This is a genomic window from Actinosynnema sp. NPDC002837 (assembly GCF_040295345.1).
Taxonomy (GTDB): Bacteria; Actinomycetota; Actinomycetes; order Mycobacteriales; family Pseudonocardiaceae; genus Actinosynnema.
In genome coordinates, this window is record NZ_JBEOVG010000043.1 from 1 (window position 1) to 57,671 (window position 57,671).

Genomic DNA, 57,671 nt, shown 5'->3' on the forward strand with positions numbered 1-57,671 from the left:
GTTGCTCCCCGGCCCGCTGCCCCTTGCCGCCGGGTCAACGGCGGCCCCGGGGCCCGCCACGCACGACCGGCTGGCGCTGTTCCGGGTGGTGGGGCAGGTCGACCTGCCGACCACGGCCGCTGAAGAACGCCCGCCAATCGACCGTTCCACCCGCCGTGGAGAACCGCCCGACAGCCGCGACCAGCGTCACGGCCTCATCACGTTCCCTGCGCTGCAAGGCGATGCCGTCGTCCACCAGTGCGCTGAGCACACCGTCCGGCCCCACCTCGACGAACCTGCTGACGCCCGCGTCCTGCAACCGCGTCACGGCGTCGTGGAAGCGCACCGCCTCGCGCACGTGCCGCACCCAGTAGTCCGGGTCGGTCACATCACCTGACGTGATCATCGGGATCCTCGGCTCCCGGAAGCTCAACTCCCCCACCACAGCCCGGAAGTCATCCAGCATCGGGTCCATGAGGACCGAGTGGAACGCGTGCGACACCGAAAGCCGCTTCGACCGCTCGAACCGGGCCGCGACCGCCAACACCTCGACCTCGTCGCCCGATACGACAACGGAATTCGGCCCGTTGACCGCCGCGATGCCCACTCCGGCCGTCAACAACGGCAGCACCTCGGCCTCGGCAGCCTTGACCGCCACCATCGCGCCACCCTCGGGCAACGCCTGCATCAGACTCGCCCGCGCCGACACCAACCGACACGCATCAGGCAACGACAGCACGCCCGCGACGTGAGCCGCCGCGATCTCACCGATCGAATGACCAGCCAAGAAGTCCGGCCGAACACCCCACGACTCCAACAACCGGTAAAGCGCAACCTCAAACGCGAACAACGCAGGCTGCGTGAACTCCGTGCGGCTCAGACGCTCAGCGTCCTCACCCCACACCACCTCCCGCAACACCGGATCGAACCCGGCCAACACCTCACTGAACGCACCCGCGAACACCGGGAACGCCAACGACAACTCACGACCCATCCCGAGCCGCTGCGAACCCTGCCCCGTGAACAAGAACGCCGTCCCACCACCGGAACGCGCCACCACCGGCACGACATCCGCCAGACCACGCACCAACTCGTCCCGATCCCGACCGACCACCACCGCCCGGTGCTCGAACACCGAACGACCAGCCAACGACAAGCCGACGTCCACCGGCCGGACATCAGCGTCCACAGAAGCCAACCGCACAGCCTGAGCACGCACTGCCTCAGCCGAACGACCCGACAACACCCACGGCACCACCGGCAAGTCGTCGCCCACGGGCTCCCGGCGCTCGTCGCGCCCCTGCTCGATGATCACGTGCGCATTGGTGCCGCTGATCCCGAACGACGAGATACCGGCCCGACGAGGATGCCCGTTCGACGGCCACTCCCGAGCCTCCGTCAACAGCTGCACGTTCCCCGCCGACCAGTCCACGTGCGGCGACGGCTCGTCCACGTGCAAGGTCGGCGGCATCACGCCGTGCCGCATCGCCATGACCATCTTGATGATCCCGGCAACACCCGCAGCCGCCTGCGTGTGACCGATGTTCGACTTGATCGACCCCAACCACAGCGGCGCGTCCCGGTCACGCCCGTACGTCTCCAACAACGCCTGAGCCTCGATCGGATCACCCAACGTCGTGCCGGTGCCGTGCGCCTCCACCGCATCCACATCAGCGGCCGTCAGACCGGCGTTCGCCAAGGCCTGCCGGATCACTCGACGCTGAGACGGACCATTGGGGGCCGTGAAGCCGTTCGAAGCGCCGTCCTGGTTGATCGCCGTGCCACGGACGACCGCCAACACCCGGTGGCCGTTGCGGCGCGCGTCCGACAACCGCTCCACCAGCAGCATCCCGACGCCTTCACCCCACCCGGTGCCGTCCGCCGAACCCGCGAACGACCGGCACCGGCCGTCCGGCGACAGCCCGCGCTGACGGCTGAACTCCACGAACGTGTCCGCGGTCGCCATGACGGTCACGCCGCCCGCCAAGGCCAACGAGCACTCGCCCGACCGCAGCGCCTGGCTCGCCAAGTGCAACGCCACCAACGACGACGAACACGCCGTGTCCACCGTCACCGCAGGCCCTTCCAGCCCCAAGGTGTAAGCGACGCGACCGGACGCCATCGCGCCGGTGTTGTTGTTCGCTTCGTAGTCGTGGTACATCATCCCGGCGAAAACGCCGGTATCGCTGCCCCGCAGGGAAACCGGATCGATCCCCGCCCGCTCGAACGCCTCCCAGGACGTCTCCAGCAACAACCGCTGCTGCGGGTCCATCACCAACGCCTCGTTCGGGCTGATCCCGAAGAACGCCGGGTCGAACTCCGCAGCCCTGTACAGGAAGCCGCCCTCACGCGTGTAGCTGGTGTCCTGCCGCTGACCGGTCGGGTCGAACAGCCGCTCGACGTCCCAACCGCGATCGGTCGGGAACTCGCCGATGGCGTCGACACCGTCCGCGACGAGCCGCCACAGGTCCTCGGGCGTGCTGACACCACCGGGGTACCGGCAGGCCATGCCCACGATCGCGATCGGCTCGTCGGTCACCGACGTCGTCGCCACGACCGCCCGCGCCCGCTCGCCCTCACCGGTGACCTCGCCCAGCAAGTGCTCGGCCAGCGCGAACGGCGTCGGGTAGTCGAACGCGAGCGTCGCCGACAGCCGCATGTCCAGCGCCGTGCTCAGGCCGTTGCGGAACTCCACCGCCGACAACGAGTCGAAACCGAGATCGTTGAACGCCTGCTCCGGATCGATCGCCTCCGGACCCGCGTGACCCAAGGTCGCAGCCGCCTGCGCCCGCACCAGCTCCACCAACACCGCGAGCCGCTGCTCCTGCGCCAACCCCGCCAACCGCTCACGCCACACCGACGAACCACCGGACGCCGCCGCACGCCGTGCCGGGCGGCGCAGCAACCCGTGGAGCATGTGGGGCACCTCGGTCGCGGTCGCGCCGGACATGTCGACGTGGATCGGCACCAAGGCAGGCAGGTCGAGTGCCAGCGAGGCGTCGAGCAGCGCGAGCCCCTCGCCGGCCGACAGCGCGAGCACACCGGACCGCCGCATCCGCTGCACGTCGGCTTCGCTCAGCTCGCCGCCCATGCCCGCTTCGTCGGCCCACAGGCCCCAGGCCAGCGAGTGCGCCGCCAATCCGTTCGTCCGCCGATACGCCGCCAACGCGTCCAGATACGCGTTCGCCGCCGCGTAATTCCCCTGACCCGGCGCACCCAACACCCCAGACGCCGACGAGAACAACACAAACGCCGACACATCACCGACCAACTCATGCAGGTTCCACGCCGCGTCCACCTTCGGACGCAACACCCCGTCAACCCGCCCAGGCGTCAACGACCCGATCACACCATCGTCCAGAACACCCGCAACGTGGACCACACCACCGACCGGACGCCCGGCCAACAGCCCCGCCAACGCCTCACGATCGGCCACGTCACAGGCCACCAGCTCGACCTCGGCCCCAGCCTCAGCCAACTCCGCGACCAACTCGGACGCCCCAGGCGCGTCCATCCCGCGCCGACTCGTCAACACCAAGTCAGTCACACCATGCGAGGTCACGAGGTGCCGGGCCACCAACCGACCGAGCGAACCCGTCGCACCCGTCACCAACACCCGACCCGAGAACCGCACCTCAGGCCCGGACTCGGTCACCCGAACCAACCGGGCGCCGTGCATCACGCCGTCCCGCACAACGACCTGCGGCTCACCGGTGCCGAGGACAGCGGCCATGTCGAGTTCGGCGTCGGTGTCCACCAGAACGATCCGGTCGGGGTTCTCCGACTGAGCCGAGCGCACCAAGCCCCACACCGCGGCACCGGCCAGATCCGTGACCTCACCGAACGCCACCGCACCCCGCGTCACCACGACGAGCGACGAGCCACCACCGAGTGCCAGCCAGTCCTGGATCTCCCCCAGCACCCGTGACACCTCTGCCCGCACTCCCGCAGCGTCCGCACCCGGCGCACCGGCCTCCAGCACCACAGCGTCCGCCGAGACGGGAGTCCCCGACACCGGCGACCACTCCACCCGGAACAACGACTGCGCGGACGACGAAGCCGACTGACCGGTCGACACCGGGCGCAGCGCCAGTTCACGCACGGACGCGACCGGGTTGCCGTCGGCGTCCGCGACGTCCAGCGCCACCGCGCCCTCGCCCAGCGGCGACAACCGCACCCGCACCCGCGACGCCCCGGCCGCGAACAACGACACGCCGGACCACGTGAACGGCAACATGGCCTGCTCACCCAACGCCCCGGTGAACGAGGAAGCGTGCAGGCACGCGTCCAGCAAAGCGGGGTGCACCCCGAAAGCCGAGCCGTCGACGTCGTCCGGCAGCGCCACCTCGGCGCACACGTCGTCGCCCAGCCGCCACGCCGACCGCAACCCCTGGAACACCGGCCCGTACTCCAGGCCCGCCTCGGCCAGCACGTCGTAGTGCCCGGCGACGTCCAGCGGCTCCGCGCCGGCCGGCGGCCACTGCCGCAGGTCGAACCCCGCGACCGACGTCCCCGACGACAACACGCCCTCCGCGTGCAGCACCCAGGGCAGGTCGTCCCCGCGCTCCGGGCGCGAGTGGACGGTCACCGTGCGCCGACCGGTCCGGTCGGGCGCGCCCGCGATCACGCGCAGCTGAACGCCCTGGTCCCGGTCCTCGTCGGGCAGCACGAGCGGCGCGGTGAGCACCAGCTCGTCGAGCGCGCCGCAGCCGACCTCGTCACCGGCCCGGATCGCCAACTCCGCGAACCCGGTGCCGGGGAAGACGACCGCGCCACCGACCGCGTGATCGGCCAGCCACGGCTGAGCCCGCACCGACAACCGGCCGGTGAGCACCGCGCCATCGGTGTCCGGCGCCACCACCACCGCGCCGAGCAACGGGTGCTCCGGCACGTCCAACCCGGCGGACACGACGTCGCCCGCACCGAGGGTCGCGCCCGCCCACGCCTCACGCCAGTAGTCGAGCGAGTCGATCCAGTACCGCTCGCGCTGGAACGCGTAGGTCGGCAGGTCGACCCGCCGCCCACGACCGCCGAAGAACGACGGCCAGTCGACCGACCCACCGGTGGCGTACCACTGGCCGAGCCGCTTGACCAGCGTCAGCGCTTCGTCCTGCCCCTTGCGCTGCAACGGAATCGCACCATCGACCAGCGCGCTCAACACACCGTCCGGCCCGACCTCGACAAACCGCGCCACGCCCTCGTCACGCAGCCGCGTCACGGCATCGTGGAACCGCACCGCGTCCCGCACGTGCCGAACCCAGTACTCCGGATCCGTCACGTCACCGACCGTGGCGATCGGGATGCTCGGTGCCTGGAAGCTCAACTCCCGCACCACGGCGCGGAAGTCGTCCAACATCGGGTCCATCAACACCGAGTGGAACGCGTGCGACACCGACAGCCGCTTCGACCGCTCGAACCTCGCGGCCACCGCCAGCACCTCGGCCTCGACACCCGAAACCACGACCGAATCCGGCCCGTTGACCGCCGCGATCCCCACTCCGGATGTCAACAACGGCAGCACCTCAGCTTCGGCAGCCTTGATCGCCACCATCGCCCCACCTTCGGGCAACGCCTGCATCAAACGCGCACGCGCCGACACCAAGCGACAGGCGTCCGCCAAGGACAGCACCCCGGCAACGTGAGCCGCTGCGATCTCACCGATCGAATGCCCCGCCACCCGATCCGGCCGAACACCCCACGACTCCAACAGCCGGTAAAGCGCCACCTCGAACGCGAACAGCGCAGGCTGCGTGAACTCGGTCCGCTCCAGCCGCTCTGCGTCCTCGCCCCACACCACCTCCCGCAACACCGGGTCGAACCCGGCCAACACCTCGTCGAACACCCGCGCGAACACCGGAAACGCCGCCGCCAACCCACGGCCCATCCCCAACCGCTGCGAACCCTGACCAGTGAACAAGAACGCCGTCTCACCACCAGCCCGCGCCACCACCGGCACGACATCCGCCAAGCCGCGCACCAACTCGTCCCGGTCCCGACCGACCACCACCGCCCGGTGCTCGAACACCGAACGACCAGCCAACGACACCGCGACATCCACCGGCCGAACGTCAGCGTCCACGGATGCCAACCGCACAGCCTGAGCACGCACCGCCTCGGCCGAACGACCGGTCAACACCCAAGGCACCACCGGCAGGCCCGCATCGCTCTCGTCGACCGACTCAGCAGCCACGCCTTCGACGATCACGTGCGCGTTCGTGCCGCTGATCCCGAACGAGGAGATGCCGGCCCGACGCGGCCGACCCTCGGCAGCCCACTCCCGAGCCTCGGTCAACAACTGCACGTTCCCCGCCGACCAGTCCACGTGCGGAGACGGCTCGTCAACGTGCAAGGTCGGCGGCATCACACCGTGCCGCATCGCCATGACCATCTTGATGATCCCGGCAACACCCGCAGCCGCCTGCGTGTGACCGATGTTCGACTTAATCGACCCCAACCACAACGGCACCTCACGATCACGCCCATACGTCTCCAACAACGCCTGAGCCTCGATCGGATCACCCAACGTCGTACCCGTGCCGTGCGCCTCCACCGCATCCACATCAGCGGCCGTCAGACCGGCATTCGCCAACGCCTGCCGGATCACCCGACGCTGAGACGGACCGTTCGGTGCGGTCAGGCCGTTGGACGCGCCGTCCTGGTTCACCGCGGTGCCGCGGACCACGGCCAGCACCGGGTGACCGTTGCGGCGGGCGTCCGACAGCCGCTCCACCAGCAGCATGCCGACGCCTTCGCCCCAGGACGTCCCGTTGTTGGTGGCCGCGAACGACCGGCACCGACCGTCCGGCGACAACCCGCGCTGACGGCTGAACTCCACGAACACCTCGGGCGTCGCCATCACGGCCACCCCACCGACGAGCGCCAGCGAGCACTCGCCCGATCGCAGCGCCTGGCTCGCCAAGTGCAACGCCACCAACGACGACGAGCACGCCGTGTCCACCGTGACCGCCGGGCCTTCGAGCCCGAACACGTACGACACCCGCCCGGACGCGATGGCGCCGGTGCTGCTGTTGGCCGCGTAGTCGTGGTACATCATCCCGGCGAACACACCGGTGTCACTGCCCCGCAACGACACCGGGTCGATCCCCGCCCGCTCGAACGCCTCCCACGACGCCTCCAGCAGCAACCGCTGCTGCGGGTCCATGATCACGGCTTCGTTGGGGCTGATCCCGAAGAACGCCGGGTCGAACTCGTCGGCGTCGTGCAGGAACCCGCCTTCACGGGTGTAGCTGGTGTTGGGCCGCTCGCCCGTCGGGTCGTACAGCTTGTCGACGTCCCAGCCCCGGTTGGTCGGGAACGGCGACACCGCGTCCACGCCGTCGGCCACCAGCCGCCACAGGTCCTCGGGCGAGGACACGCCACCGGGGTAGCGGCAGGCCATCCCGACGATGGCGATCGGCTCGTCGGTGACGGTCGTGGTCGCGACCGCCGCCGCGTCGTCACCGAGACCGGACACCTCGGCCACCAGGTGACGCGCAAGCGCTTGCGGCGTGGGGTGGTCGAACACCAGGGTCGCGGGCAGCCGCACGCCGACCGCGGTGCTCAGGCCGTTGCGGAACTCCACCGCCGACAACGAGTCGAAGCCCAGGTCGTTGAACGCCCGCTCCGGGTCGACCGCCGCCGCGGAGGTGAACCCGAGCACGGACACGACCTGGTTCAGCACCAGGTCGAGGAGCGCGGCCTCCCACTCGTCCTCGGGCAGCGCGGCGAGCACCCGGCGCAACTGGGCGGGCTCGCTCCCGGTGCCGGCACGACGCCGCCGCGCCACCTTCACCAAGCCGCGGAACAGCTCGGGCATCAGCTCGCCACGCGCCCGGATCGCGCCCAGGTCGAACGACGCGGGGATCACCGCGGCCTCACCCGTGCCGATCGCGGCGTCGAGGAGCGCGAGCCCTTGTTCGGCGGCCAGCGGCAACACACCGGCACCGACCACCCGGGAGCGGTCGGCGTCCGTCAGCCGGCCGGACATCCCGGCGTCCTCGGCCGCCCACAAGCCCCAGGCCAGTGACTGCGCCGCCATCCCGTTCGCCCGCCGATACGCCGCCAACGCGTCCAGATACGCGTTCGCCGCCGCGTAATTCCCCTGACCCGGCGCACCCAACACCCCAGACGCCGACGAGAACAACACAAACGCCGACACATCGCCGACCAACTCATGCAGGTTCCACGCCGCATCCACCTTCGGACGCAACACCCCGTCAACCCGCCCAGGCGTCAACGACGCGATCACACCGTCGTCCAACACACCGGCGACATGCACCACACCATCGACGGGGCGCCCGGCCAACAACCCGGCCAACGCCTCCCGATCAGCCACGTCGCAGGCCACCAACTCGACCTCGGCGCCAGCCCCAGCCAACTCGGCCACCAGCTCACGAGCACCCGGCGCATCCATCCCACGCCGACTCGTCAACACCAAGTCGGTCACACCATGCGCGGCGACCAAGTGCCGAGCCACCAACCGACCGAGCGAACCCGTCGCACCCGTCACCAACACCCGACCCGAGAACCGCGCCTCGGACCCGGACTCGGTCACCCGCGCCAACCTGGCCCCGAACAACGCCCCGTCACGCACCACCAGCTGCGGCTCACCGGCACCGAGCACCACGGCCGGGTCCACCTCGGCGTCGGTGTCCACCAGGACGATCCGACCCGGGTTCTCCGACTGCGCCGACCGCACCAGACCCCACACCGCGGCACCGGCAAGATCCGTGACCTCACCGAACGCGACCGCACCCCGCGTCACCACGACCAACGACGAGCCATCACCCCGCGCCAACCAGTCCTGCACCTCACCCAGGACCCGCGACACCTCAGCCCGCACGCCGGCAGGGCCGGCACCGGGTGCGCCGGCCTCCAACACCACGACGTCCGCCGACACCGGAGACGCCGACACCGGGGACCACTCCACCCGGAACAACGACTCGAACGTCCCGGCCGCGGCGGCCCCGACCTGCTTCACGTCGACCGGCCGCAGCACCAGCGACGCCACCGACGCGACCGGAGCGCCACCGGCGTCCGCCACGGCCAGCGCCACCGCGCCCTCGCCCACCGGCGACAACCGCACCCGCACCCGCGACGCCCCGGCCGCGAACAACGACACCCCGGACCACGAGAACGGCAGCACCGCGCGCTCACCGAACAACCCGGTGAACGACCCGACGTGCAGGCACGCGTCCAGCAACGCCGGGTGCAGCCCGAACGACCCGCCGTCCACCCCGTCCGGCAGCGCGACCTCGGCGAACACGTCGTCACCCAGCCGCCACGCCGACCGCAACCCCTGGAACACCGGCCCGTACTCCAGGCCCGCCTCGGTGAAGTGCGGGTACGCCCCGTCCACGGCCACGGGTTCCGCGCCGACCGGAGGCCACTCGCTCAACGACTCGCCGTCACCGACAGCCCCGGCACGCAGGAGACCGGTGGCGTGGTGGGTCCACCGCACGTCGGCGGGAGCGTCCTGCGGGCGCGCGTACACGTCCACCGAACGGCTCGCGGACTCCCCCACCGCGCCGACCACGACCCGCACCTGCGCGCCGCCGCGTTCGGGCAGCACCAGCGGCGCGGTGAGCGTCAACTCCTCGACCACACCGCAACCGACCTGGTCACCCGCCCGGATCGCCAACTCCACGAAACCCGTGCCGGGGAACACGATCGAGCCGCCGACGACGTGATCGGCCAACCACGGCTGCGCCGAAGCGGACAGCCGCCCGGTCAGCACCACGCCGTCGGAGTCCGCGAGGACGACGACCGCGCCCAGCAACGGGTGGTCAGCCGGGTCGAGGCCCGCCGAGGAGAGGTCGCCGAAGCCCGGCTTCACGTCGAGCCAGTACCGCTCGCTCTGGAACGCGTAGGTCGGCAGGTCGACCCGCGTGCCGCGGCCGTCGAAGAACGCCCGCCAGTCGACCGCGCCGCCCGTGCCGTGGAACCGGCCCAGGCCCGCCACCAGCGTGACCGCTTCGTCGCGTCCCTTGCGCTGCACCGCGATCGCGCCCTCGACCAGCGCGCTCAGCACGCCATCGGGCCCGACCTCGACGAACCTCGTGACACCTGCGCCCTGCAACTGCGTCACGGAGTCGTGGAACCGCACCGCGTCCCGGACGTGCCGAACCCAGTACTCCGGATCCGTCACATCACCGGCCGTAGCGATCGGGATAGTCGGCTCCCGGAAGCCCAACTCCCGCACCACCACGCGGAAGTCGTCCAACATCGGGTCCATCAACACCGAGTGGAACGCGTGCGAGACCGCCAACCGCTTCGCCCGCTCAAACCGAGCCGCAACCGCCAACACCTCGGCCTCGACCCCGGAAACCACGACCGAGTCCGCGCCGTTCACCGCCGCGACGCCCACACCGCCGGTCAACAACGGCACCACCTCGGCCTCTGCAGCCTTGATCGCCACCATCGCGCCGCCCTCGGGCAACGCCTGCATCAGACTCGCCCGCGCCGACACCAACCGACACGCGTCCGACAGCGACAACACCCCGGCAACGTGAGCCGCCGCGATCTCACCGATCGAATGCCCAGCCACCCGATCCGGCCGCACACCCCACGACTCCAACAGGCGGAACAACGCCACCTCAAAGGCGAACAGCGCAGGCTGCGTGAACTCGGTCCGCTCCAGCCGCTCTGCGTCCTCGCCCCACACCACCTCCCGCAACACCGGGTCGAACCCGGCCAACACCTCGTCGAACACCCGCGCGAACACCGGAAACGCCGCCGCCAACCCACGGCCCATCCCCAACCGCTGCGAACCCTGACCCGTGAACAAGAACGCCGTCCCACCACCAGCCCGCGCCACCACCGGCACGACCTCCGCCAGACCGCGCACCAACTCGTCCCGGTCCCGACCGACCACCACCGCCCGGTGCGTCAACGGCGCACGGCCCGTGGCCAGCGAGAACGCGACATCCGTCGGTCGAGCGGCGGGGTTGGCCGACCACCACGCGCGAAGCCGCTCGGCCTGCGCGGCGAGCGACGCCGCGTCGTTCCCCGACACCAGCAGCGGCACGACCGGCAGCTCTGCCGTCGCGAGCCCGGCCTCCTCCTCCGGCGCCTGCTCGATGATCACGTGCGCGTTCGTGCCGCTGATCCCGAACGACGACACACCGGCCCGACGCGGCCGACCCTCGGCAACCCACTCCCTGGCCTCGGTCAACAACCGCACGTCGCCGGCGGACCAGTCCACGTGCGGCGACGGCTCGTCCACGTGCAGGGTCCGCGGCATCACGCCGTGCCGGATCGCCTCGACCATCTTGATCACACCGGCGACACCGGCGGCGGCCTGCGTGTGACCGATGTTCGACTTGATCGACCCCAACCACAACGGCGCGTCCCGGTCACGCCCGTACGTCTCCAGCAACGCCTGGGCCTCGATCGGGTCGCCCAACGTCGTGCCGGTGCCGTGGCCCTCGACCACGTCGACGTCCGCGGCGGACAGCCGGGCGTTGGCCAGGGCCTGCCGGATCACCTGGCGCTGGGACGGACCGTTCGGGGCGGTCAGGCCGTTGGACGCGCCGTCCTGGTTCACCGCCGTGCCCCGCAGCACGGCCAGCACCGGGTGACCGTTGCGCCGCGCGTCGGACAGCTTCTCCAGCAGCAGCACGCCGACGCCCTCGCCCCAGCCGGTGCCGTCGGCCGCGCCCGCGAACGACTTGCACCGGCCGTCGCGCGACAGGCCGCCCTGCTTGCTGAACGCGACGAACGCGCCGGGCGTCGACATCACCATCACGCCGCCCGCGAGCGCCATCGAGCACTCGCCGGACCGCAGCGCCTGGCTCGCCACGTGCATCGCGACCAGCGACGACGAGCACGCGGTGTCCACCGTGACGGCGGGCCCTTCCAGGCCGAGCGCGTAGGCGACCCGGCCGGAGATCACCGCGCCGACGCTGGCCGTGCCCAGGTAAGCCTCGGCGAGTTCCGGTGAGCCGTCGAGCAGCGCCGAGTAGTCCTGCAACCCGGAGCCGACGAACACGCCGACCGGCGCGCCGCGCACCTCCTCCGGGTTGATGCCGGCCCGTTCGAACGCCTCCCACGACGCGTGCAGCATGAGCCGCTGCTGGGGGTCGGTGACGAGGGCCTCGCGCGGGCTCATGCCGAAGAAGCCGGGGTCGAAGTGGCCCGCGTCGGGCACGAAACCGCCGACGTGGACGTAGCTCGCGCCGGTGCCGTCCGCGGTGCCGCCCACCAGCTCGCCCAGGTCCCAGCCGCGGTCGGCCGGGAACGGCGTGAGGGCGTCGACGCCGTCGTCGACGAGCCGCCACAGGTCCTCGGGCGAGGACACGCCACCGGGATAGCGGCAGGCCATGGCCACGATCGCGATCGGCTCCGGCTCCGCGCTCTCGACTTCCCGCAACCTCCGCTTGGTCTGGTGCAGGTCGGCGGTGACGCGCTTGAGGTACTCCAGGAGCTTGTCGTCGTTAGCCATCGTGTTCACGGCGTCCTTTGATTTCGTGCCCCTGCCCGGGGTCAGGAGATTCCGAGCTCGGTGTCGATGAAGGTGAAGAGGTCGTCGGCCGACGCGGCGCGGAGGCGGTCCTCGACGTCGGCCGCGGACCCGCCGACCTCGCCGAGCCGGCCCGCCAGCGCCTGGAGGCGCGCCACCAGGCCCAGGCGGGTGATCTCGGCGGCGGACAGGCCGGCGGCGGCCCGTTCCAGCCGTTCCAGCTCGGTGAGCGCGGACGGCGGCTCCGCCTCGCCGTCACCGAGCACCGAGTGCAGGTGGTCGGCGAGCGCGGCGGGGGTGACGTGGTCGAAGACCAGGGTGCTGGGCAGGCTGCGGCCGGTGACCGCGTTCAGCCGCGCCCGGAGGTCGACCGCGGCGACCGAGTCGAACCCCAGGTCGGTGAACGTGCGCGCCTGGTCCACCTCGGTCGGGTCGTCGTGACCGAGGATCGCGGCGACCTGCTCGCGCACCGCGCCGAGCACGGCGCCCGCCCGTTCGGCGGCGGGCAGGGCGGCCAGGCGGGCGGCCAGCGCGGGTTCACCCTGCTCGGGCGACGAGTCGGCGAGGACGGCCGCGGCCTCGGGTAGGGCGGCCAGCAATGGCCTCGGTCGGGCGGAGGTGTAGACGGAGGTGAAGCGGGCCCAGTCGAAGTCGGCCACGACCGGCGCCGCGTCGCCGGTCTCCAGCACCCGCCGCAACGCCCGCAGGGCGAGGCCGGGCGCCATCGCCGGCGCGCCGATCCGCCGCATGGTCGCGGCGATCTCGTCGTCCACCATGCCGCCGTCCCAGGAGCCCCAGCCGACGGCGGTGGCGGTGAGGCCGCGCGCCCGGCGGTCGGCGGCCAGGCCGTCCAGGTAGGCGTTGGCGCTGCAGTAGGCGGCCTGCGCCGCGCTGCCCCACACCGCCGACCCGGAGGAGAACAGCACGAACGCGTCCAGCGGCCGGTCGGCCAGCAGGGCGTCGAGGTGCGCGGCGCCGGCGATCTTCGCCGCGCCGACCCGGGCGAACCCGGCCGCGTCCAGCTCGGTGAGCGGGGCCAGCGGTTGGGACGCGCCGGCGGCGTGGACCACGGCGGTCAGGCCGGGCAGTCCGGCGAGCAACCCGCGCACGGCCTCGCGGTCGGTCACGTCGCACGCGGCGATCGTCACCTCGACGCCGCGCGCGACGAGGTCGGCTTCCAGGTTGGCCGCGCCGTCGGCGGCCCGGCCGCGGCGGCTGGTGAGCACGACGTGCTCGGCGCCGTGGTCGGCGAGCCACCGCGCCACGTGGGCGCCCAGGCCGCCGGTGCCGCCGGTGACGAGCACGGTGCCGCGGGCGCGCCACGGTTCGTCGGGCGTGCCGCCGGACCCGCGGACGAGGCGGCGCGCGAAGACGCCGCCCGGTCGGATCGCCACCTCGTGCTCGCCGCGATCGTCGGCCAGCACCGCGCCCAGCCGCTCGACGACCTGCGCGTCCACGTGCGGCGGGAGGTCGACCAGGCCACCCCAGGTGGTCGGCTGCTCCAGGGCGAGGCCGATGCCCAGGCCCCACGTCGCGCTCTGCCGCGCGTCGACCGGCTCCCCGGTCCCGACGGCGACCGCGCCGGCGGTCGCGCACCACAGCGGCGCGGTGATGCCGGCGTCGCCGAGCGCTTGGGCGAGCACGACGTTGTCCACGAGGCCGCGGGACAGCACGGCACGCTCCTCGGTGCGGTCGAACGCCAGCAGCGACAGCACGCCGTCGGGTTCGGGCGCGGCGGCCAGCGCGGTCGCCAGTCCGGCCCGGTCGGCGCCGCTCACCTCGACCGGCAGCACCAGGGCGCCGGCGTCGGCGAGCCCGGCGAGCACCGCGTCGAGGCGCGGGTCGTCCCCGGCGGGGTGGGCGACCAGCCAGGTGCCGTCGAGCCGCGCGGACGGCGGCGTCACGGGCTGCCACTCGACGCGGTAGCGCAGGGCGTCCGCCGGGTCCACCGCGGGCACGGGCACGTCCCGCCAGTAGCGGCGGCGCTGGAAGGCGTAGGTGGGCAGGTCGACGCGGCGCACGTCCCACCCCGCGAACACGCCGGCCCAGTCGACGGTGACGCCGAGCCCGTGGGCGTGGGCCAGCGCGGCGAACACGTCGTGCCGCTCCGCCCCGTCGGCCCGCACGGTCGGCAGGAACACCGCGTCGCCGTCCTCGACGCAGTCAGGCCCCATCGCGGACAACACGGCAGCGGGCCCCAGCTCCAGGAAAGTCGTGACGCCCTCGGCGTGCAGCCGGCGGACGCCGTCGCGGAAGCGGACCGCGTCACGGACGTGCCGCACCCAGTAGTCGGCCGCCAGGTCCCGCGCGCCGACCGGTTCCCCGGTGACGGTGGAGACGATCGGGATCGACGGCGCCCGGTAGTCCAGGCCGCGGGCGACCTCGGCGAAGTCGGCGAGCACCGGCTCCATCAGCGGCGAGTGGAACGCGTGCGACACGCGCAGCCGCCTGGTCCGGCGGCCGAGCGCGGTGAAGTGGGCGTCGACGGCGTCGACCGCCTCCTCCTCGCCGGAGACGACCACCGCGGTCGGTCCGTTGACCGCGGCCACGTCGACGCGGCCGTCCAGCAGCGGCACGACCTCGTCCTCGGTCGCCTCCACCGCGAGCATCGCGCCGGTGCTCGGCAGCGCCTGCATGAGCCGGCCGCGTGCGGTGACCAGCGCCGCCGCGTCACGCAGCGACAGCACACCGCTCACGTGGGCGGCGGCCAGCTCGCCCACCGAGTGGCCCGCGAGCAGGTCCGGCCGCACGCCCCACGACTCGACCAGCCGGAACAACGCCACCTGGAACGCGAACAGCGCCGGCTGGGCGAACTCGGTGCGGTCGAGCCGCCCCGCGTCCTCGCCCCACACCACGTCCCGCAGCACGGGGTCGAGCTCGGCCAGCACCTCGTCCAGGGCGGCGGCGAACACCGGGAACGCGGCGTGCAGCCCGCGCCCCATGCCCAGCCGCTGCGCGCCCTGGCCGGTGAACAGGAACGCCGTGCGGCCACCGGACCTGGCGTGGGCCGTCGACACCCCGGCGGGTGCGGCGGAGCCCTCGGCCAACGCGGTCAGGCCGCGCAGGAGCCCCGGCACGTCCTCGGCCACCACCGCGGCCCGGTGGTCCAGCGCGGCCCGCGTGGTCGCGAGGGAGAACGCCAGGTCGGCCACGTCCACCGCCGGGTCGCGCAGCACGTGGTCGCGCAACGCCGCGGCCTGCGCGGGCAGCGCCGCCGCCGTGCGGGCCGACAGCAGCAGCGGCACCGCGCCCGGCGCCCGGTCGGCCCGGTCCGCGGCCGGCTCCTCGGCGGGCGGCTCCTCGATGATCACGTGGGCGTTGGTGCCGCTGAGCCCGAACGCGGACACGCCCGCGCGCCGCGGGTAGCCGTGGTCCGGCCACGGCGCCTGGTCGGTGAGCAGCCGCACCGCGCCGCGCGACCAGTCCACATTGGACGAGGGCGCGTCCACGTGCAGGGTGCGCGGCAGCACGCCGCGCCGGATCGCCTCCACCACCTTGATCACGCCGCCGACACCCGCGGCGGCCTGGGTGTGCCCGACGTTCGACTTGATCGACCCCAGCCACAGCGGCCGGTCCGCGGGCCGACCCCGGCCGTAGGTCTCCAGCAGCGCCACGGCCTCGATCGGGTCGCCCAACGTCGTGCCGGTGCCGTGCGCCTCGACGAGGTCCACCTGGTCGGCGGGCACCTGCGCGTCGGCGAGCGCGGCGCGGATGAGGCGTTGCTGGGCCGGGCCGTTGGGCGCGGTGAGCCCGTTGCTCGCGCCGTCGGAGTTGATCGCGGTGCCGCGCACGACGGCGAGCACCGGGTGCCCCTCGCGGCGGGCCTGCGACAGCCGTTCCAGCAGCAGCACGCCCACGCCCTCGCCCCAGGCGGTGCCGTCGGCGGCGTCGGCGAACGACTTGCACCGACCGTCCGGCGCCAGCCCGTTGTCCTGGCTGAAGCCGACGAACGACTCCGGGCCGGGCATCACGGTCGCACCGCCCACCAAAGCCATCGAGCACTCGCCGGAGCGCAGCGCCTGGACCGCCCAGTGCAGGGCGACCAGGGACGACGAGCACGCCGTGTCGACCGTGACGGCCGGGCCGACCAGGTCCAGGAAGTAGGCCAACCGGCCCGAGGCGACGCTGGCCAGGCCGCCGGGACCGGCGCCGATGGCGTAGTCGTGGTAGACGACGCCGGTGAACACGCCGGTCGCCGTGCCGCGCAACGCGGTGGCGTCGATGCCGGCCCGTTCGACCGCCTCCCACGCGGTCTCCAGCAGCAGCCGCTGCTGCGGGTCGGTGTCCCGCGCGTCCCGGGGGCTGATGCGGAAGAAGTCCGCGTCGAACTCCGCCGCGTCGTGCAGGAACCCGCCCCGGGTCACGTAGGTGCGGCCCGGCGTCGCGGGCTCCGGGTGGTACAGCGCGTCGGCGTCCCAACCGCGGTCGGTCGGGAACGGCGAGATCGCGTCGACCCCGCCCTCCACCAGCTCCCACAACTGCTCCGGCGTGCGCACCCCGCCCGGGAAGCGGCAGCTCGCGGCGACGATCGCGATCGGCTCGTGCCGTCGCTCGTCCACCTCGCGCAGCTGCCGCTTCGCCTGCCGCAGCTCGGTCGTCGCGCGCTGGAGGTAGTCCCGGAGCCTGTCGTCGTCGCCCATCGCCTCATTCACCCAATCTCCGTGCGGACTACGCGCCGAACTCGCGGTCCAGAGCCGCGAACAGCTCCTCGTCGGTGGCCGCCTCGTAGTCGGCGTCCTCGGTCTCGACACCGCCCTGCAGGTCGCGCCACCGGCGCAGCACCGCCTCCAGCCGCGCGGTCACCAGGTCGGCGTCACCGTCGAGGGGCCCGGCCGCGGCCAGCGCCGCCTCCAACCGCTCGACCTCGCCGAGCACCGCGCCCGCCGCGCCGCCGTCCTCCGCCCGGACCTCGACCTCGAGGTAGCGGGCGAGGGCCTCGCACGTCGGGTGGTCGAACGCCAGCGTCACCGGCAGCTCAAGCCCTGTCGCCGCGCCGAGCCGGCGGCGCAGTGCCACCGCCGCCATGGAGTCGAAACCCAGCTCCTGCAACGGTCGTCCCGGCTCGACCGGCGCCACGGTGGCGTGCCCGAGCACGGCGGCCACGTGGGCGCGCACCAGGTCGAGCAGCACCCGGTGCCGGTCCACTTCGGACAGCGGCGCCAGCCGCGCGGTGAGCCCTTCGGTGTCCTCGCCCGCGCCCGCGAGCAACGGGTGCTCCGCGGCGAGCCGAGCCACGGCCGAGGAGTCCGCCCCGACCAGCCAGTACTCGTCGCGCTGGAAGGCGTAGGTGGGCAGGCCCACGACCACGGCGCCGGTGGGCGCGAAGAACGCCCGCCAGTCGACCGCCGTGCCGCGCGCGTGGGCCGTGGCGAGCGCGGTGACGAGCCGGTGCTCCTCGCCGTGGCCGCGCCGCAGCGTCGGCACGAACACGTCCGGGCCCGTGCTCGACAGGACCGCGTCCGGCCCCAGTTCGAGCGCCGTGGTCACGCCTTCGCCCAGGAGGTGCCGCACCGAGTCGTGGAACCGGACCGCGTCGCGGACGTGCCGCACCCAGTGCTCCGGGTCGGTCACGTCACCGCTCGTCGCGATCGGGATGGTCGGCTCCCGGTAGGTCAGACCCGTCGCGACCGCGCGGAAGTCGTCCAGCATCGGGTCCATCAGCACCGAGTGGAACGCGTGCGACACCGAGAGCCGCTTCACCCGCTCGAACTTCGACGCGACCAGCACCACGTCGGCCTCGACGCCCGAGATCACCACCGAGTCCGGCCCGTTGACCGCGGCGATGCCCACGCCCTCGGACAGCAACGGCAGCACGTCGGCCTCGGCGGCCTGGATCGCCACCATGGCCCCGCCCTCGGGCAGCGCCTGCATCAGGCTCGCCCGCGCCGAAACCAACCGGCACGCGTCCGGCAACGACAGCACGCCGGCCACGTGGGCGGCGGCGACCTCGCCGATCGAGTGCCCGGCCAGGAAGTCGGGCCGCACGCCCCAGGACTCCAGCAAGCGGTGGAGCGCGACCTCGAAGGCGAACAACGCGGGCTGCGTGAACTCCGTGCGGTCCAACCGCGCCGCGTCCTCGCCCCACATCACGTCCCGCAACACCGGGTCGAACCCGGCCAGCACCTCGTCCAGCGCGGCGGCGAACACCGGGTACACCCCGTACAGCTCGCGTCCCATGCCCGGCCGCTGCGAACCCTGGCCCGTGAACACGAACGCGGTGCGCGCGTCCCGACGTGCCCGCTCCACCACCGGCGGCACCCCGGGCCCGCCGGCCAGCACCGACACCGCGGCCTCCGCCTCGGCGCGGTCCGCCGCGACGATCACCGCCCGGTGCTCCAGCGCGGTGCGGGTGGTCGCGAGCGACAACCCCACGTCCGCCGCACCGCCGCGCGGGTCCGCCGCCAGCAACGCCGCCGCCTGGGCGGTCAGCGCCTCTTCGGTCCGGCCCGACAGCAACCACGGCACCACCCGCGGCTCGACCTCGGGTCGTTCGACGTCCGCCGGCGGCACGGCTTCGAGGATCACGTGGGCGTTGGTGCCGCTGATCCCGAACGACGACACGGCGGCACGGCGCGGGCGCGCCACCGCGGGCCACTCGACCGCCCCGGTGACCGGCCGCACCGCGCCCGCCGACCAGTCCACCTGCGTCGACGGCTCGTCCGCGTGCAGGGTCGGCGGCACCACACCGCGCCGCATCGCCTCCACGGCCTTGATCACCCCGGTGACGCCGGCCGCGGCCTGGGTGTGCCCGAGGTTCGACTTGACCGACCCCAGCCACAGCGGGTCTCCGGTGCGGCCCTGGCCGTAGGTGGCGAGCAACGCCTGCGCCTCGATCGGGTCACCCAGCGAGGTGCCCGTGCCGTGGCCCTCGACCACATCCACGTCCGAAGTGGACAGACCGGCACTCGCCAGCGCGCGCCGGATCACCCGTTCCTGCGACGGGCCGCTCGGCGCGGTCAACCCGTTGGACGCGCCGTCCTGGTTGACCGCCGACCCGCGCACCACCGCCAGCACCGGGTGCCCGTTGCGCCGCGCGTCCGACAAGCGCTCCACCAGCAGCAGCCCGACGCCCTCGGAGAACCCGGTGCCGTCCGCGCCCGCGCCGTAGGAGCGGCACCGGCCGTCGGCGGACAGGCCGCCCTGCATGCTGAAGTCGACCAACGTCTCCGTCGTCGCCATCACGGTCGCACCGCCCGCCAGCGCCAACGAGCACTCACCGGCCCGCAGCGCCTGCACGGCCAGGTGCAGCGCCACCAGCGACGACGAGCACGCCGTGTCGATGGTGACCGCCGGGCCCTCGAAGCCGTAGGTGTAGGCGATCCGGCCGGACGCGATCGCGCCCGAGGCGCTGTTGAGCGGGTAGTCGTGGTACATGACGCCCGCGAACACGGCGGTGTCGCTGCCGCGCAACGACAACGGGTCGATGCCCGCGCGTTCGAACGCCTCCCACGACACCTCCAGCAGCAGGCGCTCCTGCGGGTCCATGGTCAGCGCCTCCGCCGGGCTGATGCCGAAGAACCCGGCGTCGAACCGCCCCGCGTCGTGCAGGTACCCGCCGGCGCGGGCGTAGTGCTTGCCGGGCACGCCCGGTTGGGCGTCGAACCCGCCGTCGAGGTCCCACCCGCGGTTGGCGGGCAGGTCGGAGATCACGTCGACGCCGTCCGCCACCACCCGCCACAGGTCCTCCGGCGACGCCACGCCACCGGGCAGCCGGCAGGCCATCGCGACGATCGCGATCGGGTCGTCGTCCACCCGCCGTTCCACGACCTCCGCGCGGGCCGCCACCCGTGCGCCGAGCAGCTCGTCGAGGTAGGCGGCCACGGCCCGGCACGTCGGGTGGTCGAACACCAGCGTGGCGGGCAGCCGCAGCCCGGTCACCGCGTTGAGCCGGTTGCGCAGGTTCAGCGACGAGAGGGAGTCGAACCCGAGGTCGCGGAACACCCGGTCCGGGTCGACCGACGCCGCGCCGTCGTGACCGAGCACCTCGGCCGCGGCGGCGCGCACCTCGCCGAGCAGCACGCGGGCGCGTTCCTCGTCGCCGAGCGCGGCCAGCCGTTCGGCGGCGGAGGTCTCGCCCACGCTCTGCCGGACGGGCACCCGGGCCAGGTCGCGCAGCATCGGCGGCGCCTCGTGCCGGACGGCCCGTGCCCGCAGTGCGGCGCGGTCCACCCGCATCAGCGCGACGTGCGCCTCGTCGGTCCGCAGCGCCGCGTCGAACAACGCCAGTCCCGCGTCCACGTCCAGCGGCGGCAGGCCGAGTTCCGCCAGCCGCCGCACGTCCGCGTCGGCGAGCGACTCGCCCATGCCCGTCCCGGTCCACAGACCCCAGGCGAACGACGAGGCGGCCAGCCCTGCGGCGTGCCGATGGGCCGCCAGGGCGTCCAGGAACGCGTTCGCCGCGGCGTAGTTGGCCTGGCCGGGGCCGCCGAGCGTCGCGGCGAGCGAGGAGAACAGGACGAACGCCGCCAGGTCGAGTCCCGCGGTCACCTCGTGCAGGTGCCACGCGGCGTCGACCTTGGGCCGCAGCACCCGCTCCACCCGGTCCGGCGTCTGGGCCGCGAGCACACCGTCGTCGAGCACGCCGGCCGCGTGGACGACCGCCGTCAGCGGGTGCGCCGCCGGCACCGAGCCCACCAGTGCCGCGACCGCGTCACGGTCGGCGAAGTCGCACCGGGCCACCGAGACGTGGGCGCCCGCCTCCGTCAGCTCGGCCACCAACGCGTCGACGCCGGGCGTGTCCGGACCGCGCCGGCCGGCCAGCAGGAGGTGCCGCACGCCGTGCCCGGCCACGAGCCGGCGGGCGACCCGCGCGCCGAGCCCCGTCGTGCCGCCCGTGATCAGCACGGTGCCCTCGGGGTCGAACCCCGGCGCGTCACCACCGCCTTCAACCGCCACCAACCGGGGCGTGGCCAGGACGCCTTCCCGCACCGCGACCTCGGGCTCCCCACTGGCTATAGCCGCGGCGAGCACCGCCTCCGACTCCGCGAGCCCGTCGGTCTCCACGAGCACGAACGCCGCGGGGTTCTCCGCCTGCGCCGCCCGCACCGCGCCCCACACGGGCGCCACGCCCAACCCGGTCGCGTCACCGGTGACGACGACGAGACGGGAGGACGCCAACCGAGGCTCACCCACCCACTCCCGCAACACCCGAACAGTCCGCTGCACCACCTCGTGCACGGCGCCGGGCACCCCAGCCCCACCACCGGCAGGCCCGACCGCCGCGCCAGCAGCCGGCGCGACACCGACCAGCCCGTCACCGGCCGGCTCGGGCACCCGCCACACGACGACCTCGGGCACCTCATCACCCTCGAAGGCGGCGAGACCGTCCTCCCACCAGCCGTCGACCTCCAGCCACGCACCGTCCACCCCACCGGCAACCGCGGCGAGCGGCGTCCACTCCACCCGATAAGGCGTGTCCCGCCGGCCCGACCGCGCGTTCACCTGCTCGGCCGACACCTCCCGGATCACCAGCTCGTCCACCGACAGCACGGGCCGCCCGGCCGAGTCCGCCACCTCCACCCCGGACCCCGCCAACCGCACCCGCAGCGCGGTGGCGCCGGTCGCGTGCAACGTCACCCCGGTCCACGCGAACGGCAGCGCCGTCGCGCCGCCCTCGTCCGCCGTCACCAGCGCCGCGTGCAGGGCCGCGTCCAGCACCGCCGGGTGCAGCCCGAACCGGTCCGCGTCACCCCGCGCCCGCTCCGGCAGCACGGCCTCGGCGAACACCTCCTCGCCCCGCACCCACACGGCCCGCAACCCCTGGAACACCGGCCCGTAGGCATACCCACGAGCCAGCAGAGCCTCGTAAGCCCCGGTCACGTCCACCTCGGTCGCACCGGCAGGCGGCCACTCGGAGGCCAGGTCCATCGAAGGCGCGCGGGCCGCGGACTCCGCGAGCGCGCCGACCGCGTTGCACACCCACGCGTCGTCACCCTCCCGCCGCGAGTGCACGGCGACCGACCGCGCCCCGTACTCGTCGGCCACCCCGACGACCAGCTGCACCCGCACGTCCCCGTCGGCCGGCAGCACCAACGGCTCCTGCAACGTCAGCTCGGCCAGCAGGTCGCACCCGACGTGGTCACCAGCCCGGATCGCCATCTCCAGGAGCGCCGTGCCCGGCAGCAGCACCGCGCCCAACGCGTCGTGATCGGCCAGCCACGGGTGCGTCCGCACCGACAACCGGCCGGTGAACACGTGCCCGCCGCCGTCCGGCAGCTCGACCGCCGCGCCGAGCAGCGGGTGGTCCACCCGGTCCTGGCCCACGGCGGGCAGGTCGGCCTCCGTCGCCACCGGCTCCAGCCAGAACCGGTCCCGGTGGAACGCGTACGTCGGCAGCTCCACCGTCCCCGAGCCGGGGTGGAACCCGGTCCAGTCGACGGGCGCGCCGTGCACGTACGCCGTCGCCAACGACAGCGCGAACCGGTCCAGGCCACCGTGGTCGCGGCGCAGCGAACCGACCGTCACCGCCGGCTCGCCCGAGTCCTCCACGGTCTCCTGCAGACCGACCTGGAGCACCGGGTGCGGGCTGCACTCCACGAACAGGCCGTAGCCGTCCTCCAGCAACGCGCGGGTCGCCTGCTCGAAACCGACCGTCCGACGCAGGTTCGCGTACCAGTAGCGCGCGTCCAGCACCGCCGTGTCGTCGAGCTTCCCGCCCGTCACCGTCGAGTAGAAGGCCACTGTGGACGATCGCGGCCGGACCGGCGCGAGCACGTCCAGCAACCGGCCCTCGACCGCCTCGACGTAGTGCGAGTGCGAGGCGTAGTCCACCGGGATGCGGCGGCCCTCGACCCCCGCCTCGGCCAGCTCGGCGAACATCTCGTCCAACGCGGCGGACTCGCCGCACACCACCACCGAACCCGGGCCGTTGACCGCGGCGAGCGACAACCGCCCGTCCCAGCGGTCCACCCACTCCTGCGCGCGCGCACGCGGCAGCGGCACGGACATCATGCCGCCCTTGCCCGCCAGCTCACCGGCGATGACGGCGCTGCGCAGCGCGACCACCCGTGCACCGTCCTCAAGGGACAGTGCGCCGGCCACGCACGCCGCCGCGATCTCGCCCTGCGAGTGACCGACCACCGCGGCCGGCTCCACGCCGCACGAGCGCCACAACGCCGCGAGCGACACCATCACCGCCCACAACGCGGGCTGCACGACGTCCACGGCCTCCAGCGACGGCGCGCCGGGCGCACCGCGCAGCACGTCGGTCAACCGCCAGTCCACGAACGGTTCGAGCGCTTCGGCGCACCGGGTCAGGCTGTCGGCGAACACCGGCGCGGTGTCCAGCAGCTCCACCGCCATGCCCGCCCACTGCGAACCCTGCCCGGGGAACACGAAGACGACACCCGGCTCTTCGTGCGCCACACCGCTCACGACCACCGGACCGCCGGCCGCGGGACGACCGGCGGCCAGCGCGTCCAGCCCCGCCACCAACTGCGGACGGTCCGCGCCCAGCACCACGGCCCGGTGCTCCAACGCGGCACGGGTCGTCGCCAGCGAACGCCCCACCGCACCCACCGGGAGGTCGCGCACGGCCGCCAGCAGCCGCGCCGCCTGACCGGGCAACGCCTCCGCGGTGCGCGTGGACAGCGGCCACGGCGTCACACCGACGCCCGCGCCGTCCTCGACCGGCGGCACGTCCTGCGGCTCCGCCTCTTCCAGGATCACGTGCGCGTTGGTGCCGCTCACCCCGAACGACGAGACACCGGCCCGGCGCGGCCGGTCGGACGCGGGCCACTCGCGGGCCTCGGTGAGCAGCCGGACGTCACCCGCCGCCCAGTCCACGTTCGGCGTCGGCTCGTCCACGTGCAGCGTCTTCGGCAGCACGCCGTGCCGCAGCGCCATGACCATCTTGATGATCCCGCCGACCGCGGCGGCCGACTGGGTGTGCCCGATGTTCGACTTGAGCGAGCCCAGCCACAGCGGTCGGTCCGCCGGCCGGTCCTGCCCGTAGGTGGCCAGCAGCGCCTGCGCCTCGATCGGGTCGCCGAGCCGGGTGCCGGTGCCGTGCGCCTCGACCGCGTCCACGTCGGCGGGCCCCAGTCCCGCGTCCTTGAGGGCGCGGCGGATCAACCGCTGCTGCGACGGGCCGTTCGGCGCGGTGAGGCCGCTGCTCGCGCCGTCCTGGTTGGTGGCGCTGCCGCGGATCACCGCGAGCACCCGGTGGCCGTTGCGCCGGGCGTCGGACAGGCGCTCCAGCAGCACCACGCCCGCGCCCTCGCCCCACCCGGTGCCGTCGGCCGCGGCGGCGAACGACCGGCACCGGCCGTCCGGCGACAACGCGCGCTGCTTGCTGAACTCCACGAACGTGTCGGTCGTGGCCATCACGGCGACGCCGCCCGCCAGCGCGAGCGAGCTCTCGCCCGTCCGCAGCGACTGCACGGCCAGGTGCACCGCCACCAGGGACGACGAGCAGGCCGTGTCCACGGTGACGCACGGCCCTTCGAAGCCGAACACGTACGACACCCGGCCGGAGGCGACCGAACCGTTGCTGTGGGCCTCCGGGTAGTCGTGGTACATCATCCCGGTGAAGACGCCGGTCGGGCTGCCCTTGAGGGACCTGGGGTCGAGGCCCGCCCGCTCGAACGCCTCCCACGACACCTCCAGCAGCAGCCGCTGCTGGGGATCCATGTAGAGCGCCTCGTTGGGGCTGATCCCGAAGAACGCGGGGTCGAACCCGGCGACGTCGTGCAGGAAGCCGCCCGTGCGGGCGTAGGACTTGCCCGGCCGGCCCGGCTCGGGGTCGTAGATCCCGTCCACGTCCCAGCCGCGGTCGCCGGGGAACTCCGTGATGGCGTCCGCGCCGTCGTCGACCAGCCGCCACAGGTCCTCGGGCGAGGCCACCCCGCCCGGATAGCGGCACGCCATCGCCACCACGGCAATGGGCTCGGTCGAAGTCGAACCGGAATTCTCCAGTTCGGTTATGCGCCGACGCGCCTCCCGCAAGTCCTGGGTGGCCCTTCTGAGATAGCCGAGAAGCTTTTCGTCGTCGCCCACCGCAGGCACTCCCCTGGTCAGCTTTCGCCCCAACGTCGACCGACGCTACGTTTTCCCCACCCCCTGACCACAACCCTTAGTCGTCCCGCGCGGCTCTTATTCACGCGGCGCGGTCCGCGCCGGCGGATCGGGGTCGGCGCGGACCGCGCGGGCGGGTCGGGCGCCGGTCAGCCCGGCGGGATCACGGATCCGATCCGGGACAGCGGCTCCCGGAACGCCGGGTACCGCTCGATCGCGTCCGCGAGCGCCATCTCGGGGTGCCGCGGTCCGCGCAGCACCGTGAACAGCAGCGGCAACGTCATCATCGAGCGCCGCGGCGCCAGGAACGACGCCACCTCGAACGTGGCCCGCGCCACCGCCGGGTTCTCCGCGGACACGCGGTTCCAGCGGGCGATGAACCGCTGCTGCCCCTTGCCGCCGCGCACCTTCATGGTCGACTCGGCGCCGGGGAACAGGCTGTCGTTGAACGTCGCGGCCTGCCACGACCCGACCACCGACTTCGCCACCGCGGTCTGCACCCGGCGGGTGAACCCGTCGGCGAGACCCCGCTTGACCAGCTCGGCGCGCAGCGCTAGCGCCTGGAACGCGGCCATCGACATGCCGGTGGCGTAGTTCGGGTTGAGGATCGTGGCCGCGTCGCCGACCACGAGGAACCCCTCCGGCACGGGCAGCTTCTCGAAGTGCCGCTGCCGGTTGACCAGGCCCCGGTAGGCGCGGATCTCGGTGAGCGGGCGTGCCGCCGCCATGAGCTCGGCCACCAGCGGGTCCTGCAGGCTCCGCGCGAACGCGAGGTAGCCCTCCTCGTCGGTGGGCGGCTGCGCGCCCTTCGTGCCGATCATCGACACGATCCACTTGCCGTCCTCGTTCGGCAGCAGGCCCGCGCCGCGACCGGGACGGCCGGTGCCCGAGTCGGCCTGCACGAGGATCGCCGGGAAGCCGTCGGCCAGCGCCGCCGGCGCCTCGTAGGTGCGCCCGGCGTAGGCGAAGCCGGCGTCCTGGAGGTCCTCGGCGACCTTGGGCAGGCCCAAGGACTCCAGCCACACCGGCGCGCGCGACCCGCGACCGGTCGCGTCCACCACGACGTCCGCGGCCAGCGTGCGCTCGGGCCGGTCGGCGTCCTGGTCGGCCCGGCTCTCCAGCCGCACGCCGGTGACCCGCGCCGCGTCACCGATCAGGCCGACCGCCTTGGTCCCCTCGACCACGTCGATCGCCGGGTGGCCCAGCACCCGCCCGCGCACCACGTGGTCGAGCAGGTGGCGGCTGGCCGCGAGCACGTAGGCGCGCCCGTCGTACGGCCGCGACCAGCCGTGCATCGAGACGCCGAGGAACTCGTCGCCCATGCGCCTGCGGTGCGCGCCCGCCGCGTAGAGCAGGTCGCTGGTGCCGGGCAGCAGCTCGTCGAGCGCGTCGACCCCGCCGCCCATGAACATGTGGAAGTGGTGCCCCTGCGGCAACCCCTTGCGGGGTAGCGGCGCGTCGGGGAACCGGTCGCTCTCCACGACGGTCACCCGGTCCACGTGCTCGGCGAGCGCGGCGGCGGCGAGCATGCCGGCCATGCCGCCACCGAGCACGACTGCGTGCGTCATCACGGTCCTCCCGCGTCTGCCCGGCAGTGGGCGCGGCTCAGGCCTGGGCGGCGGCGCGGCGGCGCGCTTCCGCCTCCAGCGCGGCGAACGTCTCGTGCATGTCGGCGCGCATGCCCTTGAGGAACAGCTTCTTGAACACGGGGACGAACGCGCCGCTCAGCTCCACCTCGCGGGTGACCTTGACCTTGCCCTCGCCCACCGGCTCGAAGATCGTGTTGATCAGCATCTTCCCCATCGGCATCGGCGACTCGGTCGAGTAGCTGCGGCCGTCCTCGATCGCGGTGATGGTGAAGTTGCCGCGGGGGCCGCCGCGGGGCTTGGTCCAGCCGGAGGCGCCGACCTCGAACCGGCCCTCGAAGCCCAGCTTCTCCACGTGCGGGTCCCAGTCCTGCCACGCCTTCAGGTCCGAGGCGACCTGCCAGAGGTACTCCGGCTCGGCCTCGATCGTCGCGGACTCGCTGAATGACAGCATCACACACCTCACCTTTGCGCGGTCGATTTCCGCATCAGTCAAACCGCGCGCGCGGGCGCCGCACCAGAGGACGGACCCCCTAACAGTCGGTGGGCCCCTTAACGACTAGGGGGCACCACCGACACTTAGGGGACCGCCGGCATGGCCCAATTCGTCGCCGGACACTTCAATGAAATCGTCCCGGTCCGAGCCGACCCCGTGGAGTGCGACCCATGACGACAGCGCCAGAGCGCCCGCGACTCGTCGACATGCGGGCGCGGGCGGAGGAGTTGGCGGCCGTGCGGGAGTCCGCGGAAAGGGGCCCGTCGCCCCGCGCCTCGGAACAACAGCACGCGCGCGGGAAGCTCACCGTCCGGGAAAGGCTCGACCTGCTCCTCGACCCCGGCACGTTCCGCGAGGTCGAGCAGTTCCGCCGGCACCGCGCGACCGGCTTCGGCCTGGAGGACCGCCGTCCGCACACCGACGGCGTGGTCACCGGCTGGGGCGAGGTCGACGGGCGCACGGTCTTCGTCTACGCCCACGACTTCCGCATCTTCGGCGGCTCGCTGGGCGAGGCGCACGCGGAGAAGATCCACAAGGTGATGGACCTCGCCGAGGCCGCAGGCGCGCCGCTGGTGTGCCTGAGCGACGGTGCGGGCGCCCGCATCCAGGAGGGCGTCACCGCGCTGGCGGGCTACGGCGGCATCTTCAGCCGCAACGTGCGCGCGTCCGGGGTGATCCCCCAGATCAGCGTCATGCTCGGGCCGTGCGCGGGCGGTGCGACGTACTCGCCCGCGTTGACCGACTTCGTGTTCATGGTGCGCGGGATCTCGCAGATGTACATCACCGGGCCGGACGTGGTGGAGGCCGTCACCGGCGAGCGCATCACCCACGACGACCTCGGCGGCGCGGACGTGCACGGCAGCACGTCCGGCGCTGCCGCGTTCACCTACGAGGACGAGGCCGAGTGCCTGGCCGACGTCCGCCACCTGCTGTCGCTGCTGCCCTCCAACAACCGGGAGCTGCCGCCCGCCGCGCCCACCGACGACCCGTCGGACCGACGCAACGACGTGCTGCTCGACCTGGTGCCCGCGAGCCCCAACCTCGGCTACGACATGCGTGCGGTGGTCGAGGAGATCGTCGACGACGGCGACTTCTTCGAGGTGCACGAGCGCTGGGCGCGCAACATCCTGTGCGGGCTGGCCCGGATGGGCGGCCACGTCGTCGGCATCGTCGCCAACCAGCCCTCGGTGCTCGCCGGCGCGCTCGACATCAACGCCTCGGAGAAGGCGGCGCGGTTCGTGCAGACCTGCGACGCGTTCAGCATCCCGCTGGTGACGCTGGTCGACGTGCCGGGCTTCCTGCCGGGCCGCGAGCAGGAGCACGGCGGCATCATCCGGCACGGCGCCAAGCTGCTCTACGCCTACTGCAACGCCACCGTGCCGCGGGTGCAGGTGATCCTGCGCAAGGCCTACGGCGGCGCGTACATCGTGATGGACTCCAGGTCGATCGGCTGCGACCTGTCCTTCGCCTGGCCCACCAACGAGATCGCGGTCATGGGCGCGGAGGGCGCGGCGAACGTCGTGTTCCGCCGCGAGATCGCCGCCGCGCCCGACCCGGCGGCGGCGCGGGCCCAGCGCATCAAGCAGTACCAGGCCGAGCTGGTGCACCCCTACTACGCCGCCGAGCGCGGGCTGGTGGACGACGTGATCGACCCCGCCGCGACCCGGTCGACCGTCATCGACGCGCTCGCCGTGCTGCGGGCCAAACAGGCCAAGCTGCCGTCGCGCAAGCACGGCAACCAGCCGGTGTGAGCCGATGAGCGCACCGCTGCTGCGCGTCCTCAAGGGACGGCCGAGCGACGACGAGCTGGTCGCGGTCGTGCTGGCGCTGGTCGCCGCCACCTCCGGCAACCCCGGACCGTCCCGTCCCCCGACGACGAGCCCCGGCTGGACCAGCGCGCCGAGCCACCGCGTGCCCGGCGCGTGGACCTCGCGCTGACCGGCCGGCACGCGGACCACGAACCCGGCGCGCGGCCCCCGCGCTCACCACCGAAACCTCAACCCGCCCAGACGCGCCGACCTCGCGCCCACCACCGATACCTCAACCCGCGAAAAGGACCGACCGTTGACCGCACCGCCCGTTGCCGGCGCCTGGATCAGGCGTTTCCACCCCTCGCCGGACGCACCCGTCCGCCTGGTGTGCTTCCCGCACGCCGGCGGGTCGGCGTCGTACTACTTCTCCACCTCGCGCGCCCTCTCCCCCGACGTGGAAGTGCTGGCCGTGCAGTACCCCGGCCGCCAGGACCGGCGGTCCGAGGCGTGCGTGGACGACGTGCACCGCCTCGCCGACCTGGTCGCCGAGGAGCTGGCCGCCTGGACCGACCGGCCGCTGCTGCTGTTCGGCCACAGCCTCGGCGCGTCCCTGGGCTTCGAGGTCGGGTGCCGGCTGGAGGAGTCGGGCGTGCGGCTGCTCGGCCTGTTCGCGTCGGGCAGGCGTGCACCCAGCCGGTGGCGTGACGAGCACGTGCACCTGTTGGACGACGACCAGCTCGCGGCCAACCTGGCCCGGATGAGCGGGACGGACTCGACCGTGCTCGCCGACCCCGAGATGCTGCGCGCCGTGCTCCCCGCCGTGCGGGCGGACTACCGCGCCGCCGAGACCTACCGCGGCCGGCCGGGCGCCCGGCTGGCCTGCCCGGTGCGCGCCCTGACCGGCGACGAGGACCCCGAGGTGACGCTCGACGAGGCCCGCGCGTGGGCCGAGCACACCACCGGCGGCTTCGACCTGGAGGTGTTCGCGGGCGGCCACTTCTACCTCAACGACCACGCGCCCGCCGTGCTGGCCTCGCTCCGCCGGCACCTCGCCCGGCCGACCTGACGGGGTGCCCGCGACCACGCCGGGGCAGCCCGACCCCACCGCGGCCCGACCCCGCCCGACCACGACCACCGCACCGGACCGGACGCCCCACCCGCCCACGCGCCGACCCGCAACCGGACCCGCACCCGCACCCGGCGCAACCGGACCCGCACCTGTACCCGCAACCGGCCCGGCGCGACCCGCCGACAACCCACCGGACCGACCGACCCGCCTGCCCGCGACCGCGCGCCGCCCCCTGCCCGGCGCGGCCCTACGCCGGCGGGATGTCGTGCCGCACCAGCACCGCGGGCAGCTCGCTGCGGCTGGTCACGCCCAGCTTCCGGTAGACGCGGGTCAGGTGCTGCTCGACCGTGCTCACCGTGATGTAGAGCCGTCGCCCGATCTCGCGATTGGTGTGCCCGAGCCCGGCCAGCTGCGCCACCCTGATCTCGGCGTCGCTGAGCACCGCGGCGGTGGACGGCGTCGGACCCCGGCCGGCGGCCTCGCCCGGCGGCCCGCCCGGCTCGGCGCCGACGAGCACCTCCGCCTGCGCGGGCAGGCCGGCCCGGCACTCCTTGGCCTCGTGCGCGGCGCGGCGGGCGAACACCCGCGCCCGGTCCACGTCGCCCAGCTCGTGGTGCGCCCGGCTCAGGTCCTGCAACGCGCGCGACAGCTCGAACCGGTCCCCCGCCTGCTGCAACGCGTCCACGGCCTGCGCGAGCAGCGCCGGCCGCTTCGCCACCTCACCGCACCCGGCGAGCACGCGCAGCGACAGGCCGGTCGTGCGGCGATCGGTGCCGCTCACCCGTTCGAGCTGGTGCCGGACCAGGTCGCGCGCGGTCAGCGGGTCGCCGAGCCGCAGGTGCGCCTCGGCCAGGTCCGTGCGCCACGGCAGCAGGGCCGGCACGTCGGCGCCCCGTTCCCGCGCCATCGCGCCGCACTCCTGGAGGTCGCCGACCGCCGCCAGCACCCGGTCACTTGCGAGGTGGTGCAGCCCGCGGGCGCGCAGGAACCACAGCCCGTGCGACGTGCCCGCCATCGCGTCGGGCGTCGGCCGGCGCAACGTCTCCTCGGCCGCGTCGAGCCGCCCGGACGCCACCTGCGCGAGCGCGAGCGTCCCCAACGGCGAACCGACGCACACGCCCCAGTCGGCGGGCGGCATCAGCTCCAGCGCCGACTCCGCGGACGCGACCGCGTCCGCGAGGTCGCCCATCAGCAGCGCGAGACGCGCCCGGACGTCGCTGAGGTACGCCTGCCACGCCGTGGCGCCGCGCCGCGCGGCCTCCTCCACGAGCCGGTCGCACCACGCCGCGGCCTTCTCCGCCCGGTTGCCGTGCCCGAGCGCGATCAGCGCCGTGCCCATCGTCTCCAACGTCGCGTCGCCGAGCCGACTGCTGTGCAGGAGGTGCTCGGCGGTCACCGTCAACGCCTCGGAGACGCCCTGCGTCCACACGTTGCCGAGCAGGCTCGCCGCCCTCGTCCACGGGTTGTCCGCGGCGCGCTGGTGCGCGGGCCCCAGGTCGCGCACCCGTTCCCGGTGCGCGCCGTGCACCCACAGGTAGACCAGCCGCGCCTCCACGACCAACTGCGTGTCGACCTCGCGGTCCGCCCCCGCCAAGGAGTCCATTATCCCCAGCGCGAGCGTCGTGTCGCCGTGCCACAACGCCTCGCGGAGCGTGGCGAGGCCGTCCCGGTCGGACAGCTCGCCCTCGGCCGCGGCGGTGCGCACCAGCTGGCGCGCCACCCCCGCCCGCGACGGGCGGACCCGCCACGACGCCCGCACCACGGCGACGGCCAACGACACGCGCTGCCCAGGGTCCGTACACGTGTCCAGCGCCAGTTCGAGGTAGCGCACGGCGGTCTCCACGCGGTCGCCCGCCAACGCCACGTCCGCCGCCTCGCGCAGCACGTCCACCACCCAGTCCGCGTGCGGACCGGCCGCCTCCAGCAGGTGGTCGGCCACCTCGACCGCGGGCGCGCCGACCTGGCGCAGCAGGTCCGCGGCGTCGGCGTGCAACCGGGTGCGCCGCGTCCGGGGCAGGCTGTCGAGCAACGCCTTGGCCACCGCGGGGTGCCGCAGCCCGCACCCCTCCATCAGGCCGGCGGACACCAGCAGCTCCAACGCCCGCCGCACCTCCGGCAACGGCAGCCCGACCAGCCGCGCGACGTCGTTGGGACTGGCCTTGGCGCAGAGCACGGCGAGCCCGCAGGCCGTCTCCAGCAGCGGGGTGCCCCAGCGGTGCAGGGCGGCGACGACCTCCGGGCCGAGCAGGTCGCCCGGCGCGCCGTGCCCGCCCTCGCGCGACGCGGCGAGGTGCTCCTGGACCAGCACGGCGACCAGCAACGGGTTGCCCGCGCTCGACCGGTGCACGTCCGGCGCGACGCGCTTGGCCTCGTCCTCCGGCAGGAACCGCGACGCGTGCCGCACGACGCCGCGCACGTCCAGCGGGCCGAGCCGCAGCCGGCGGTGGGGCTGCCGGAACAGCTCCGCGTGGAACCTCGGCAAGGTGGACTCCGGCGTCGCCCACTCGCTGACGACCAGCATGACGCGCGCCGAGCTCAGCCGGCGCCACAGGTACAGCAGGAGCTGCAGGGAGGTGCTGTCGACGAACTGCACGTCGTCGATGCCGATGACGACGGGTCGTTCCCGCGACAGCTCGAGCAGCGCGCCGCAGACCTCGCGCGCGGCCCGCACCAGGCCGGGTTCGGCGTACCGGCCGGCGCCGATGTCGTGGTCGCCCTCGTCCACCGTGGCCGCGACCGCGGCGAGCGGTTCGAGCAGGCGTTCGGCGAGGTCGTCCGGCAGTTCCACCACGCGGAAGAGCTGTTCCATGACGGCCAGCTGGAGCTTGCTCTCCGCGGCCGAGCCGACCGCCATCAGCGACACCGCGCCCGACTCGGACGCCTGGCGGGTGAACTCGTGCAGCAGGGACGTCTTGCCCGTGGCCAGGCCGCCGCTGATCAGCGCGAGCTGGCCGCCGCCGACCGAGGTCTTGGCGAGCAAGGCGTTCAAGGTGCCCAGTGCGTCGTTGTGGTCGACGAATACCACCCAAGCGTTCCTTCCCCCAGTGGTGAAACCCCTAGCACCGTCGTCAGTGGACTCTCAGACCGCGGTGCCGTGCCCGGCTACCCCTAGTGGGCAGGACTGGGGTTCAAGCGCCCGATCGGCCGATCGGATCGGGAAGAAATGTGCGACCGATCGCGCGGCCGACCCGCCACCACCGGCGACGCAACCTGCCCGTGCATGGTCAATCACGGTCCGTAGAGGTCGACAAACCCAAGTGGACGGTAAGTGGACACATTCTTGCGAAATCCGTCGTGATGAACCGGGCGCCGGATGAACCACCCCCTAATCCCCGCTGTGGCACTGACCCGGCCACCGCCGGCCAAATAGGATCGACAATTGTCCCCAGGCGAATGGAGGGCGCGGTGGCGGACAGCCTCGCGGATGGGACGCCGGCCGACGCGGTGCGGTTCCGGCACGCGCTGGCGGCGTTCCCCAGCGGGGTGACGATCGTGACGACAGGCGACCCGGACGGCCGCTGGTGGGGCTTCACCGCCACCTCGTTCTGCTCGCTGTCGATCGACCCGCCGCTCGTGCTCGTGTGCCTGGCCAAGACCGCGTCGTGCCACGGGGCGTTCCTGACGGCCGAGTCGTGGGTGGTCCACGTCGTCCCGGCCCACCGCAGCGACCTGGCCCGCCGGTTCGGCACCAGCGGCGTCGACAAGTTCGAGGGCGGCGACTTCGAGCCCGACCCGCGCGGCAACCCCGTGTTCTCCGACGCGGCGGCGATCCTGCACTGCGACGCGTTCGCCCGGCACGACGGCGGCGACCACACCATCCTCGTCGGCCGCGTCACCGGGACCCGGGCGAACGGCCACCCGCCGACCGTCTACTTCCACCGCGCGTTCCACGCCCTCGACGAACCGGTGGCCGCGAACGGCCGGGGCTGACCGCGGCCCGCCGGACATCCACAAAGGAGGATCGCCCGGCACCTCCCCGCCGGACCTCCACGTTCCGAAGTCGCCGGCCACGGGCGGTCCGCGCGGAGCCCGTTCACGACGACGTGGTCACCCGGCTGACCCCGGGCGCCACCCGTCCGTACGCGATCCGATGCCGGTGCCAGCCCACACCGGACTCGGTGAGGCGCAACTCGCGCTCGTCGAGCGTGGCGAGCCCGGCGTCGACGACCTGACCCGCCAGCGCGCCGAAGTCGTCCACGAACGACGTGCCGAAGCTGCGCCGGTAGTCGGCCAGGTCGATCGAGTGGAACATCAGCCGGCCCACGACGTAGCGCTCCCGGCGCTCCTGTCCGGTCAGCTCGTCGGCGACCGAGTCCACCGCGTGCTCGCCGCGGCCGACGGTGGCGATGTAGCCCTCGACGTCCCGGTGCGCCAGGTAGCGGCGGCGGTTGACGTACCCGTACGCACCCGGCCCGATCGCGAGGACGTCGACGTCGTCCTTCTGGTACATCCACGTGTTGTACCGGCTCTCGTAGCCGGGCCGGGCGAAGTAGTCGATCATGTACATGTCGAAGCCGGACTTGCGCGCGGCCTCCACGACGTCGTCGTACATGGCGCGGACCTGCTCCGCGCCGGAGGGCAGCGGCGCGGGCACCTTCCCCCGCTTGATGAAGTTGTGCTGCGGGCTGCCGTGGTGGACCCGGTACTCGTAGATCGTGAAGTGCTGCACCTCCAGCTCCGCCAGGCGCCGCAGGTCGCTCTGCCACACCTCGCGGGTGTGCGAGGGCAGGTTGTACATCATGTCGAGCTGGATGTTGGTGTGCCCCAGGCGGTTGAGCCGGTTGATCACCCGCGCGCTCTGCTCCGCCGCGTGGGGCGAGCCGATCACGCGGAGGACGTCCTCGTGGAACGACTGCACGCCGAGGCTGACCCTGTTGATCGGCGATCCGGCGACGTACTCCACCTTGTCCTCGGTGAAGTCCCTGGCGTTGCCCTCCAACGTCAGCTCGCAGCCCTCGGCCAGCGGGAAGCTGGTGGTGATCGCGTCCACCACCCGTTCGAGGTTGGCGGTGGTGAGCACGGACCCGGTGCCGCCTCCGATGTACACCGCGCGCAACCTGCCGGTCTGCCAGCGGCGACGCCGCCCCCACCGCTGGATGTCCGCGACGAGGGCCTCGACGTACCGGGCCTCCCGGGCACGGGGGTCGTTCTCCGACAGCAGCTCGATGAAGAACGGGCAGGCGTGGCAGCGGACCCGGCAGAAGGGGATCGACACGTACAGGACGAAGTCGCCGCCGACCTCGTCGAGGCCGAACAGGCGCTCCGCGGCGGCCGCACCGCCGGTGTTCGGCCGCAACGGCGGCAGCACCGGGATCAACGGGTGCGCGGACCGCTCGGTGGAGAGCGGGGTCGGCGGGGTCAGGTTGGTCGGCATGGCATCTCCTGTGTCTCGGGAGGTCTTCGTTCCGGTCAGCGCCGACTGCTCTCGCGGAGGTGGTCCAGCGCCTCGGGCGAGGCGGTGGCGCCGACCGCCGGCGCCCGACGGACGAGGTGATCGGCGCAGCGGAGCACGTCGGCGGCGCGCACGGAGGCGATCGCGTCGTGCGCCCGCCCGCGACGGCGCCCGAACCCGGACTCCCGGTCGGCGAGCACGTCGGCGGCCAGGGTGTCCACGGAGGTGAGCGGGTGGAGCGCGGTCGTCGCCGCGGTGTGCGCGGCGGCGACCTCCCGTTCGGACGGCGGGTCGCCGCCGAGCCCGGTGAGCGCGGCTCGGGTGAGCGCCAACGCCGCCGCGGCGTCCGCGCCGCCGACGCAGGTCGTGGTGAGGACGCCGGTGCGGAGCGAGAACGCGACCTTGCTGCCGTGCGCGCCGATCCGGCGCAGGGCGTCGCGCAGCCGCCGGTTGAGCACGGCGGCGGTGACCAGTGCCGCCGCGCCGTCCCCACCGCCGGGTTGCGCCAGGTCGTACGCGGTGGCGACGACGAGGTCACCGCCCCCGGACGGGATCAGCACCGGGCCGCTCACCAGCGGCGGCCGCACCGCCGTCGGGCCGTCGTCCGACCCGGTGAGCGCGGCCTCCCACCTCTCGACGTCCGGGGCCGGCGCGTCACCGCTCTGGGTGATCACCACCCGCGCCGTCCGCACGGCCACCGTGTCGACCGCGGCGGCGATCGTGCGGCGCAGCGCGTCCTGGTCGGCGACGAGGTCCTGGAGCGCTCGCCGCCGGCACCAGCCGTCGACCAGGTCCTGCGCGGCGCCCGTGGTCGAGACCTGGGCGTGGGCGGCGCTGACCACCAGGCCCGGGGTCGTGGGCGTGGCGGAGGCCTCGCGGCCCACCACCGCCGGGACCCGCTCGAACCACCTGTCCGGCTGGTCGCGCAGGGCCGTGATCCGCTGCGCCAGCCACGTGCGGGCCTCCGCCGCGTCGTCCTGGTGGTGGCGCAGGCAGACCCGGAGCCTGATCCGCGGCCGGTCCGGCGCGGAGTCGTGGGCCGTCGCCGTGACGGTCACGTCCGACCGCCACCGCCGCGCGTGCCGGAACGGCGCGACCGCGGTCGGCAGCAGCGGGAGGACGTCGAGGTCGCAGACGAGGTCGAGGTCGGCGACGGCGTACCCGATGCCCTTCGTGTCCGTGGTCCACAGCCAGGTCCGCGCCGCGCCGGGAACGGGTGTCGGCACGCAGCGCGGATGCCTCGGTGCCGGCCGCGCGGGTGGGACGGCGGGCAGGGCCGTGTCCGGAGCGGACCCCGCCGCGGCAGGGGTACCGGCGTCCACCGGCGGCGCCGGAACCCGTGACGAGGTGTGGTCGACGAGTGCCCGCCCGAAACGTGCCGAGGTGCCCGTCAGCAGCGACAGGACGCGGTCCGGGTGCTCGGCGCACCAGCGGAGGTGCTCGGGCAGGTTCAGGGCGTCGACCGGGGACAGCCCGCGGACCAGGGGCGCCACCGCGTCGAGCACCAGCTGCACGGCCCACGGGTGGTGCGGGTGCTTGCCGTTGCTGCGGTCGAGCGCCCGCAGCAACAGGCGGCGGGCCGCGTTCGTCACGTCCTCCGCGCGGAACGCCTCGGGAACGACCTCGGCCAGGCGGTCGTGCACCCCGTCGGCCGCGTCCGGCCCGGTCACCCTCACGCCCACCGTGAAGAGGGTGTGGGGGTAGTGGAGGTTGACCCCGGAGCCCGGCGGGTACCGGTGCCCGCCGTGCTCGGCCAGCAGCCGGCGCAACGGGCCGTCCGTCGTGCCGGCCAGCGCCTCCCCGAGCACCATGGCCCGGGCGGTCGCCCCGGCGGCGGTCGACGGCTCCAGCGGGACCGCGAGCAGGGCGTCGACCCCCGGTGATCCCGGCGTCCCCGGCACGACGACCGCGGAGGGATGCGCGGCGAACGGGGCGAAGGCCGCGGGCGTCGACCCGTCCGGGCCGAGCACGCGTGAGACGTGCTCGTGGAACCGCGCGGGCGGCTGGTCCCCGACCGTCACCAGCCACGCCGCCGACGGCCGGTAGTGCCGCCGGTGGTACTCCCGGGCCTGCTCGGGGGTGAGGCCGGCCAGGTCGGCGACCGACAGGCCCTGCGCCTGGAGGCGGCTCAGCGCCGGTGCGTCGTAGACGGCGGCGGCGAGCGCTCCGAGCGCCACCGTCCGCGGGTCGTGCGCCCGGCTCGCCGACTCCTGCCGGACCACGCCCGCTTCCCTGGCGAAGGTCGCGTCGAGCAGCAGCGGGTGGAAGACACCGTCGAGCAGCGCCTCGGTCAGCAGGTCGGCGCTCGCCACGCAGGTGGTGCCGGCCACGAAGCACGTGAAGTCCGGGCCGGTGAACCCGTTGACGAACGTGGTGGCGGCGGTGTCGGCCAACGACGGGAACACGTGCACGTCGCCGAAGCGGCGTGATCCCGCGCCCACCCAGTGCTCCAGGACGTGCGGCACGCCGGGGTGCGTCGACGGCGTGCGCAGGGCCAGTGCGACGACCAGGTGCGGGTCCCCGGTGTCGACGTGCACGTGCCGCAGGCCGGTGCGCCCGTCGCGGTGCAGCGCGACGTCCCCGACCTCGGTCGCCCACGTGCCCGCGGTCTCGAACGTCACGTCCGGAGTCCTTCCCCGTGGCACACCGGGCAGCCGGCCTGCGGCAGGAGCGGCGTGACGTCCGACGTGCCGCCGTTGCGCCAGGTCCACACCGCGTCCACGGTCATCGGGTTGCCCAGCCCGGCCAGGTGGCGGAAGACCTCCGCCGTGGCGACGCTCGCGGTGATGCCCGCCCAGGGCGCCAGCCCGCCCGAGGTGCCCCGGGGCAGGCGGCGCAGGCGTGCCACGGTCTCGGCGAACCGCGGCTGCTCCTGGCACCGCTGCGCGAACTCGCACATCGGGCACGCGCTGCGGCCGGGCAGGTAGAAGGGACCGACCCGCAGACCGCTCGGGTGCAGCAGCGGCACGCCCGCCTGTCGGCAGGCGCGGGCGAGCCATTCGCGGACCAGCCAGATCGGCTGGTCCGCCGCGCCGACGACCAGGTCCACCCCGTCGAGGTGGTCGAGCAGGTCGCCGGGGCCGGTGATCGGCGCGGCCACCGTCCGCACCCTCGCGCGGGGCGAGAACCGGGTCAGCGCCTCGGCCGCGGCGTCGACCTTGGCCCGGCCGATGTCGCCCTCCCCGAACAGGATCGACCGGTTCAGGTTGGACGGTTCGACCACGTCGGAGTCGACGAGGACGAAGTCGCGCACACCGCAGCAGGCGAGGCCGTAGAGCAGCCAGCTCCCCATGCCGCCCGTGCCGACGACCAGGACCCGTGCGTCCAGCAGGCGCCGCAACCGGTCGAACCGGGACACCGCGCCGTCCTCCTGCTCGGAGAAGTAGTGCAGGAGGCGGTCGAAGCGGGCGAGGTCCTCCGCGCGGATCGTGGCGGGCGGCTCGACCGCCTCGAGGAACCCGGCGTCGCGCAGGGTCGCCGCCAGCTCGTTGGCCCGGGTCCTGTCGTCGGGCCGCCAGTCCGCAGTCTCCTCGTCCAGGTCGGACGTCCCCTTCGCGAGCAGGTGCAGCACCTGCTCCTCGACCGGGCCGAACGGCGCGATCCGGGTCAGGCGGTCGCCCAACCGCGCGATGAGGGTGGGACCGGAGGGCAGCAGCTGGGTCCGCCCGCGCAGCCGCATCGTCGTCGTCACGACCGGCTCAGCCTTCCACGATCTCGCCGAACAGCTCTCGGAGCTGTCGGCCCGCGGGTGTGTACTCGACACCGCCCTCGTCCAGCGTCCGCAGCGCGTCGCGCAGGTCGTGCTGGACCGCCTCGTAGCGCTGGACGAGCTCCGGGCCGCCGCCGTCGGCCACCGCCGCGCCGAGGAACTGGGCGATCCGGGCGAACACGAACGTGCCGTGCAGGATCTGGTGCAGCGGCCGGGGGTCGAGGCGCCACGGTGACTTCACGAGCTTCGCCGGGTCGGCGTCGATGAGCGGGTCGTCCTCCATCAGCAGCGTCAACCGGTGGTGGCTGGCCTCGTGCAGCAGGTGTTCCGCGGTCAGGGCCGTGTCCGCGAACGGACCGAGGCGCTCGCTGATGAAGACGGTGCCGAAGAACCCGGTGTCGGTGAACGTCGACATCAGCCGGCTGCGGAACGGCGAGACGACCTTGATCAGCGCCTCGACCTCCGCGGCGAAACCGGGGCTGGTCGACCGGAGCAGGCCCAGCGCGCGGTCGAGCTGCTCGACCACCTGCCGGCTGACCGGCTCCAGCGGGGCGAGGTCCCGGCGGGGGTAGCCGGGCAGCGGGTTCCTGGCGTTCTGGCCCTCGAAGAACCGCCGGAACCACTCGTCGGACGCGTCCACCTCGATCGCGCCGCCCGCGATGGCCGGACGGGTGGCCAGCAGCGGGTGGTCGGTGGCGGCCGGCCCGAGCAGGTCGGCGACCGGGACCAGCCACAACCGGTCCGTCGTGTCGACCCGCAGCACGTCGCCGTCGTGGCGCAGCCGGGCGTGGCCGGGCCCGGCGCCGTCCAGGACGACGTGCCGGAGGTGACCGGGGAAGCGCAGCTCGCCGCGATCGGACAGGGGCAGGTCGAGCCGGAGGTCCGTCGCGGACCCGGAGGCGACCGCGCCGCGCAACGCGGGGATCAGCACGAACCGGCCGAAGTGCGGCAGCAGTCGCCGGATGCCGGCGTCGTCCCCGCCCGCGACGGCCGACTTCAGCTTGATCCACCACGAGCAGAACAGCGGGTGCTGGGCGATGTCACCGCGTTGCTCCGCCGGCAGGTGCTCGAAGCACTCCCAGACCTGGTCCACGCTGGCGGCCTGCGCCTCGTCCACCCGGTCGAGCAGTCGCGGCAGCACGCGGGAGATGCCCCGGGACACCCGGTCGCGGTAGGTCCTGAGCGGTTCGTCGGGGTAGCTGTCGGCCACCGCGAGGGGGGCCATCGTCTGGCTAGGCATCAGTGCTCCCAGTGGATCCGGTCTTGTCGAAGGCGTCGTGGGCGACCGCTTCGGTCGCGCGGCGGAACTCCTCGTAGGCGACCTGGCCGAACGGCGTGAGGCGGACCGAGTCCCGCAAGAGGTCCAGCGCCTCCCGCTGCATGTCGAGCACCTCGACCAGCCGGTGCAGCCAGCGGTCCTCGCAGAGCCGCCGGTGCGCCCGCAGGTGGAACTGCGCGATCCGCGCGAAGACGAAGGCACCGTGGTACAGCCCGTCGACCGGTCGCGGCACCTTCCGGTAGGGCGAGTGCAGTCGCTCCTCCGGCCCGTGCTCGTGCACCCGGTAGAGGTCGAAGACGGCGTTGAGCCGCAGGTGGCTCGTCTCGTGGACGAGGCGCTCGGTGGCGACCACCGGATCGGCGAGGTCCGCGCGGAGGAACAGCAGCCCGTCCAGCACGCTGTTGCTGAACGCGACCGTGTCGGCGCTGGTGAACGGCACGATCAGCCGGACCAACCGGGTGACCTCCTCGCCGAAGGCGGGCCACACGTCGTCGATCAGCGCCAGCGCGCGGGCCAGGTCGGGTCGCACCTCGTCGGGCGGCACCGGCGTGACATCACCCCGCCCGCCCTCGGCCCTGGTGTTCCCGTTGGCCGTCCGGACGTACTCGTGGATCCACGGGTGGTCGGCGCCGAGGAGAATCCCGCCGCGCAGCTCGACGGAGTCGGGCGACAGGTCGTCGCGCACCGGTTCGAGGAAGCGCCGGAGGTGGCCGACCCAGTCCGCCAGGGCGGTGAACTCACCGCGCCGGTAGTCCACGCACAGGCGGTGCCACCAGTAGCCGAACAGCGGGGCGGTGACCACCGCCCGCCGCTCCGCCTCCCCCAGCGACGCGAACTCCTCCAGCGCGGCGCGCAGCGCTCGCGCGGTGTCGACGGGAAGTCGGCGCGCCAGCACGGGGAGCACTCTGTCCACGGCGGACGCGCGCTTGGCCGCGAACGCGACCACGTACGGGTCGTCGGCGGTCGCGCACGCCATCACGGAGGCCTGGGCAAGGGTCATCGGACGGTCTCCTTCTCGCGGTCGGCGGGTGCGGGCAGGGCGGGGAGGGCGGCCGACCGCGACAGCGCCCACCCGCGCAGGCCGGCGTCGCCGATCGACGCCGCGCACCGCGCGACACCGTCGAGCGCCGTCAGCGATCCGGGATCCAGCTCGCACGCCACGAGGTACGCCTCGATCGCCGCACGCGGGTCGTCGAGCAGCTCGCGGCACCGCGCCACGAGCGCCCACGACACCGCCGCGAACGGGGGTCCGAGCGCGGCGGAGCGGGCGAACGAGCGCAGCGCCGCCTCGACGTCCTGCCGGGCCAGCAACAGGTACCCGAGGTCGCGGTGCGCCCGGCCGTCGTCGGCGTCCAGGTCGACGAGCTCCCTGGTGCGGTCGAGGGCCAGGTCCGCCTCCCCCCGCCACTGCGCCTCCCGGGCGCGGGTCTCGAGCACGGCGCGCAGGTTCTCGGCCTTGGCCAGGGCCCGCTCGGCGGTGTCCGCCGGCGCGGACCGCGCGAGTGCCTCGCACTCGTCCAGCAGCCGCGTGGTGCGGGCCTTGTCGCCGTCGAAGAACGGGGCGAAGCTGCACGCCCGGAGCACCGCGCTGTGCAGCAGCGCGTCGTCCTCGCCGCCGTCGAGCGCTTGGGGAAGCAGGTCCATCGACCGCGTGGCCCACGCGTCGACCTGCGCGCTGTCCCGGCTGACCCGGGCGTGGTGGACGGCGAGCGCCAGCGCCGCCAGCAACCGGGACCGGGCCGTCGACGCGTGCTCGACCAGCGACTCGTACGTCGGCACCGCCTCACCCGCGGCGAGCGTCCGCTTGTACCGGGCGTTGGCGCGCAGCATGAGCAGGCTCGCGCCGGCGTCCCCGATCGCGGTGGGTGGCTCATCCGGGCCGGTCAGCCCCAGGAAGGTCGCGTAGAAGCCGAGGCGGACGAGCACGATGCCGGCGCGTGCCCTGGTGTCGTCGTCGAGGTCGGGCCAGTGCTCGACGTGCTCGCACAGGTCCTGCCACCGCCAGCCGCGCAGTTCCGGTGGCAGGTCGGCGGGGTGATCGGCGTGGAAGTCGGGCAGCCGCGCCTCGCGCAGGATGTGCCGGCGGGTGTGCGCGACGGGGTTGCTCTGGAACACCGCCCGCACCTGGTGGCCGCTCGACAACGCATCGGCGTAGTGCAGCAGCACGCGGGAGTGGATGGCGCCCCCGGCGCCGCGCAGGTCGACGTACGGGCGGACGGCGCGCAGGTCGCTCCGGGTCCCGGGCGCGGTGGTGATCCCCCGCGTCGGCATCCGCCGGAACGGGTTCGAGGAGACGCTCATCCGACAGTCCTTTCCGGACGGACGCGCAACCGGGCGCGCAGGTCGGCCAGCCACCGCACGCACCAGTCGGCCAGGTCGGCGCGACCGGTCCGCTCGGCGAGCCGGTGCACCGCCGCGACGGCCGTGTACGCGGTGGGGTCGGCGTGCGCGGCGGCCAGGAAGGAGTCGAGCGCGCCTTCCTCGTCGCCCGCGTGCTCCAGGTGCCGGCCGAGCGCCACCCGCGCGCGGGCGGCGTGCGGAGCTCCCAGCATCGCCGCGCGCCGGTACGCCTCCACCGCCGCCGCGGTGTCCCCGGCCCGCATCGCCACGTCGCCCAGCCCTAGAAGGACCTTGCCGTCGTACGGGTCGAGCGCCGCCAACTCGTGCGCGTACCGGAGCGCCGCGTCGAGGTCGTTCGCGGCCGCGGCGGCACGCGTCCGGGTCTCCAGCAGGGGGTGCAGGTTCTGGCGGCGCACGAGCGCCTGCTGCTCCGTGCCGTCCGGGAGGTCGCGCGCGTGCTCCTCGGCACGGTCGAGCTCCGCGCGGGTGCGCTCGTGGTCACCAAGCAGGAACGGCAGGTAGCTCACCGCTCGCCAGTAGGCGCTCGTGAACAGCGCGTCCCGCCAGGACCCTCCCGGCGCGAGCCCGGCGAGGTGGGCGCCGGCCACTTCGCGCCAGTGCGCCGTCGCGGCGACGTCCGGTGCGCGTCCCTTCGCGTTGAGCACCACCAGGGTCAGCGCGGCGGACAGGGCGGTCGCGGCGGGCAGGCGCCGGCTCGTCGCCACCGCGGTGAGGACCTCGCGGTCCTCCGCACGGGCCGCCTCCGACCCGCTCGCCCGGACGAGCGCGTGCGTCCGCTTCATCGCCAGGCCCGCCGAGAGCTGGTCGCGACCGGCGTCCTCGGGCGTCGACGCCGGGAGGACGCCGAGGGCGCACGCGTCCAGGCCGAGGGCGCACAGCAGGGTGCCGAGGCGCAGGCGCGTCTCCAGGTCCAGGTCGAGCGGGTGCTCCGTGAGCCGGACCAGCGCGCGCCACCGCTCGGTCACCAGCTCGTCCGGCAGCGCGGCCGGGTCCGCCGACGCCAGCTCCGGCCACCGCAGGCACTGGGCGACCGCCTCGCGCAACCCGCGAGGCGTGTGGCACTGGAACGGCGTCGCCGGGCGCGAGGTGTCGAGCTCGGCGTAGGCGGCCGTGACGGTCGCGGTGTGCAGGGAGCACACCGGGGGTTCGTGCAGCCCGAAGTACGGACCGAGCAACCACAGGTCCACCCGCTCGTCCGGCCGCCACCGGCGTGGCCGTTCGGCGTCGGGGCGCAGGCCCGTGCTGTGGTAGGGAGGTCGCGTCGTGCTCATCACGAGGCTCCGCGGACCGCGGACCGGGTGGCCAGGAAGACGCCACCGAGGACGAACAGCGCGCCGGTGCAGACCATGGCCCCGGCCGGCGACCAGGCCGTGGCGACCAGACCGAGCACGAGCGGCGCCAGCGGCATGGCCGCGCCGCTCAACGACATCACGGCCGCGAAGACCCGGCCGCGCAGCTCGTCCGGGACGACCGACTGGACGAACGAGGTCACCGCGACGGTCGCCATGCCCGCGGGCAGGCCGACGAAGAGCAGCGCGAGGGGTACCACCCAACCGCTGTCGAACGCGGTCATCACCAGCAACGCCGTCCCCTGGACGATCCAGTTGCCCACGAACACGATGCCCCGGCGACGGAGCAGCGAGGTGTGCGCGACGGTGAACAGGCCGATCACCCGGCCGACGCCGATGGCCGCGACGGCCAGGCCGAAGTAGGTGGCGCCGCTCTCCTCGAGCGTGAGCAGGTAGCCGGGCAGCAGGAACACGATGCTGTACTGGGCCCCGTCCAGCACCGGGTAGACCAGGAACTGGGGCCGGAGGACCTTGTCGGCGAGGATGAACCGCAAGCCCGCCTTGGCGTTGGCGAGCACCCCGCTGACCGACCGCTTGGGGCGATCCGCGGCAGCACGCGGCGGCACGACCGGCAGAGACTTCCTGACCAGCAGGATCAGCACCATCGAGACGCCGAACGTGACCGCGTCCAGCGCGAGGAGGACCTCGATCTCCACCACGTTCAGCAGCAGACCGGTCAGGGACGGGCCCAGGATGGCCATGGTGGTGGCGCCGCCGATGAGCAGCGCGTCCATCCTGGCGATGCGTTCGAGCTTCCCGCCCGCGATGACCGGGATCAGCGTCTGCACGGCCGGCATGAAGACCGTCCCCGGCGCGGCGAGCAGCAACGTGCCCACCAGCAGCACGGACAGGGGCGCCAGCTGCGTCGCGACCAGCACCGCCATCGCCGCGACGACGACCATGCGCACGAAATCGGCCCCGACCAGCAACCAGAACCTGCTGTACCGGTCGACGAGCACACCCGCGACCAGGCCGAAGCAGGCGATGGGAATGGCCATCACGATGCCGATGAGGGCGCCGTCGAAGAACTCCCCGCGTTGGGTCGCGTACCAGGGCACCCCCACTTTGAAGAGCTGGTCGCCGAACGCGGACTGGACCAGCGCGACCAGCAGCAGGAGAAAAGGCGTGTTGCGCAGGACGTTGGCGGCGACCGCGGGCTCCGGCGCCGTGGCGGAGTCCGCGGGCGCCCCTCCGACGGGCGTGCGGTTGCTCGTCAAAACGGCACTCCTTGTCGACGAGGCGCAGCACGGTTCCGGTGGGGCCGCGCACGGCCCCACCGAAACCCTGCGGCTACACCATCTGGTAGTTGTACTCAGCCGACAGCAGCGTCCCGAATTCCTCGAGCAGCTGCTCCTCGTGCGACTCCAACGCGAACGGCGTGCTCGGCTCGTTCGCCGTCGCGGTCGCGGACTTCACCGCGGTGACTTCGTCGTTGTTCATCGATCCTCCATTCCGGCGTGGTCGTGCGTTCCATTCCCCGGCGCCGTCGGCTGGCTCACGACGCCGGCGTTCGTGGTGCGCCTCTCGCGGGCGCGGCGGACCGGAACCCGGCTCGGACCGGAATCCGGCTCAGGAGGCGCTTTCCTCCAGGGCGAGGCGGACCTTCAAGTCCGCCAACCCGATGTGCGGGTCGGCCTCCTCGACCTGCCGGAAGCGCGCGTCGCCCTCACCGGGCACGACCTCGGGCAGGATCTGCGGGTGCAGGGGGCCGCCGAACCGGTCACCCGGCCGCAGCCCGTGCTCCCAGAAGGTCGGGAGGGACCCGGTCGTCGGCGCGTACCGGACGTCGTCGCCCAGCCAGCGCGTGGCGAGGGCGCGACGCGCGCCGCCCGTGCCGCTCGTCCCCGTGGAGTAGTGCAGGATCCCCAGGTGGAAGATCAGGGCGTCACCGGGCTCGACGTCCCAGCCCACGATCGGGAGCCGGTCCCGGTTCGGCTCGATCTCCACCAGCCCGCGGAGCCCGCCCGGCAGCGGCGCGTGCGTCATCTCCTCCTCGACGCGCCGGTGCACGCCGCGGAACGCGGCCCGGGTCACCGCCGGCACGGTCAACGGCTCTTCGAGCCCGTCCAACGTCATCGGCTCGGTCGGCTTCCACCCCAGCTTGGCCAGCGCCTCGGCGACGCGGGCGTCGTCGAGCTCGCCGGACGCGCGCGCCGACCGCGCCGTCGGCCACCGGTGCGACCCCCGGATGAACTGGATGGCGCTGTTCTCCGTGGTGGCGTGGTCGCAGGCCAGCCAGATGTTGACCAGCTTCTCGCCGGCCACCGGCCACGCGATGGAATCGGTGTGCCAGCTCGTCGGGATGTCACACCCCGGGTCCTTCTTGAACATCTGGTCGACGAGGAAGTTGATCCGGCTCGACCGCGCCGCCTGCGCGGCGATGCGCGCCGCCGGTGAGTAGTAGGCGAAATCGCGGAACGCCTCGCTGTACTTCCACATGAACAGGTCCGTGTACAAACCCTTGCCGCGGGAGAGCAGCTCGCCGTACGGCGTGGGGTGCTCGATCATCCGGTCGATCGCGTCGCCGACGTGCGCGACCCACGAGTCCTGGAAGAGCCCTTTCGCGAGGATGACGCCGTCCCGCTCGAAAGTGGCGATCTCGTCTTCCGTGAGATCGCGCAGCGGCGCTTCCGCGGTCAGACCACGCGGGAGTCCCGACGGCTGCCTCACTGGTGCTGTCGTCATGTAACAACCCTTCCGGCAGGCAATTTCCGGTCCGTCCGCGCTTGACCGCGGGCGATCGACGCGTTTCCGGTGACCGACGACCGCCACGGTGTGGTTGGAGGTGTCCGACTTCATCGCTGCGACGAAGGACCAGAGGTGCGTTGCGTTATTCCGGCGAACATTCACATGGTGCGTGCGACTGATCGTCACGCTAAAGGCCCGCCACTGGTCGGATTGTCAGGCGAACGCCCGACAAACCTCCCTCGCCGGCCGACGGATCCGTTGGGACGGCGTCGATCCCGGCCACCGGCCACCCACACGTTCGGCGTGCGCGTGGCACACGCCCGCGCCCACGTGGCACACCGACGTGGCGGCACGTGTCAGGTGTTCGCCTGACAGCGGGTCGGCGCCGACGTTCGTAGTCTGCGAACCGAGGTCGAGCGTCTCGCCTTGACCGGCGGGCACGGACTGGTAGGGAGGATTCGGATGAAGGTGCGGAACCGAACAGTGGTGGTTGCGGTCATGGCTGCGGCGATGGCGTTCGGCGCGGCGTCGCCGGCGCTCGCGCTGGGCTACGACAGCGAGGTGTCGGGCGGTGGCACGGACGTCGTGACCGAGGTGTCGCAGGCGGGTGTCGACTGGGCGGGGGAAGCCGAAATGGGGACTCAGGGCCGGAAGTGGGGCTTCCCGTGGTGGTGACGGTCGCGACGTCCTGAGCCCTTGGACGGCGGCCGGCGGTGGCGCCTCACTCGGTCGCCCTGGCGCTGCGGGCGAGGGCGTTCTCGCGCAGGCGGTCGAGGATGTCCGCCTCCGCGGACCGGTTGCCGATCCGCCGCACGAGGTCCAGGGCTTCGCCGTAGTACCGGTCGGCCTGCTCGTGCCGCCCCGCTCGCGCGTGCAGGGTGCCGATCTCCCGCAGCGTCTCGCTCTGCCAGCGCCGGTCGCCGTTCTGCTGGAAGAAGGTCAGCGCCTGGTCGAGGTACGCCGTCGCCCGTCGCTCGTCCCCGAGCCGCGTGTGGACGCTGCCGAGGTTGGCCAGGGCGACCGCTTCGCCCTCGCGGTTGCCGATCTCCCGGTACAGCTCCAACGCGTGTTCGAGGTAGGTCTTCGCCACGTCGGGAAAGCCCGTGCCCGCGTACATGTCACCGATGTTCAGCCGGGCACGGGCCTCGATGTTCCGGTTGCCGACGGCGTGGGCGAGCCGCAGCGCCTGGTGGAGGTAGCGGCTCGACGCCTCGTCGTCGCCCCGCAGTGATTCGCCGTTGCCCAGGGTCATCAGCACTTGCATCTCGCCCGTGGGGTCGTCGGTGCCCGCGCAGATGGCCAGCGCGCGCTCGCAGTGCTCGATCGCCTCGTCGTGCCGCCCCAGCTGGAACACGGTGGTCGCCAGGTCGTTGAGCACGGTCACGGTGAGCAGCGGGTTCTCGACGTGGTCGAACAGGGCCAGGGCACGTTCGAACAGCTGCGCCGCGCGTGAGAGGTCGCCCAGGTACCACTGGGTGCGGCCGAGGTTGCGGGTGGCGCCCGCCTCGGCGAGAGGGTCGGCCGCGGCACGTGCGGAGGCGACGGCGTGGGTGTGCAGTGCCTCGGCTTCCCGGTGCCGCGCTTGTTGTTCGAGGTGGCGCCAGAGGATCAGGGACAGGTCGCAGGTGTGGGCGGGCCGGTCGTCCTGGGCGGCGACGGACAGCAGGTTCGGGGTCTCCCGGTCGAGCCAACGGCGGGCCGCCGCGACGTCGTGCCCGAACGGCAACGGAGCGGCGCCGGGGTCCTCGGTGCGCGGCCTGCGGTCCCGGTCGTGCGGGTCGAGCAGGTTCACCGCCTCCGCGGCGGTGTGGCGGAAGTGGTCGAAGAGCCGGGTGAGCGCCTCGTGCCGGGCCGCCGCCGGCTCTTCGTCCTCCGCGCACGCGCGGGCGTGTGCGCGGAGGAGGTCGTGGAACGTGTAGCGACCGGGGCTGGACTGCTGGAGCAGGTACTCGTCGGCGAGCTGCTCCAGCACGGCGTCGGCCACGTCGACGTCGAGGCCCGCCAGCGCGGCGACCGCGTACGAGTCGATGTCCGCACCGGGGTGCAGCCCGAGCAGCCGGAACACCCGTCGGTGGTCCGGGGCCAGCGCCCGGTACGACAGCGCGAACGCGGTCGTCACCCCGTGGTCGGCGGCCGCGGCGAGCGCGGTGAGCCTGCGCTTCTCGCCGGCCATCCGCTCGGTCAGGGACCGGATGGTCCACCGCGGGCGACGTTGCAGGTGGGCCGAGACGATGCGGATCGCGAGCGGCAGGCGCCCGCACAGCCCGACCAGCTCCGCGACGGCCTCCGGTTCGTCGTCGACCCGCGCCGCGCCCAGGATGGCGACGACCAGGGCCACCGCCTCCTCCTCCGGCAGCACGTCCAGCTCGACGGGGATGCTGCCGTCGAGGTTGGTCAACCGGCGGCGGCTCGTGACGAGCACCAGGCAACCGGGGCTGCCGGGGATCAGCGGCGCGACCTGCTTGGCGTCGGCCGCGTTGTCGAGGACCAGGAGCAGCCGCCGGTCCGCGACCTCGGTGCGCCACATCGCGACCCGCTCGTCGACGGAGGACGGTATCCGGTCGCGGGGCACGCCCAGCGTGCTCAGCAGCACCGCCAGGGCGTCCTCGGGGCTGGTCGGGACCCGGTCGGGGGTGAAGCCGTTCAGGTCGACGAAGAGCTGGCCGTCGGGGAACCGGTCGGCGAGCGCGTGCGCGGCGTGCACGGCCAGCGCGGTCTTCCCCACGCCGGCCATGCCCTCGACGGTCGAGATCACCACCGTCCGCGCCGCCGCGCCCAGGCCGAGCAGCCGTTGCAGCTCGGCGGGTCGGCCGGTGAAGTCCGGCACGTCGTACGGCAGCGTCCTGGGCACGGCGCGGCCACGCGGCGGCACGTCGGCGGCCCGGAGCCCCGGGCGCGGCGGGACCGGCTCCGGGTCGTCCCGCAGGATGGCGGCCTCCAGCTCCCGCAGCTCGGCGGGCGGGTCGAGGCCGAGCTCGTCGGCGAGGTGCCGCTTGGCCCGTTGGTAGGCGGTCAGCGCGTCGGCGGAACGGCCCGCGCCGTGCAGGGCGCGCATCAGCTGGCCGACGACCCGCATCCGCCCGGGGTGCTCGGCGACGAGCTCGGTGAGCTCGCCGACCAGCTCGCCGTGTCGGCCCAGGGCCAGGTCGAGCTCCAGGCGTTCCTCCAGCGCGAGGAGCCGTCGCTCGTCCAGCCCGGTCGCCAGGTCGCGCACCAGCCCGGCGCGCAGGCCGGCCAGCACGGGCCCGCGCCACAGGTCCAGTGCCGTGCGCAGCACCGCGCTCGCCTGCTCGAGGTTGCCCCGTTCGGCCCCGGACCTGGCCGCGCGCACGCCTGCCTCGAACCGGTCCGCGTCCACGACGTGCCCGTCGGTGTCCAGCCGGTAGCCGGCGTCCTCGGTGACCACGACCCGGCCCGGCGCGTCGCCGAGCGCCTTGCGCAGCGCCCACACGCTGTTGCGGACCTGGTCCCGGGCCGACGACGGCGGATCGGTGTCCCACACCGCGTCCACCAGCCGTTCCAGCGGGACCACCCGGCCGCGGTGCAGCAGCAGGACACCCAGCAGCGTCCGCTGCCGCAGACCGCCCACTCGCACCGTCGTCCCGCCGTCGACGACCTCGAGCGGTCCGAGTAGACGAAACTCCATCGCGCCCCCCCAAGCCGCCGACCACAGGATAGTGGTCGTTCATGATCAACCGATATCGATCGGAGAGGTCGACCCGACAAGCTCACCGTCAGGGCGGGGTGACGGCGAGGGGGAGCGGTGACGACGGCGGTAATCGTCGACGACCACGCGGCGATCGTCGCGGGTGTCGGGCAGTGGTGTGCGCAGGCGGATCCACCGATCGAGCTGCTCGACACGGGCGGCAGCCTCGCCGGGGCGTGGACCGGGCCGGGCGCGGCGGCCGACGTGGTGATCCTCGACGTCGAGGCGCCCGGCAGCCAGGGGGCCACCGCGCTGCGGCGGCTCGTCGAGGTCGGCCGGCGGGTGGTCGTGTACGCGCAGCACGTGGACCGCGGAGCCGCCGAGCGGTGCCTGGCCCTCGGTGTGCACGCGTACGTGCCCAAGTGCGAGGGCGCGGACCGCCTCGTGCCCGCGATCCGGGCCGCCGCAGCGGGCCGGACCTACCTGAGCCCGGCGACGAGCGGCGCGGCGCCGGCCGACTCCGCCACGCGGCCGAAGCTCACACCCCGTGAGCTGGAGGTGCTGCGCGCCTGGTTCGCCTCGCCGTCCAAGCAGCTGGTGGCGGCCCGGCTCTACCTCAGCGTGAAGACCGTGGACACCTACATCCAGCGGGTGCGGACGAAGTACGCGAACGCGGGCCGCCACGCGCGCACCAAGAGCGACCTGGTGACCAGGGTGCTCGACGACGGCTTGATCTCCATCGACGAGCTCACCGCTTGAGGCACGCACCGCTGCGCCGGGAGACGTCGAGGCGCAGGTCGGCGGAGTGCACCTCACTGTCCGAAGTGGACAGTGGTCACCGCCGGCCGGCGCCGCGCGGGTGGACCGGGCCGGATTTCACCTGGCCCTGCCGGTGCCCGCAGCGGGTAGGGTTCATCGCATTCCACGGATCAGGCCATCGCGCCGGTAGTCGGAAGGCGGTCGCACGTGACGCTCCGGAGCGCCCAGTGGTACGCGGGAGATCATCGCAACGCCTACATCCACCGCGCCTGGATGCGCCGCGGCGTGCCGGACGACGCGTTCGACCGCCCGCAGATCGCCATCGCCAACACCGCCTCGGACCTGACGCCGTGCAACGCGCACCTGACGGAGGTCGCGGCGTCGGTGCGCAACGGCATCTACGAGGCCGGTGGCATCCCGCTGGAGCTGCCCGTGGTGTCGCTGGGCGAGACGCAGGTCCGCCCCACCGCGATGCTGTGGCGCAACATGGCCGCGATGGCCACCGAGGAGATGCTCCGGGCCAACCCGATCGACGGCGTGGTGCTGCTCGGCGGTTGCGACAAGACCATCCCGTCGCTGCTCATGGCCGCCGCCTCGGTCGACCTGCCCGCCGTGGTCGTGCCCGGCGGGCCGATGCTGACCGGCACGTTCCGCGGCGTCCCGCTGGGGTGCGGCACCGACGTGTGGCGGCTGTCGGAGGAGGTCCGCGCGGGCTCGCTGTCCAACGAGCAGTTCATCCGGTCGGAGTCGGCGATGATCCGCAGCCGGGGCCACTGCAACACCATGGGCACCGCCTCCACCATGGCGCTGGTCGCCGAAGCCCTGGGCGCCGTGATCCCCGGCGTGGCGGGCACCCCGGCCCCGGACAGCCGACTGCTGGAAGCCGCCCACGCCACCGGCCGGCTGGCCGTGGAGCTGGTCACCGCCGACCGGCGGCCCGGTGCCCTGCTCACCAAGGCGTCCTTCCACAACGCCATCGTCGCCCTGGCCGCGATCGGCGGCTCGACCAACGCCGTGGTCCACCTGCTGGCCATCGCCGGCCGCCTCGGGATCGACCTGGCGCTGGACGACTTCGACCGGATCGGCTCCGACGTGCCGGTGCTGGTCGACCTGCTGCCCGCCGGTCGGTTCCTGATGGACGACTTCCACCGCGCCGGCGGCCTGCTCGCCGTGCTGCGCGAGGTCCGCGACCTGCTCGACCCCGACGCGCTCACGGTCACCGGCCGACCGCTGGTGGACTACCTGGACGACGCGCCGATCTGGGACCCCGAGGTCATCCGCACCCGGGCGACGCCGCTGGTCGAGCACGGCGGCATCGCCGTGATGCGCGGCAACCTCGCCCCGCGCGGCGCGCTCGTCAAGCCCGCCGCCGCCTCGCCCCACCTGCTCCGGCACCGGGGCCCGGCCGTCGTGTTCGACTCCGTCGAGGACTTCCACGCCCGCATCGACGACCCCGACCTCGACGTGACCGCCGACTCCGTGCTCGTGCTGCGCGGCTGCGGGCCCAAGGGCTACCCCGGCATGCCGGAGGTCTCCAACATGCCGCTGCCCAAGAAGCTGCTGGAGCAGGGCGTGCGCGACATGGTCCGCGTCTGCGACGGCCGCATGTCCGGCACCGCCTACGGCACCGTCGTCCTCCACGTCGCCCCCGAGGCCGCCGCGGGCGGACCGCTCGCCCTCGTGCGCACCGGCGACGTGATCAGCCTGGACGTCGAGGCCCGCCGCATCGACGTCGAGGTGTCCGACGACGAGCTCGCCGCCCGCACGCCGAACGCGGCGACCGTCGCCGGGTTCGCCAACCCCCGCCGCGGTTGGGAACGGCTCTACGTCGACCACGTCCTGCAAGCCGACACCGGCGCGGACCTCGACTTCCTCCTCGGCTCCAGCGGCTCGGAGGTCAGCCGCGAGTCGCACTGAGCACGATGTCGGCCGCCGTGATCGCCGGCCGACCGCGCCCGATCCCCCTGTCGCACCGGCGAGCGGGACGGGCGGCGGCCCGTTCGGTCAACTCGTCATCCTCGGCGGCGGTTTCGCGGTAGAACTACCGCACCGCCCGTCGCGCGTCCCGAGGAGACACCGTGCGCTTGCCGAACATCGCCGCAGCAGCGGCATTCGTGGTCCTCGCCGGGGTGGTGACGACACCGGCGGCGCAGGCCGCGGCCACGACGCTGTACGTGAACGACGTCGCGACGTGCAGCGACAGCGGTGACGGCAGCGCGGCCACGCCGTTCTGCACGGTGCAGGCGGCGGCCGACGTGGTCGAGCCCGGCCAGGTCGTCGACATCACCGGCACGCAGGACGAGAGCGTGACGATCACCCGGTCCGGGACCGCCGACGCGCCGATCGTGTTCCAGGGCGGGGCCGTGCGGCGTCCGGCGGGCGGCACCACGCCGACGATCACCGTGCGCGGCGCGCACGACGTGACGCTGCGCGGCATGACCATCCACGGCGCCACGGTCGTCGACGCCGTCCTGATCGACGGCGCTGCCCGAGTCACGCTCGACCGCGGCTCGCTGCGCCCGGACGCGAACCCCTACGGCGGCGCCCACGCGGTGCGCGTCACGGGCGGGTCCACCGCGGTCACGGTCAGCCGCACGAACTTCGGCACGCGCGGCCGGGCCGTGTACGCCGACGGCGGCGCCAGCCTCACGGTCACCGGCAACACGATCACCGAGCTCGGCAACTTCGGCGTGATCGCCGAGAACGTCGACGCCGTCGCCGTCACCGGCAACACCTTCCGCGACTCGTGCCACCGCGGGATCGTGATCACCGGCGCGACCACCGGCTCCTCGATCCAGAACAACATCATCTCGGAGGTGCTGTCCTCCTCGGTCAGCAGCTACTGCCCGCGGGGACCGGTGCACACGATCGAGGTCGACAGCGCGGCGGCGCCCGGGGTCACGCTCGACTACAACATCGCGTACCTGTGGGTCAACGTGTACCGGTGGGCAGGCGTCGTCCACCACGACCCCGCCGAGCTGCACGCCGCCACCGGGCAGGGCGCGCACGACCTGAAGACGGACCCGGACGAGGGCACGCCCGCCGTCGACTCCGGCAATGCGGACGCACCCGGCGTGGTCGACGCCGCCAACGGCCCCAGGGTGGACAACCCGCGGGTTCCCGACACGGGGACGGGTGCGGTCTCCTACCTCGACCGCGGCGCGCAGGAGCAGCAGGACCGGTTCGTCGACACGTCCATGAAGGTGTCCGCGTCGCAGGCGCCGGTCGGTGGTGTGGTCGACTTCAGCGGCACGGTCCGCTCCGAGTGGGGATCGCCCGTCACCTGCGCGGTCGACTTCGGGGACGGCACGACGACGTCCGTGTCGCCGTGCTCGGCGTCGCACGCCTACAACGCGACCGGCACCTACACCATCCGCGTGACCGCCTCCAGCGAGTCCCGCCTGACCACGAGTCGGTCCTGGTCGCTCAAGGTCGTGCCGGCCGGCGGCACGTTGACCCCCCGCCTGACCGCGAGCAGCTCGGGCGTCCTGACCGGGCACTTCACCGTGCACCCGGGCGACAACCCGTGGAACATCGCCAGTACCGAGTTCGACTTCGGTGACGGCGACACCGCAACCGTCGGCGGCACGGGCAGCCACCGGTACGACCTCCCCGGCACGTACCAGGTCCGGGCCACCGTCACCGACGCCGCCGGCAACACCGCGACGACGTCGACCACGTTCACCACGCTCGGCTCGGGTTACGTCAAGCACGGACCGACCCGGTTCCTGGACACCAGGAGCGGGGTCGGCGCCCCGGCCCAGAAGGTCGCGCCGTACGGCACCGTGCGGCTCGCGATCGGCGGCCGCCACGGGATCCCGGCGGACGTGACGGCGGTGACGGTGAACCTCACCGTCACCAGCGCGACGGCCGACGGGCACCTCACCGCCCACCCGGCCGGGCAGGCCAGGCCCACCGCGTCCGTGGTGGACTTCCGGGCCGGCGTGACCGTGCCCGGGCTGACGACCGTCGCGGTCGGCGGCGGCCACGTCGACCTGTACAACGGCAGCCCGGGCTCCGTCGACCTGATCGCCGACGTCGCCGGCTACTTCACCAAGGGCGCGACGGCCGAGGGCTTCACCACCGTCTACCCGTCCCGGCTGCTCGACACCCGCACCGGCATCGGGATGACGTCGCCCCGGCCGATCGCCGCCGGCGAGTCGTTCAGCCACCGGATCGCCCACGTGTACGGCACGGTGCCCGACTACGCGACCGCGGCCCTGCTCAACATCACGGTGGTCAACCCGCGCGCGTCGGGCCACCTGACGGCCTTCCCCACCGGCACGGCCAACCCGCAGACCTCCAACCTCAACTACGCGGCCGGCCAGACCGCCACGAACTCCGTGATCGTCCCCATCGGCGCCGACGGCCACGTCACGTTCCACCCGAACGCGACCACGGACCTCGTCGTCGACGTCGTCGGCTACTTCTCCTCGGGGGGCAGGAGCTTCCTGCTGCCCTTGTCACCGCGCCGCGCGGTCGACACCCGCACCGGCGTCGGCGGTCGCACCGGCGCGCTGCCGGGACGATCGACCACCGAGTACACCTTCGACCACAACGCTCCGTCGTTCAACTTCGTCCCCAGCGCGGTGATGTTCAACGCGAAGGTCGTCAACCCGCAGCGCGGTGGCTACCTCACCGCCTACTTCCCGGGTGCGATCCCCACTCCCCCGGACGCCGCCACCCTGAACTTCACCTCGGGCGCCGTGACCAACAACCTCGCGGTCACCGAGCACTCGAGGACGGCGTTCCACAACGGGAGCGACGGCACGGTCGACCTCGTGGTCGACGTGACCGGCTACTTCTACGAGAACTGACGCCCCGCACGACCCGGGCCAACCGGCCGTGACGACCACCGCGCCGCCCTCGACTCCACCGGGGCGGCACGGTGGTCGTCGGCGAAATGCCGAAAGACCCGCTCCCCGGCCGGGCAATCGATTCCCGGACGACCGTGGTCGACCCCGAGTTTTGCGGACAAGCCCGATAGCCGCCGCACCCGGAAACGGCGAGACCTCGAACCCCGATTTTGGCGGGTAACAAATCCGGGGTAGTGGCCGACTCAGGGGATGGATGATCCAGGAGCCGTCATCACCGGAGGTCGGGACGGGTCGGGAAACCCGAGTGTTCATCGCACTGGTCGGCGCACGACGACATGTACCCGATCGGGATGGAGTGGTGTCGGCAAGGGGGTACGGTCATCGTGATGCGGAGACGAGCGGTGGCCCACGCGTGTTCGAGGGCCGGGTATCGCGATTCGACGGGTGAGCGGTCTTGCGGATTGGCGTCCGGTCACCTCCTGGGCACGAGGAGGAAGTGATCCATCGGTGACGAATCCTTTTGCCCGGGGTGAGCGCTCGATCGCGTCGCAGCGGATCCAGGGCAGCATCGTCTCGTCCGGTGACAATGCGCAGAACTACCACATCACGCTCCCGAACAACGTCCCGTCGCCCCGCGATATCGCGCCGAATCGGTTGTGGAACCTGCCGCGCCGCCCGTCGGACGTGTTCGTCGGACGCCGCCAGTCGCTCGGCGAGCTGGGCTTGGCGATGGCCTCGGGCAACGGGGTCATCGGGCAGAGCGTCGCCGGGATGGGCGGTGTCGGCAAGAGCGAACTGGCCCTGCAGTACGCGTTCCACCAGCGGGACCTGTACTCGTGCGTCTGGTGGATCACCGCGGACACGCCGGAGAACATCACGTCGGCGCTCGCCTCGATGGCGTCGAGGCTGGCCCCCGTGCTCGGCAGCACGCCGCTGGAGTTCAGGGCCGACTGGGCGCTGAACTGGTTGCAGGAGCACGACGACTGGCTGCTGATCCTCGACAACGTCGAGAACCCGGAGGACATCAACAAACTCCTCGTCGCCGCGGACCGGAGCCACGTCCTCGTCACCACCCGTCGAGATCTCGACTGGACGAAACGCGGGCTCCGCCCGGTGCGCCTGGGAGTGCTCAGCCGCACTTCCGCGATAACGCTGCTGTGCGAGCGGTCCCAACAGTCCGACGAACGCGCCGCGGCGTCGGTCGCCGAGGCGCTCGGGTTCCTGCCGCTGGCGTTGGAACAGGCCGGCGCCTACATCAGGTACCACCACGTCTCCATCGCCGACTACGCTTCCCTGCTCGCCGCGCAGCCGTACGA

General features: G+C 73.4%; 26 protein-coding genes and 1 pseudogene (1 of these 27 running past the window's edge). 9 read left to right on the forward strand and 18 right to left on the reverse strand.

All coding sequences use genetic code 11. From position 1 onward, the window contains the following. Nucleotides 1–34: 34 nt before the first annotated feature. From ABTZ99_RS26075 to ABTZ99_RS26100, 6 genes and pseudogenes are all read right to left on the reverse strand, one after another. A complete protein-coding gene (locus ABTZ99_RS26075; RefSeq protein WP_499614779.1) occupies nt 35–12,430 on the reverse strand; it encodes an SDR family NAD(P)-dependent oxidoreductase in 12,396 nt (4,131 codons plus the stop codon). Nucleotides 12,431–12,462: 32 nt separating this feature from the next. Beyond that, nucleotides 12,463–17,079, reverse strand: a complete 4,617-nt coding sequence (locus ABTZ99_RS26080; protein WP_499614835.1) for a type I polyketide synthase — start codon at nt 17,077–17,079, stop codon at nt 12,463–12,465. 28 nt (nt 17,080–17,107) lie between these two features. Further along, nucleotides 17,108–21,907 (reverse strand): type I polyketide synthase, encoded by a 4,800-nt coding sequence (locus ABTZ99_RS26085; protein ID WP_499614837.1) that lies wholly within the window; start codon nt 21,905–21,907, stop codon nt 17,108–17,110. Beyond that, nucleotides 21,884–25,417: pseudogene (locus ABTZ99_RS26090) on the reverse strand (type I polyketide synthase); the annotation flags it as partial. The pseudogene ABTZ99_RS26090 and the gene ABTZ99_RS26085, both read right to left, overlap by 24 nt. Before the next feature lie 185 nt (nt 25,418–25,602). Next, complete coding sequence (locus ABTZ99_RS26095) at nt 25,603–27,021, reverse strand: NAD(P)/FAD-dependent oxidoreductase (protein ID WP_498776761.1); 1,419 nt, start codon at nt 27,019–27,021, stop codon at nt 25,603–25,605. A gap of 37 nt (nt 27,022–27,058) precedes the next feature. After that, nucleotides 27,059–27,493, reverse strand: coding sequence for an SRPBCC family protein (locus tag ABTZ99_RS26100; protein WP_498776759.1), 435 nt, complete (start codon nt 27,491–27,493; stop codon nt 27,059–27,061). Between the two features lie 212 nt (nt 27,494–27,705). On the opposite strand from ABTZ99_RS26100, the gene ABTZ99_RS26105 reads away from it, so the two are divergent. From ABTZ99_RS26105 to ABTZ99_RS26115, 3 genes are all read left to right on the forward strand, one after another. Further along, nucleotides 27,706–29,286 (forward strand): acyl-CoA carboxylase subunit beta, encoded by a 1,581-nt coding sequence (locus tag ABTZ99_RS26105; RefSeq protein ID WP_499614782.1) that lies wholly within the window; start codon nt 27,706–27,708, stop codon nt 29,284–29,286. Nucleotides 29,287–29,290: 4 nt separating this feature from the next. Continuing rightward, nucleotides 29,291–29,473 (forward strand): acyl-CoA carboxylase epsilon subunit, encoded by a 183-nt coding sequence (locus tag ABTZ99_RS26110; RefSeq protein WP_498776755.1) that lies wholly within the window; start codon nt 29,291–29,293, stop codon nt 29,471–29,473. A 126-nt stretch (nt 29,474–29,599) separates the two neighbouring features. Further along, on the forward strand, nt 29,600–30,352 hold the full coding sequence (locus tag ABTZ99_RS26115; RefSeq protein ID WP_498776753.1) for a thioesterase II family protein: 753 nt from the start codon (nt 29,600–29,602) through the stop codon (nt 30,350–30,352). A gap of 250 nt (nt 30,353–30,602) precedes the next feature. Here the strand turns inward: ABTZ99_RS26115 and ABTZ99_RS26120 are convergent, their stop codons facing one another. Next, nucleotides 30,603–33,380, reverse strand: a complete 2,778-nt coding sequence (locus ABTZ99_RS26120) for an AAA family ATPase (RefSeq protein ID WP_499614785.1) — start codon at nt 33,378–33,380, stop codon at nt 30,603–30,605. Nucleotides 33,381–33,760: 380 nt separating this feature from the next. On the opposite strand from ABTZ99_RS26120, the gene ABTZ99_RS26125 reads away from it, so the two are divergent. Next, nucleotides 33,761–34,285 (forward strand): flavin reductase family protein, encoded by a 525-nt coding sequence (locus ABTZ99_RS26125; RefSeq protein WP_498776749.1) that lies wholly within the window; start codon nt 33,761–33,763, stop codon nt 34,283–34,285. Between the two features lie 103 nt (nt 34,286–34,388). Here the strand turns inward: ABTZ99_RS26125 and ABTZ99_RS26130 are convergent, their stop codons facing one another. From ABTZ99_RS26130 to ABTZ99_RS26175, 10 genes are all read right to left on the reverse strand, one after another. Continuing rightward, on the reverse strand, nt 34,389–35,729 hold the full coding sequence (locus ABTZ99_RS26130; RefSeq protein ID WP_499614788.1) for a coproporphyrinogen-III oxidase family protein: 1,341 nt from the start codon (nt 35,727–35,729) through the stop codon (nt 34,389–34,391). Between the two features lie 35 nt (nt 35,730–35,764). Then, nucleotides 35,765–38,368, reverse strand: a complete 2,604-nt coding sequence (locus ABTZ99_RS26135) for an insulinase family protein (protein WP_499614791.1) — start codon at nt 38,366–38,368, stop codon at nt 35,765–35,767. Beyond that, nucleotides 38,365–39,438, reverse strand: coding sequence for a HesA/MoeB/ThiF family protein (locus tag ABTZ99_RS26140; RefSeq protein WP_499614794.1), 1,074 nt, complete (start codon nt 39,436–39,438; stop codon nt 38,365–38,367). The genes ABTZ99_RS26135 and ABTZ99_RS26140 overlap by 4 nt, the downstream gene beginning before the upstream one ends. Before the next feature lie 7 nt (nt 39,439–39,445). Then, on the reverse strand, nt 39,446–40,696 hold the full coding sequence (locus tag ABTZ99_RS26145; protein ID WP_499614797.1) for an aKG-HExxH-type peptide beta-hydroxylase: 1,251 nt from the start codon (nt 40,694–40,696) through the stop codon (nt 39,446–39,448). Next, on the reverse strand, nt 40,689–41,735 hold the full coding sequence (locus ABTZ99_RS26150; RefSeq protein ID WP_499614799.1) for an aKG-HExxH-type peptide beta-hydroxylase: 1,047 nt from the start codon (nt 41,733–41,735) through the stop codon (nt 40,689–40,691). Before ABTZ99_RS26150 ends, ABTZ99_RS26145 begins: the two co-directional genes overlap by 8 nt. After that, nucleotides 41,732–43,036, reverse strand: a complete 1,305-nt coding sequence (locus ABTZ99_RS26155) for a hypothetical protein (protein ID WP_499614801.1) — start codon at nt 43,034–43,036, stop codon at nt 41,732–41,734. Before ABTZ99_RS26155 ends, ABTZ99_RS26150 begins: the two co-directional genes overlap by 4 nt. Continuing rightward, complete coding sequence (locus ABTZ99_RS26160) at nt 43,033–44,367, reverse strand: tetratricopeptide repeat protein (RefSeq protein ID WP_499614803.1); 1,335 nt, start codon at nt 44,365–44,367, stop codon at nt 43,033–43,035. The genes ABTZ99_RS26155 and ABTZ99_RS26160 overlap by 4 nt, the downstream gene beginning before the upstream one ends. Beyond that, on the reverse strand, nt 44,367–45,662 hold the full coding sequence (locus ABTZ99_RS26165; RefSeq protein WP_498776733.1) for an MFS transporter: 1,296 nt from the start codon (nt 45,660–45,662) through the stop codon (nt 44,367–44,369). Before ABTZ99_RS26165 ends, ABTZ99_RS26160 begins: the two co-directional genes overlap by 1 nt. Nucleotides 45,663–45,735: 73 nt before the next feature. After that, nucleotides 45,736–45,885 (reverse strand): hypothetical protein, encoded by a 150-nt coding sequence (locus tag ABTZ99_RS26170; RefSeq protein WP_498776730.1) that lies wholly within the window; start codon nt 45,883–45,885, stop codon nt 45,736–45,738. A gap of 129 nt (nt 45,886–46,014) precedes the next feature. After that, a complete protein-coding gene (locus ABTZ99_RS26175) occupies nt 46,015–47,130 on the reverse strand; it encodes a phytanoyl-CoA dioxygenase family protein (protein ID WP_499614806.1) in 1,116 nt (371 codons plus the stop codon). A gap of 501 nt (nt 47,131–47,631) precedes the next feature. Here ABTZ99_RS26175 and ABTZ99_RS26180 point away from each other — a divergent pair. Then, nucleotides 47,632–47,808, forward strand: a complete 177-nt coding sequence (locus ABTZ99_RS26180; RefSeq protein ID WP_499614808.1) for a hypothetical protein — start codon at nt 47,632–47,634, stop codon at nt 47,806–47,808. Nucleotides 47,809–47,854: 46 nt separating this feature from the next. Here ABTZ99_RS26180 and ABTZ99_RS26185 read toward each other — a convergent pair whose 3' ends face one another. Then, nucleotides 47,855–50,779: an AfsR/SARP family transcriptional regulator gene (locus tag ABTZ99_RS26185; RefSeq protein ID WP_499614811.1), complete on the reverse strand. Its 2,925-nt coding sequence runs from the start codon at nt 50,777–50,779 to the stop codon at nt 47,855–47,857. Between the two features lie 117 nt (nt 50,780–50,896). On the opposite strand from ABTZ99_RS26185, the gene ABTZ99_RS26190 reads away from it, so the two are divergent. The 4 genes from ABTZ99_RS26190 to ABTZ99_RS26205 all read left to right on the forward strand — a co-directional run. After that, nucleotides 50,897–51,538, forward strand: coding sequence for a response regulator (locus tag ABTZ99_RS26190; RefSeq protein ID WP_499614814.1), 642 nt, complete (start codon nt 50,897–50,899; stop codon nt 51,536–51,538). 207 nt (nt 51,539–51,745) lie between these two features. Continuing rightward, complete coding sequence (locus ABTZ99_RS26195) at nt 51,746–53,455, forward strand: IlvD/Edd family dehydratase (protein ID WP_499614817.1); 1,710 nt, start codon at nt 51,746–51,748, stop codon at nt 53,453–53,455. A gap of 161 nt (nt 53,456–53,616) precedes the next feature. Then, a complete protein-coding gene (locus ABTZ99_RS26200) occupies nt 53,617–56,355 on the forward strand; it encodes a PKD domain-containing protein (RefSeq protein WP_499614819.1) in 2,739 nt (912 codons plus the stop codon). 507 nt (nt 56,356–56,862) lie between these two features. Next, nucleotides 56,863–57,671, forward strand: the beginning of a protein-coding gene (locus ABTZ99_RS26205) for a tetratricopeptide repeat protein (RefSeq protein ID WP_499614822.1). The gene runs 2,827 nt beyond the window's last position; 809 of the gene's 3,636 nt are visible here — the first part of the coding sequence; its start codon is at nt 56,863–56,865; the stop codon falls past the right edge of the window.

Bases quoted from the DNA above. Each gene is read 5' to 3' on its own strand.
- ABTZ99_RS26155 (WP_499614801.1), bottom strand. From the start codon at position 43,036: ATGAGCGTCTCCTCGAACCCGTTCCGGCGGATGCCGACGCGGGGGATC.
- ABTZ99_RS26095 (WP_498776761.1), bottom strand. From the start codon at position 27,021: ATGACGCACGCAGTCGTGCTCGGTGGCGGCATGGCCGGCATGCTCGCC.
- ABTZ99_RS26160 (WP_499614803.1), bottom strand. From the start codon at position 44,367: ATGAGCACGACGCGACCTCCCTACCACAGCACGGGCCTGCGCCCCGAC.
- ABTZ99_RS26150 (WP_499614799.1), bottom strand. From the start codon at position 41,735: ATGACCCTTGCCCAGGCCTCCGTGATGGCGTGCGCGACCGCCGACGAC.
- ABTZ99_RS26185 (WP_499614811.1), bottom strand. From the start codon at position 50,779: ATGGAGTTTCGTCTACTCGGACCGCTCGAGGTCGTCGACGGCGGGACG.
- ABTZ99_RS26145 (WP_499614797.1), bottom strand. From the start codon at position 40,696: ATGCCTAGCCAGACGATGGCCCCCCTCGCGGTGGCCGACAGCTACCCC.
- ABTZ99_RS26100 (WP_498776759.1), bottom strand. From the start codon at position 27,493: ATGCTGTCATTCAGCGAGTCCGCGACGATCGAGGCCGAGCCGGAGTAC.
- ABTZ99_RS26130 (WP_499614788.1), bottom strand. From the start codon at position 35,729: ATGCCGACCAACCTGACCCCGCCGACCCCGCTCTCCACCGAGCGGTCC.
- ABTZ99_RS26110 (WP_498776755.1), top strand. From the start codon at position 29,291: ATGAGCGCACCGCTGCTGCGCGTCCTCAAGGGACGGCCGAGCGACGAC.
- ABTZ99_RS26080 (WP_499614835.1), bottom strand. From the start codon at position 17,079: ATGGGCGACGACGACAGGCTCCGGGACTACCTCCAGCGCGCGACGACC.
- ABTZ99_RS26180 (WP_499614808.1), top strand. From the start codon at position 47,632: ATGGCTGCGGCGATGGCGTTCGGCGCGGCGTCGCCGGCGCTCGCGCTG.
- ABTZ99_RS26175 (WP_499614806.1), bottom strand. From the start codon at position 47,130: ATGACGACAGCACCAGTGAGGCAGCCGTCGGGACTCCCGCGTGGTCTG.
- ABTZ99_RS26105 (WP_499614782.1), top strand. From the start codon at position 27,706: ATGACGACAGCGCCAGAGCGCCCGCGACTCGTCGACATGCGGGCGCGG.
- ABTZ99_RS26170 (WP_498776730.1), bottom strand. From the start codon at position 45,885: ATGAACAACGACGAAGTCACCGCGGTGAAGTCCGCGACCGCGACGGCG.